The sequence below is a fragment of the Pseudomonas sp. RL genome, assembly GCF_000647775.1.
Taxonomy (GTDB): Bacteria; Pseudomonadota; Gammaproteobacteria; order Pseudomonadales; family Pseudomonadaceae; genus Serpens; species Serpens flexibilis.
Window position 1 is genome coordinate 1 of the sequence record NZ_JBOY01000046.1, and the last position, 55,689, is coordinate 55,689.

53 protein-coding genes and 2 pseudogenes (1 of these 55 only partly in view) are annotated in these 55,689 nt (G+C 66.5%); 30 read left to right on the forward strand and 25 right to left on the reverse strand.

The genetic code is table 11. From position 1 onward, the window contains the following. Positions 1-55: 55 nt before the first annotated feature. Positions 56-1,594 (forward strand): phospholipase D family protein, encoded by a 1,539-nt coding sequence (locus tag AS93_RS0108305; protein WP_027590187.1) that lies wholly within the window; start codon positions 56-58, stop codon positions 1,592-1,594. Between the two features lie 174 nt (positions 1,595-1,768). Here AS93_RS0108305 and AS93_RS0108310 read toward each other — a convergent pair whose 3' ends face one another. Next, entirely contained in the window at positions 1,769-3,259 is a 1,491-nt protein-coding gene (locus tag AS93_RS0108310; RefSeq protein WP_027590188.1) for an aldehyde dehydrogenase, read from the reverse strand. 201 nt (positions 3,260-3,460) lie between these two features. Between AS93_RS0108310 and AS93_RS0108315 the strand changes: the two genes are divergently transcribed. Then, positions 3,461-4,651, forward strand: coding sequence for an alpha-hydroxy acid oxidase (locus AS93_RS0108315; RefSeq protein ID WP_027590189.1), 1,191 nt, complete (start codon positions 3,461-3,463; stop codon positions 4,649-4,651). A 201-nt stretch (positions 4,652-4,852) separates the two neighbouring features. On the opposite strand, the gene rpmG is transcribed toward AS93_RS0108315, so the two are convergent. The 3 genes and pseudogenes from rpmG to radC all read right to left on the reverse strand — a co-directional run bounded on the left by rpmG (position 4,853) and on the right by radC (position 6,134). Further along, positions 4,853-5,008, reverse strand: a complete 156-nt coding sequence (gene rpmG, locus AS93_RS0108320) for a 50S ribosomal protein L33 (RefSeq protein WP_003464575.1) — start codon at positions 5,006-5,008, stop codon at positions 4,853-4,855. Positions 5,009-5,018: 10 nt separating this feature from the next. Beyond that, a complete protein-coding gene (gene rpmB / locus AS93_RS0108325) occupies positions 5,019-5,255 on the reverse strand; it encodes a 50S ribosomal protein L28 (protein WP_027590190.1) in 237 nt (78 codons plus the stop codon). A 211-nt stretch (positions 5,256-5,466) separates the two neighbouring features. Continuing rightward, a pseudogene (gene radC, locus AS93_RS18980) lies at positions 5,467-6,134 on the reverse strand (DNA repair protein RadC). A 162-nt stretch (positions 6,135-6,296) separates the two neighbouring features. On the opposite strand from radC, the gene coaBC reads away from it, so the two are divergent. From coaBC to argB, 4 genes and pseudogenes are all read left to right on the forward strand, one after another. Beyond that, positions 6,297-7,505: a bifunctional phosphopantothenoylcysteine decarboxylase/phosphopantothenate--cysteine ligase CoaBC gene (gene coaBC, locus AS93_RS0108335; RefSeq protein WP_027590191.1), complete on the forward strand. Its 1,209-nt coding sequence runs from the start codon at positions 6,297-6,299 to the stop codon at positions 7,503-7,505. 7 nt (positions 7,506-7,512) lie between these two features. Continuing rightward, complete coding sequence (gene dut / locus AS93_RS0108340; RefSeq protein ID WP_027590192.1) at positions 7,513-7,968, forward strand: dUTP diphosphatase; 456 nt, start codon at positions 7,513-7,515, stop codon at positions 7,966-7,968. Positions 7,969-7,983: 15 nt separating this feature from the next. Then, a pseudogene (locus AS93_RS0108345) lies at positions 7,984-9,366 on the forward strand (phosphomannomutase/phosphoglucomutase); the annotation flags it as partial. A gap of 86 nt (positions 9,367-9,452) precedes the next feature. Next, positions 9,453-10,355, forward strand: coding sequence for an acetylglutamate kinase (gene argB, locus AS93_RS0108350; RefSeq protein WP_037008744.1), 903 nt, complete (start codon positions 9,453-9,455; stop codon positions 10,353-10,355). Positions 10,356-10,525: 170 nt separating this feature from the next. On the opposite strand, the gene AS93_RS0108355 is transcribed toward argB, so the two are convergent. Beyond that, a complete protein-coding gene (locus AS93_RS0108355) occupies positions 10,526-12,001 on the reverse strand; it encodes a DUF3360 family protein (RefSeq protein WP_081798257.1) in 1,476 nt (491 codons plus the stop codon). A 245-nt stretch (positions 12,002-12,246) separates the two neighbouring features. Further along, positions 12,247-12,888, reverse strand: a complete 642-nt coding sequence (gene pyrE / locus AS93_RS0108360) for an orotate phosphoribosyltransferase (RefSeq protein ID WP_027590196.1) — start codon at positions 12,886-12,888, stop codon at positions 12,247-12,249. 233 nt (positions 12,889-13,121) lie between these two features. Here pyrE and AS93_RS0108365 point away from each other — a divergent pair, with 233 nt between their 5' ends. Together AS93_RS0108365 and AS93_RS0108370 are read left to right on the forward strand one after the other, a co-directional pair. Next, a complete protein-coding gene (locus AS93_RS0108365) occupies positions 13,122-13,901 on the forward strand; it encodes an exodeoxyribonuclease III (protein WP_027590197.1) in 780 nt (259 codons plus the stop codon). A gap of 205 nt (positions 13,902-14,106) precedes the next feature. Beyond that, positions 14,107-16,026, forward strand: a complete 1,920-nt coding sequence (locus tag AS93_RS0108370) for a methyl-accepting chemotaxis protein (RefSeq protein ID WP_027590198.1) — start codon at positions 14,107-14,109, stop codon at positions 16,024-16,026. 67 nt (positions 16,027-16,093) lie between these two features. On the opposite strand, the gene AS93_RS0108375 is transcribed toward AS93_RS0108370, so the two are convergent. Next, positions 16,094-16,429, reverse strand: coding sequence for a YegP family protein (locus tag AS93_RS0108375; protein WP_027590199.1), 336 nt, complete (start codon positions 16,427-16,429; stop codon positions 16,094-16,096). Between the two features lie 215 nt (positions 16,430-16,644). Then, positions 16,645-17,319, reverse strand: a complete 675-nt coding sequence (gene rpiA, locus AS93_RS0108380; protein WP_027590200.1) for a ribose-5-phosphate isomerase RpiA — start codon at positions 17,317-17,319, stop codon at positions 16,645-16,647. Between the two features lie 147 nt (positions 17,320-17,466). Between rpiA and ilvA the strand changes: the two genes are divergently transcribed. From ilvA to AS93_RS0108415, 7 genes are all read left to right on the forward strand, one after another. Continuing rightward, a complete protein-coding gene (ilvA, locus tag AS93_RS0108385; protein WP_027590201.1) occupies positions 17,467-18,981 on the forward strand; it encodes a threonine ammonia-lyase, biosynthetic in 1,515 nt (504 codons plus the stop codon). Between the two features lie 118 nt (positions 18,982-19,099). Then, positions 19,100-20,239 (forward strand): homoserine O-acetyltransferase, encoded by a 1,140-nt coding sequence (locus AS93_RS0108390; protein WP_027590202.1) that lies wholly within the window; start codon positions 19,100-19,102, stop codon positions 20,237-20,239. Between the two features lie 10 nt (positions 20,240-20,249). After that, positions 20,250-20,870 (forward strand): methionine biosynthesis protein MetW, encoded by a 621-nt coding sequence (gene metW / locus AS93_RS0108395; protein ID WP_027590203.1) that lies wholly within the window; start codon positions 20,250-20,252, stop codon positions 20,868-20,870. Between the two features lie 26 nt (positions 20,871-20,896). Then, positions 20,897-21,313 carry a DUF4426 domain-containing protein gene (locus AS93_RS0108400; RefSeq protein ID WP_027590204.1) on the forward strand — a complete coding sequence of 139 codons (417 nt, stop codon included), beginning with the start codon at positions 20,897-20,899 and terminating at the stop codon, positions 21,311-21,313. Then, complete coding sequence (gene rdgB / locus AS93_RS0108405; protein WP_027590205.1) at positions 21,310-21,903, forward strand: RdgB/HAM1 family non-canonical purine NTP pyrophosphatase; 594 nt, start codon at positions 21,310-21,312, stop codon at positions 21,901-21,903. The genes AS93_RS0108400 and rdgB overlap by 4 nt, the downstream gene beginning before the upstream one ends. Next, complete coding sequence (hemW, locus tag AS93_RS0108410; protein ID WP_027590206.1) at positions 21,900-23,066, forward strand: radical SAM family heme chaperone HemW; 1,167 nt, start codon at positions 21,900-21,902, stop codon at positions 23,064-23,066. Before rdgB ends, hemW begins: the two co-directional genes overlap by 4 nt. 185 nt (positions 23,067-23,251) lie before the next feature. Next, the gene (locus AS93_RS0108415) at positions 23,252-23,575 is read left to right on the forward strand and encodes a DUF3392 family protein (protein WP_027590207.1); all 324 of its coding nucleotides are present in this window, start codon (positions 23,252-23,254) and stop codon (positions 23,573-23,575) included. A 48-nt stretch (positions 23,576-23,623) separates the two neighbouring features. Here the strand turns inward: AS93_RS0108415 and AS93_RS0108420 are convergent, their stop codons facing one another. From AS93_RS0108420 to AS93_RS0108440, 5 genes are all read right to left on the reverse strand, one after another. Then, positions 23,624-24,964 (reverse strand): DUF1329 domain-containing protein, encoded by a 1,341-nt coding sequence (locus AS93_RS0108420; protein WP_027590208.1) that lies wholly within the window; start codon positions 24,962-24,964, stop codon positions 23,624-23,626. 137 nt (positions 24,965-25,101) lie between these two features. Beyond that, entirely contained in the window at positions 25,102-25,806 is a 705-nt protein-coding gene (trmB, locus tag AS93_RS0108425; RefSeq protein ID WP_027590209.1) for a tRNA (guanosine(46)-N7)-methyltransferase TrmB, read from the reverse strand. 57 nt (positions 25,807-25,863) lie between these two features. Continuing rightward, on the reverse strand, positions 25,864-26,658 hold the full coding sequence (locus tag AS93_RS0108430) for a thiazole synthase (RefSeq protein WP_027590210.1): 795 nt from the start codon (positions 26,656-26,658) through the stop codon (positions 25,864-25,866). A gap of 77 nt (positions 26,659-26,735) precedes the next feature. Continuing rightward, complete coding sequence (gene thiS, locus AS93_RS0108435; protein WP_027590211.1) at positions 26,736-26,936, reverse strand: sulfur carrier protein ThiS; 201 nt, start codon at positions 26,934-26,936, stop codon at positions 26,736-26,738. A gap of 68 nt (positions 26,937-27,004) precedes the next feature. Further along, positions 27,005-27,376 (reverse strand): DUF423 domain-containing protein, encoded by a 372-nt coding sequence (locus AS93_RS0108440; protein ID WP_027590212.1) that lies wholly within the window; start codon positions 27,374-27,376, stop codon positions 27,005-27,007. 42 nt (positions 27,377-27,418) lie between these two features. Here AS93_RS0108440 and mtgA point away from each other — a divergent pair, with 42 nt between their 5' ends. Next, positions 27,419-28,156, forward strand: coding sequence for a monofunctional biosynthetic peptidoglycan transglycosylase (gene mtgA, locus AS93_RS0108445; protein ID WP_051587395.1), 738 nt, complete (start codon positions 27,419-27,421; stop codon positions 28,154-28,156). A gap of 15 nt (positions 28,157-28,171) precedes the next feature. On the opposite strand, the gene AS93_RS0108450 is transcribed toward mtgA, so the two are convergent. From AS93_RS0108450 to AS93_RS0108460, 3 genes are all read right to left on the reverse strand, one after another. Then, positions 28,172-28,543, reverse strand: a complete 372-nt coding sequence (locus AS93_RS0108450) for a hypothetical protein (protein ID WP_211253774.1) — start codon at positions 28,541-28,543, stop codon at positions 28,172-28,174. A 224-nt stretch (positions 28,544-28,767) separates the two neighbouring features. Further along, on the reverse strand, positions 28,768-30,519 hold the full coding sequence (locus tag AS93_RS0108455) for a sodium:solute symporter family protein (protein WP_027590215.1): 1,752 nt from the start codon (positions 30,517-30,519) through the stop codon (positions 28,768-28,770). A gap of 6 nt (positions 30,520-30,525) precedes the next feature. Next, the gene (locus tag AS93_RS0108460) at positions 30,526-30,786 is read right to left on the reverse strand and encodes a DUF4212 domain-containing protein (protein WP_027590216.1); all 261 of its coding nucleotides are present in this window, start codon (positions 30,784-30,786) and stop codon (positions 30,526-30,528) included. 273 nt (positions 30,787-31,059) lie between these two features. Between AS93_RS0108460 and AS93_RS0108465 the strand changes: the two genes are divergently transcribed. Continuing rightward, the gene (locus tag AS93_RS0108465) at positions 31,060-31,269 is read left to right on the forward strand and encodes a hypothetical protein (RefSeq protein WP_027590217.1); all 210 of its coding nucleotides are present in this window, start codon (positions 31,060-31,062) and stop codon (positions 31,267-31,269) included. Positions 31,270-31,328: 59 nt separating this feature from the next. Here AS93_RS0108465 and ptsP read toward each other — a convergent pair whose 3' ends face one another. Beyond that, a complete protein-coding gene (gene ptsP / locus AS93_RS0108470) occupies positions 31,329-33,608 on the reverse strand; it encodes a phosphoenolpyruvate--protein phosphotransferase (RefSeq protein ID WP_027590218.1) in 2,280 nt (759 codons plus the stop codon). An 18-nt stretch (positions 33,609-33,626) separates the two neighbouring features. After that, on the reverse strand, positions 33,627-34,106 hold the full coding sequence (locus tag AS93_RS0108475) for an RNA pyrophosphohydrolase (RefSeq protein WP_027590219.1): 480 nt from the start codon (positions 34,104-34,106) through the stop codon (positions 33,627-33,629). A 207-nt stretch (positions 34,107-34,313) separates the two neighbouring features. Here AS93_RS0108475 and AS93_RS0108480 point away from each other — a divergent pair, with 207 nt between their 5' ends. Then, positions 34,314-34,967: an HAD family hydrolase gene (locus AS93_RS0108480; protein WP_027590220.1), complete on the forward strand. Its 654-nt coding sequence runs from the start codon at positions 34,314-34,316 to the stop codon at positions 34,965-34,967. A gap of 80 nt (positions 34,968-35,047) precedes the next feature. Here the strand turns inward: AS93_RS0108480 and AS93_RS18985 are convergent, their stop codons facing one another. From AS93_RS18985 to AS93_RS0108510, 6 genes are all read right to left on the reverse strand, one after another. Next, the gene (locus tag AS93_RS18985) at positions 35,048-35,476 is read right to left on the reverse strand and encodes a DUF2269 family protein (RefSeq protein ID WP_051587396.1); all 429 of its coding nucleotides are present in this window, start codon (positions 35,474-35,476) and stop codon (positions 35,048-35,050) included. Between the two features lie 50 nt (positions 35,477-35,526). Further along, entirely contained in the window at positions 35,527-36,252 is a 726-nt protein-coding gene (phoU, locus tag AS93_RS0108490; RefSeq protein ID WP_027590221.1) for a phosphate signaling complex protein PhoU, read from the reverse strand. Positions 36,253-36,395: 143 nt separating this feature from the next. Next, on the reverse strand, positions 36,396-37,229 hold the full coding sequence (gene pstB / locus AS93_RS0108495) for a phosphate ABC transporter ATP-binding protein PstB (protein WP_027590222.1): 834 nt from the start codon (positions 37,227-37,229) through the stop codon (positions 36,396-36,398). Positions 37,230-37,287: 58 nt separating this feature from the next. Next, positions 37,288-38,976: a phosphate ABC transporter permease PstA gene (gene pstA / locus AS93_RS0108500; RefSeq protein WP_162172921.1), complete on the reverse strand. Its 1,689-nt coding sequence runs from the start codon at positions 38,974-38,976 to the stop codon at positions 37,288-37,290. Positions 38,977-38,985: 9 nt separating this feature from the next. After that, complete coding sequence (locus AS93_RS0108505) at positions 38,986-41,268, reverse strand: ABC transporter permease subunit (RefSeq protein ID WP_027590224.1); 2,283 nt, start codon at positions 41,266-41,268, stop codon at positions 38,986-38,988. Positions 41,269-41,421: 153 nt separating this feature from the next. Next, positions 41,422-42,390, reverse strand: coding sequence for a phosphate ABC transporter substrate-binding protein PstS (locus AS93_RS0108510; protein ID WP_027590225.1), 969 nt, complete (start codon positions 42,388-42,390; stop codon positions 41,422-41,424). A 171-nt stretch (positions 42,391-42,561) separates the two neighbouring features. On the opposite strand from AS93_RS0108510, the gene AS93_RS0108515 reads away from it, so the two are divergent. Continuing rightward, positions 42,562-42,960 (forward strand): acyl-CoA thioesterase, encoded by a 399-nt coding sequence (locus AS93_RS0108515; protein WP_027590226.1) that lies wholly within the window; start codon positions 42,562-42,564, stop codon positions 42,958-42,960. Between the two features lie 116 nt (positions 42,961-43,076). On the opposite strand, the gene AS93_RS0108520 is transcribed toward AS93_RS0108515, so the two are convergent. Beyond that, complete coding sequence (locus AS93_RS0108520; RefSeq protein ID WP_027590227.1) at positions 43,077-44,174, reverse strand: TRAP transporter substrate-binding protein; 1,098 nt, start codon at positions 44,172-44,174, stop codon at positions 43,077-43,079. A gap of 195 nt (positions 44,175-44,369) precedes the next feature. Here AS93_RS0108520 and AS93_RS0108525 point away from each other — a divergent pair, with 195 nt between their 5' ends. The 11 genes from AS93_RS0108525 to tssH form a co-directional block, all read left to right on the forward strand. After that, a complete protein-coding gene (locus AS93_RS0108525) occupies positions 44,370-44,924 on the forward strand; it encodes a TRAP transporter small permease subunit (protein WP_027590228.1) in 555 nt (184 codons plus the stop codon). Continuing rightward, complete coding sequence (locus AS93_RS0108530; RefSeq protein ID WP_027590229.1) at positions 44,917-46,293, forward strand: TRAP transporter large permease subunit; 1,377 nt, start codon at positions 44,917-44,919, stop codon at positions 46,291-46,293. Before AS93_RS0108525 ends, AS93_RS0108530 begins: the two co-directional genes overlap by 8 nt. A gap of 91 nt (positions 46,294-46,384) precedes the next feature. Then, entirely contained in the window at positions 46,385-47,281 is an 897-nt protein-coding gene (locus AS93_RS0108535) for a D-hexose-6-phosphate mutarotase (RefSeq protein ID WP_027590230.1), read from the forward strand. A gap of 272 nt (positions 47,282-47,553) precedes the next feature. Beyond that, positions 47,554-49,062 carry a type VI secretion system protein TssA gene (gene tssA / locus AS93_RS0108540; RefSeq protein WP_027590231.1) on the forward strand — a complete coding sequence of 503 codons (1,509 nt, stop codon included), beginning with the start codon at positions 47,554-47,556 and terminating at the stop codon, positions 49,060-49,062. Between the two features lie 16 nt (positions 49,063-49,078). Further along, entirely contained in the window at positions 49,079-49,564 is a 486-nt protein-coding gene (tssB, locus tag AS93_RS0108545; RefSeq protein WP_027590232.1) for a type VI secretion system contractile sheath small subunit, read from the forward strand. Between the two features lie 22 nt (positions 49,565-49,586). Further along, positions 49,587-51,065 carry a type VI secretion system contractile sheath large subunit gene (tssC, locus tag AS93_RS0108550; protein WP_027590233.1) on the forward strand — a complete coding sequence of 493 codons (1,479 nt, stop codon included), beginning with the start codon at positions 49,587-49,589 and terminating at the stop codon, positions 51,063-51,065. Between the two features lie 3 nt (positions 51,066-51,068). Beyond that, entirely contained in the window at positions 51,069-51,479 is a 411-nt protein-coding gene (gene tssE, locus AS93_RS0108555) for a type VI secretion system baseplate subunit TssE (RefSeq protein WP_027590234.1), read from the forward strand. 14 nt (positions 51,480-51,493) lie between these two features. Continuing rightward, positions 51,494-51,766: a PAAR domain-containing protein gene (locus AS93_RS18990; RefSeq protein WP_037008747.1), complete on the forward strand. Its 273-nt coding sequence runs from the start codon at positions 51,494-51,496 to the stop codon at positions 51,764-51,766. Between the two features lie 13 nt (positions 51,767-51,779). Beyond that, positions 51,780-53,564 carry a type VI secretion system baseplate subunit TssF gene (tssF, locus tag AS93_RS0108565; protein ID WP_027590235.1) on the forward strand — a complete coding sequence of 595 codons (1,785 nt, stop codon included), beginning with the start codon at positions 51,780-51,782 and terminating at the stop codon, positions 53,562-53,564. Beyond that, complete coding sequence (gene tssG / locus AS93_RS0108570) at positions 53,528-54,526, forward strand: type VI secretion system baseplate subunit TssG (protein WP_027590236.1); 999 nt, start codon at positions 53,528-53,530, stop codon at positions 54,524-54,526. Before tssF ends, tssG begins: the two co-directional genes overlap by 37 nt. 4 nt (positions 54,527-54,530) lie before the next feature. After that, positions 54,531-55,689: the beginning of a type VI secretion system ATPase TssH gene (gene tssH / locus AS93_RS0108575; protein WP_027590237.1), read on the forward strand. The gene runs 1,388 nt beyond the window's last position; only the first 1,159 of its 2,547 coding nucleotides appear in the window; its start codon is at positions 54,531-54,533; its stop codon lies off the right edge, out of view.

Below are 55,689 nucleotides of genomic sequence, written 5' to 3' on the forward strand. Positions count from 1 at the left end.
ACAGCGCCAATCCGCCGCTACGCTGAGAGGACCGCCCCGCCGAAAAGGAAACCCGGTGCGCCTACTCCTGCTGCTCGGCCTGCTGAGCCTGGCCGGCTGTACCAGCCTCGCCGAACCGCCCCGCACCAGCCAGGCGCTGCAGCCCGGCGACTCGCCGCTGTCCGAGCGGCTGGCCCGGGAGGCGACCAGCCAGCCACGCGGGCATTCCGGCTTCTACCTGCTGGCCGCCAGCGACGACGCCTTTCGCGCCCGCGCCGAGCTGATCCGCGCTGCGCGCAGCAGCCTGGACCTGCAGTACTACATCTTCCACGACGGCCTGAGCACCGGCCTGCTGGTGCAGGAACTGCTGGCCGCGGCCGACCGCGGCGTGCGGGTGCGCATCCTGCTCGATGACCTGACCAGCGACGGCCGCGACTACGAGATCGCCGTGCTGGCTGCGCATCCGAACATCGAGGTGCGCGTGTTCAATCCGTTGCACGTGGGGCGCACCACCGGCCCCACGCGCCTGCTCGGCCGGCTGTTCAACCTCAACCGCCAGCACCGGCGCATGCACAACAAGCTGTGGCTGACTGACAGCAGCCTGGCCATCGTGGGCGGGCGCAACCTGGGCGACGAGTATTTCGATGCCGAGCCCTACCTGAACTTCACCGACATCGACCTGCTGGCCGGCGGCCCGGTGGCCGCGCAGCTGGCGGTGAGCTTTGACCAGTACTGGAACCACCGGCTGAGCGTGCCGCTCAAGCACTTCCTGCGCCGCGAGCCGGAGGCGCCGCAACTCGTCAAGGCGCGGAAGCGGCTGGCCAACGACATCGCCCGGGCCCGCCAGCAGGACCCACAGCGCTACGCACGCCTGGTGGACTACCGCCACGCGCCGCAGCTGGGAAACTGGCTGAAGGCCCTCACCTGGGCCCACGGCCTGGCGTTGTGGGATGCGCCGAACAAGCTGCTGGCCCAGGCCGAGCCGGATCCCGAATGGCTGTTGATCACCCAGCTGGAGCCCCACCTGCAGGACATGCGTGAGGAGCTGCTGCTGGTGTCCTCCTATTTCATTCCGGCGCGGCAGGGGCTGCTCAACCTGAGTCAGACGGCCCGGGCCGGCGTGGATGTGCGCCTGCTGACCAATTCGCTGGAAGCCACCGATGTGCCCATCGTCCACGGCGCCTATGCGCCCTACCGGCGCAGTCTGCTCAAGGCTGGCATCCAGCTATGGGAGCTGCGGCGCCAGCCCGACGAGGAAAGCAGCTACAGCTTCGGCGGCTCGTCGGAGTCCAGCCTGCACAGCAAGGCGCTGGTCATCGACCGGCGCAAGGTGTTCATCGGCTCGTTCAACTTCGATCCGCGCTCGGTGCTGTGGAACACCGAGGTCGGGGTGCTGGTCGACAGCCCGGCGCTGGCCGAACAGGTGCGCGAGCTGTTGCTGGAGGGTATGAGCCACGGTGTGAGCTACCAGGTGGCCTTCGACGGCGACCGACTGGTCTGGCTGGCCACCGACGAGGATGGCGAGCTGAAAACATTGCGCCGCGAGCCCGGCAGCCTGTGGCGCCACCTGCACGCCTGGCTGGCGCGCCGGCTGGGGCTGGAGAAGATGCTGTAGCTGTGATTGGCGGATCGTGTGCCGGTCAGCGCCGTGCCGCCCGCCCTGCCGCGCCGCGTGGCGCGCTTGGTGGATCGGTGGAGCGCGATCCACCCTACAGTGCGACAGGCGTAGGGTGGACAACGCCGTTCTTGTCCACCATCGCGCCGGCACGGCGCGGCGGGGCGCGGGCTGCTACAGCTTGATCCAGGTCGCCTTCAACTCGGTGTACTTGTCGAAAGCGTGCAGCGACTTGTCTCGGCCATTGCCGGACTGCTTGAAGCCGCCGAACGGCGCGGTCATGTCGCCGCCGTCGTACTGGTTCACCCACACGCTGCCGGCGCGCAGCGCCTTGGCCACCCGATGGGCGCGCGACAGGTTGCTGGTCCATACACCCGCCGCCAGGCCATAGGGCGTGTCGTTGGCGATCCGCACCGCCTCCTCGTCGCTGTCGAAGCCGAGCACCGAGAGCACCGGCCCGAAGATTTCCTCGCGGGCGATCTTCATGGCGTTGTCCACGCCGTCGAACAGGGTCGGCGCCACGTAGGTGCCACCGCTGTCCTCCAGCAGCCGCTGGCCGCCGCATAGCAGCTTCGCGCCGTCCCGATGCCCGGCCTCGATGTAGCCGAGCACGGTTTCCATCTGCTGCTTGTCCACCAGGGCGCCGACCTTGGTGGCCGGGTCCAGCGGGTGCCCCACCTGCCAGGTCTTGAGGGCCTCCACCACCCGGGCGACAAAGTCGTCCTTGATGCTGTTTTCCACCAGCAGGCGCGAGCCGGCGGTACACACCTCGCCCTGGTTGTAGGCGATGGCGCTGGCGGCCGCCTCGGCCGCGGCCTGCAGGTCCGGCGCATCGGCAAAGACGATGTTCGGGCTCTTGCCGCCGGCCTCCAGCCAGACGCGTTTCATGTTGGACTCGCCGGCGTAGATCATCAGTTGCTTGGCGATGCGCGTGGAGCCGGTGAACACCAGGCAATCCACCTCCATGTGCAGGGCCAGCGCCTTGCCGACGGTGTGGCCATAACCGGGCAGCACGTTGAACACCCCGGAGGGAATGCCGGCCTCGACCGCCAGCTGCGCGACGCGGATCGCGGTGAGCGGCGACTTCTCCGACGGCTTGAGCACCACCGAGTTGCCGGCGGCCAGCGCCGGACCGAGCTTCCAGCAGGCCATCAGCAGCGGGAAGTTCCAGGGCACGATGGCCGCCACCACGCCGATCGGCTCGCGGGTGACCAGCCCCAGCTCGTCGTGGGGGGTGGCCGCCACCTCGTCGTAGAGCTTGTCGATCGCCTCGCCGCTCCAGCGGATCGCCCGTGCGGCGGCGGGAATGTCCACCTTCAGCGCGTCCGTGATCGGCTTGCCCATGTCCAGGGTTTCCAGCAGCGCCAGCTCCTCGCGATGCGCCTCGAGCTGTTCGGCGAAGCGGATCATCACCTGCTTGCGCTTGACCGGCGCCAGCCGCGACCAGACGCCGGACTCGAAGCGCTCGCGCGCCACCTGCACAGCCAGTTCGGCATCCGCCACCCCGCAGCTGGCCACCTGGCCGAGGCTGCGCCCGTCGATCGGGCTCTGGCAGTCGAAGGTGTCGCCCTCCACCGCCGCGCGGTAGTGGCCGTCGATGAAGGCACGCGTCTCGATGCGCAGCTCGCGGGCGCGACGCTCCCAGTCCTGGCGGGTCTGGCTCATGGCAGGTTCCTCTGAAGGGATTACGGCCTCGAACCCTACGCAGAGGGAGCGGCCTTTTCAATATTTTTGACGCAACCGTCTATGCGTGTGTTTTATCAAACGATTCAGCCTAGCCGCCCGCTTTGGCAGTAACGCCTCTGCCGACCAGCGGCACGCTCGGGTAACCTGTCGGCCGTCCGCCTTGCCGTATCAGGATCATTCATGCGCCGCTACCGCTCCGACACCCGTTTCGATCAAGCCCAGAGCATCGCCGAACTGGAACACATGGCCCGCTGTCGGCTGCCGAACTTCGCCTGGGAGTACCTGGCCGGCGGCGCCGAGGAAGAAATCACCCTGCGCCGCAACCGCCAGGCGTTTGCCGACATCGGCTTGCTCCCCTCGACGCTGATTTCCTGCGCCGAGCTGGACACCTCCCGCCCGCTGTTCGGCACCACCCGGCCGCTGCCGCTGGCCATCGGCCCGACCGGCTTCAACGGCATGCTGCACAAGGACGCCGACATCGCCCTGGCCCGCGCCGCCCGTGACAAGGGTGTGCCATTCAGCCTGAGCACCGTGTCCAGCAACTCGCTGGAGGAAGTGGCCGCCGCCGTGCCGGATGGCGAGCTGTGGTTCCAGCTTTACTGGCTCAATGACGCCGACGTACAGGAAGACCTGCTGCGCCGCGCCGAGGCCGCCGGGGTGCGCACCCTGCTACTGACCAGCGACGCGGTGCTGATCGGCAACCGCGAGTGGGATCGGCGCAATTTCGCCCGCCCGCTGCAACTCACCTGGCGAAACAAGTTCGACGTACTGCGCCATCCGGGCTGGATTCGCCAGGCGCTGTGGCCGCAGGGCATGCCGAAGATGGGCAACCTGCTGCCCTACCTGCCGGCCGACGCCAGCAACACCGCCGGCGCCGCGCATTTCATGGCCCACAAGATGGAGATGGGCTTGTGCTGGGACAGCCTGGCGCAACTGCGCAAGCGCTGGCCGCATCGACTGATCCTCAAGGGCGTGCAGACCGCCGCCGACGCCCGACGCTGCATGGAAATGGGCCTGGACGGCATCGTGGTCACCAACCATGGCGGGCGCCAGCTGGACGGCGCGCCGGCGACCATCGACTGCCTGCCGGCGATTGCCGAGGCGGTACGCGGCCAACTGACCGTCCTGCTGGACAGCGGTATCCGCCGCGGCAGCGACATCGCCAAGGCCTGCGCGCTGGGCGCCGACGCCGTGCTGCTGGGTCGCGCCACCTTGTTCGGCGTGGCGGTCGGCGGCCAGGCCGGGGCGGCGCATGCACTGAACCTGCTGGAGCAGGAACTGCGCCGCGTGCTGGGGCTGGTGGGTACGCCCAGGCTGGCGGAGCTGGATCGCAGCAAGTTGCTGGCGTTGCGGTCGGTATTGGTGGGCTGAACGGCCCGTTGCGGCGGATTGGTGGCCAATGCGAGGCATTGACCACCCCACGATTGCCCATGCCGTCCGTTGGCCACCGGTTGGCCGCAACGGCGGGGAGGAGTTCAACGCAGTTGGCCGCCGAAAAGGGCGCCCCTGATGCAAAAATCCCAGGCATGAAAAAGCCCGCCGAAGCGGGCTCTTTCAGCGAAAGCCGATCAATTACTTGATCTTGGCTTCCTTGTACATCACGTGCTTGCGCACAACCGGATCGAACTTCTTGATTTCGATCTTGTCGGGAGTGGTGCGCTTGTTCTTGTCGGTGGTGTAGAAGTGGCCGGTACCGGCGCTGGACACCAAACGGATCAGTTCACGCATGACAGTCTCCTTATACCTTCTCGCCGCGAGCGCGCAGTTCAGCCAGAACTGCGTCGATGCCGCGCTTGTCGATGATGCGCATGCCCTTGGCGGAAACACGCAGACGCACGAAACGCTTCTCGGACTCGACCCAGAAACGGTGGTGCTGCAGGTTCGGCAGGAAACGACGACGGGTTTTGTTGTTAGCGTGGGAAATGTTGTTCCCGGTTACCGGACCCTTACCGGTAACTTGACAGACTCTCGACATGCCTCAGCCCTCTATAAACCACATGCCCAACCCGGCATGGGTTGGCCGCTTGATCTCTGCTTCTTTTGACGCGCTGGGCGCCAGATTCGCCGGGGTCGTTCGGCGGCCACTGCGCGAGCAGGAACCGGGCCCCCAGAAAAGAGCGCTGCTTTATACCAGAAGGTCTAGTGGCTCGCAAGAATTGCCATGGCGTGCCACACACGGCGAACCCTCACATCCAGCCCCGCTCGGCCATCGACAGCGGCTCGCCGTCACCCACGATGAAGTGGTCCAGCACCCGCACATCCACCAGCGCCAGCGACTCCTTGAGACGCTCTGTCAGCACCCGGTCCGCCTGGCTCGGCTCGGCTACGCCGGACGGATGGTTGTGGGTGAGGATCAGCGCGGCGGCATTATGCACCAGCGCACGCTTGACCACCTGTCGGGGATAGACGCGTCGATGGTGCCGCGAAACAGCGCCTCGTAGGCGAGCACCCGATGTTTCGCATCCAGGAACAGGCAACCGAACACCTCGTGCTGCTCGTGGCGCAGCTGCGCCTTGAGGTAGTCGCGCACCGCCTGCGGGCTCTCCAGCGCCGAGTCGCGGCGCAAACGCTCCGCCAGATGCCGGCGCGACATCTCCAGCACGGCCTGCAGCTGCGCGTACTTGGCCGGCCCCAGGCCCAGATGGGCGCTGAAGCTGGGCAGATCCGCCTCCAGCAGGGCCCGTAAACTGCCGAACTCGCTGAGCAGGTGCCGCGCCAGATCGACTGCGCTGCGCCCGGCCACGCCGGTGCGCAGGAAAATGGCCAGCAGTTCGGCATCCGACAGCGCCGCCGGTCCCTGTTCCAACAGTTTTTCCCGTGGCCGCTCGGCCGCCGGCCAGTTGCGAATGCTCATGACGTCTCCTTGTCGTCGTGGGGGGGAAATCCGTATTCCCGGCTGGAAAAAACGCGCCGCTAACCGCTCCGAAGCCCCCCGAGGGCTGTGCTATCGTAGCCCACCGCATGCGCGGCAGCGTGCCGCGTCCCCCTCTCCTTATCCCTCTATAAAAGGCAGGCTATGCAGCGGTTGTATCGGAAACGCATCGTCCTGGGTGTGGGCGGCGGCATTGCCGCCTATAAAAGTGCCGAACTGGTACGCAGGCTCCGCGACCAGGGCGCCGAAGTGCGCGTGGTGATGACCCAGGGTGGCCGTGAGTTCATCACTCCGCTGACCCTGCAGGCGCTGTCCGGGCACCCGGTGCATCTGGACCTGCTCGACGCCGCTGCCGAAGCGGCCATGGGCCACATCGAACTGGCGCGCTGGGCCGACCTGGTGCTGATCGCCCCGGCCACCGCCGACCTGATGGCGCGCCTGGCCCAGGGCATCGCCAACGACCTGCTGACCACCCTGGTGCTGGCCACCGACGCCCAGGTGGCGCTGGCGCCGGCCATGAACCAGGCCATGTGGCGCGACCCGGCCACCCAGGCCAACGCCGAACTGCTCCAGCAGCGCGGCATTCGCCTGTTCGGCCCCGGCGCCGGCAGCCAGGCCTGCGGCGACATCGGCATGGGCCGCATGCTGGAAGCCGACGATCTGGCGCAACGGGCCGCCGACTGCTTCCAGCGCAACGTGCTGGATGGCGTGCGCCTGCTGATCACCGCCGGGCCGACCCAGGAAAACATCGACCCGGTGCGCTACATCACCAACCACAGCTCCGGAAAGATGGGCTTCGCCCTCGCCGAAGCGGCGGTGGAGGCCGGCGCCCAGGTGACGCTGGTCAGCGGTCCGGTGTTCCTGCCCACCCCGGACCGCGTGCAGCGCATCGACGTGGTCAGCGCCCGTGACATGCTGGCCGCCTGCGAAGCCAGCATGCCGGCCGATATCCTGATCGCCGCCGCCGCCGTGGCCGATTACCGCCCGGAAGTGGTGGCCGCGCACAAGCTCAAGAAAGACCCCAACAGTGGCGATGGCCTGTACCTGCAGATGGTGCGCAACCCGGACATCCTGGCCACCCTGGCCGGCCGGCCGGATCGCCCGTTCAGCGTCGGCTTTGCCGCCGAGACCGAGAACCTGCTCGAATACGCCTCGGGCAAGCTCAAGGCCAAGAACCTCGACCTGATCGTCGCCAACGACGTCGCCAACCCCAGCATCGGCTTCAACAGCGAAGAGAACGCTATCACCGTTATCGACCGCCAACTGCGGCAGACCGCCTTCGCCCAGACCAGCAAGGGCAAGATCGCCCGCCAGCTGATCGCCTTCATCGCCGACCGCTACCAAACCCGCTGAGACCTTCATGCACGCCCTGCAAGCCAAGATCCTCGATCCCCGCCTGGGCAGCGACTTCCCGCTGCCCAGCTACGCCACCCCCGGCTCCGCCGGCCTCGACCTGCGCGCCATGCTCCAGGACGACCTCACCCTGGAGCCCGGCCAGACCGTGCTGATTCCCACCGGCCTCGCCATCCACATCGCCGATCCCGGCCTGGCCGCATTGATCCTGCCGCGCTCGGGCCTGGGCCATAAGCACGGCATCGTGCTGGGGAACCTGGTCGGGCTGATCGACTCGGACTACCAGGGCGAGCTGATGGTTTCCTGCTGGAACCGCGGCAACGACAGTTTCACCCTCAAGGTCGGCGAGCGCCTGGCCCAGCTGGTGCTGGTGCCGGTGGTCCAGGCCCATTTCGAGCTGGTCAACGAATTCAACAACAGTGAACGCGGCGCGGGTGGTTTCGGCCATTCCGGCAGCCATTGAAAGGAACTCGACATGCAAGCACCCAACCTTCCGGCCAGCATCTTCCGCGCCTATGACGTGCGCGGCATCGTCGGCCAGACCCTGAACGCCGAAACCGCCTACTGGCTGGGCCGCGCCGTCGGTTCGGAAAGCCTGGCCAAGGGCGAGCCGCGCGTGGCCGTGGCCCGCGACGGTCGCCTGTCCGGCCCCGAGCTGCTCGACGCGCTGATCCGCGGCCTGGTGGATTGCGGCTGCCAGGTCAGCAACCTGGGCATGGTGCCGACTCCGGTGCTGTATTTCGCGACCAACACCCTGCCCGGCCGCACCGGCATCATGATCACCGGCAGCCACAACCCGCCGGACTACAACGGTTTCAAGATCGTGGTGGCCGGCGACACCCTGGCCAACGAGCAGATCACCGCCCTCAAGACCCGTATCGACAGCGGTGACCTGGCCAGCGGCCAGGGCCGCGTGGAAGAGGTCGACATCCTGCCGGCCTATGTGGACTACATCCGCAACGATGTGAAGCTGGCGCGCCCGATGAAGGTGGTGATCGACTGCGGCAATGGCGTCGGCGGCGTGGTGGCGCAGGAATTGTTCGAAGCCATCGGCTGCACCGTCATCCCGCTGTTCTGCGAGGTGGACGGCACCTTCCCCAACCACCACCCGGACCCGAGCCATCGGGAAAACGTGGAAGACCTGATCGCGCGCGTACGCGCCGAACAGGCCGACCTGGGCCTGGCATTCGACGGCGACGCCGACCGCGTGGGGGTCATCACCGAGCGGGGCAACATGATCTTCGCCGACCGCCTGCTGATGCTGTTCGCCCGTGACGTGCTGTCGCGCAACCCCGGCGCGGAAGTCATCTACGACGTGAAGTGCACCCGCCATGTGGCCGCGCAGGTGCGCAGCCACGGCGGCCAGCCGCGCATGTGGAAGACCGGCCACTCGCTGATCAAGAAGAAGATGCGCGAAACCGGCGCCCTGCTGGGCGGCGAGATGAGCGGCCACATGTTCCTCAAGGAACGCTGGTTCGGCTTCGACGACGGCCTGTACAACGGTGCCCGTCTGGTGGAGGTCCTCAGCCATCAGGCGCAGGCGGCCGATGAACTGTTCGCCGGCTTCCCGGGCGATCTGGCCACGCCGGAGATCAACGTGAAGGTCACCGACGAGAGCAAGTTCGGCATCATTTCCGCCCTGCAGGCCGAGTCCGACTGGGGCGCCGACGCCGATGTGGCCACCCTGGACGGCGTGCGCGTGGATTACCCGCGCGGCTGGGGCCTGGTGCGCGCCTCGAACACCACGCCGGTGCTGGTGTTGCGCTTCGAGGCGGAGAACGCCGAGGAACTGGCGCGCATCCAGGCGGTGTTCCGCGAACGCCTGCAACGCGTCGCCCCCGACCTGACGCTGCCTTTCTGAGGCGGCGTCGCTGACTTTTCCCGACACCCTGGCGTCTAATTGCCGTTATTCGCCCCCTACCCTGATTGGTTCCATCGGAGTTCCGCATGCTCAGCCGTGATGATGCCGCCCAAGTCGCCAAGGTCCTGTCCGAGGCGCTGCCCTACATTCGCCGCTTCGTCGGCAAGACGCTGGTGATCAAGTACGGCGGCAACGCCATGGAAAGCGACGAGCTGAAGACCGGCTTCGCCCGCGACATCGTGCTGATGAAGGCGGTGGGCATCAATCCGGTGGTGGTGCACGGCGGCGGCCCGCAGATCGGCGACCTGCTCAAGCGCCTGTCCATCGAGAGCCACTTCATCGACGGCATGCGCGTCACCGACAGCGCCACCATGGACGTGGTGGAAATGGTGCTCGGCGGCCAGGTGAACAAGGACATCGTCAACCTGATCAACCGCCACGGCGGCCAGGCCCTCGGCCTGACCGGCAAGGACGCGAACCTGATTCGCGCCCGCAAGCTGAAGGTCAGCCGCCAGACCCCGGAAATGACCCAGCCGGAAATCATCGACATCGGCCAGGTCGGCGAGGTGGAAAGCATCAATGCAGAGCTGATCACCCGCCTGGTGAACGGCAACTTCATCCCGGTGATCGCGCCGATCGGCGTGGGCAAGGACGGCGAGTCCTACAACATCAACGCCGACCTGGTGGCCGGCAAGGTGGCCGAGGCGCTGAAGGCCGAGAAGCTGATGCTGCTGACCAACATCGCCGGCCTGATGGACAAGTCGGGCAAGGTGCTGACCGGCCTGTCCACCGAGCAGGTGGATGCGCTGATCGCCGACGGCACCATCTACGGCGGCATGCTGCCGAAGATCCGCTGCGCCCTGGAAGCGGTGCAGGGCGGCGTGAACAGCGCGCACATCATCGATGGTCGCGTACCCAACGCCGTGCTGCTGGAGATCTTCACCGACACCGGTGTGGGCACGCTGATCACCAATAACCGTCCCGCCTGAGGCGGTCGGAATGCAAAAAGGGGAGCCCGAGGGCTCCCCTTTTTCATGTGGACCGTGAGAGCGCATTCATTCGCGAGCCTTTGGCTTCGGCCTGCACCGAAACGCCTAGTAGGGTGGACAACGTTTTTCATTGTCCACCAACGCGCCGGCACGGCGCCGATCGCCCTACATTACGCGCCCAGGCTGCGGAACGATTCCACCAGCGCCGGCACGCCCGGGAACATGCCGATAGCCGCCATTACGCCGCAGAGTACGGCAAACATCACCAGCGGGATGATCCAGCGCTGCAGATGGCCCAGGCCCTGGCCGCGCTCCTTGTCGCCAATCAGCCCGAGGTTGTCGAGCAGCACGGTCAGCGACCAGCCGAACACCGGGTTCACCAGCGCCGAGGAGAAGATCACGATGGCCGCCGACTGCGAGGTCTTGCCCTCGCGGGTCATCTGCATGCCGGCTTCCAGCAGCGGCAGGAACACGCCGACCATCAGCGCCACGCTGAGCACCGGCGGCCAGATCGCCAGGTCCATCGGGTAGCCCCACAGCGCCGCCACCACGCACAGCAGGCCGGTGAGGATCGCCCCGGCCGGGATGGGCCGCTTGGCGATGGCCGCCGGCACCATGTAGGTGCCCCAGGACGAGGCCAGGTTGCCGCCGCCCAGCGCGGTGCCGACCGCCTGGCGCGCGGCGGCGACGCACATGGTGTCGTCGATGTTCATCAACACCTTCTGCGCCTTGTGGGGGTAGTTCAGCTGCTGGAAGATGCGGTGGCCGAGGAAGTCCGGCGACCACATGGCCACCGCCAGCACGGCGAACGGCGCCACGGCGACGAAATGCTCCAGCTGCGGCAGGCCGAGCTGCCAGCCGCTGTTCTCGCCCCACCAGTACATGGGGTTGAGGTTGGGAATGCCCGGTTCGGTATGGAATTCGAACGGCGCGCCCAGGGCGAAGGCGATCAGCGCCGCCATCGCGCAACCCAGCGGAATCGCCAGCCAGCGCGCGCGCAGGTGTTCTAGGTAGGCATACAGCACGATGGTGGCCAGCACCACCACGAAAGCCAGGTAGCCCATGTCGAAGCCATTGGCCCAGGCGAACAGCGACTTGATCTGCGAGGTCATGCCGATGAAGCCCAGGTAGAGCAGCAGGCCACCACACACGCCGTCGCTGGTCAGCCTCGCCAGCAGGCTGCCGCCGCGCAGCACACCGAGCAGAAAGCCCAGCACGCCGACCATGATGCCCAGCGCCATGGGGTGGCCGCCGGAGGCGACGATCAGCGGAATCAGGGGAATCAGCGGCCCGTGGGTGCCGGCCAGGTTGGCGGTGGGAATCAGGAAGCCGGAGAACAGCACCACGAACAGCAGCGCGGCGATCAGCATCTCGTAGCGCACGTTCTCGATGACGAAGTCGTTGGACAGGCCCAGCGGTCCGGCGAAGGCGGCGACCACCGCGGCGACCATGACGATCTTGCCGATGGTGGCGGCCATCGCCGGCACCCAGTCTTCGTACTCGAAGCGGTAGTCGCGGAAGGGCAGGTTGGGCCGCCAGCGCCGCGGCGCCATGATGGTCAGCTCGTGCTCCAGGTAGTCCGCCCGCCGGGCGAACGCCTTGCTGGGTTTGTGGAGCGCCTGATAGCTCTGGGTCTTGTCGTTCATATCGGAGTCCGCGCGCATACAAAAAGCGCGCGCAAGGTACAGGTCGTGGCGGCAATCCTCGCCCCGACCATTACCCTATTGTGAGCGGACGGCGTTTTTTGCTAGCGCCGCCACCCTAACCGCGTTGCGCGCCCCTGTAGCGGGGAGTGAGGGCTCTTGCGCTTGGAAGCGCACGGCGCCGGGACGCGCGCCCCGGCACCGGCATTTCGGACGAGCGGACGCGCGTCCGATGACAAGCAGCCTGCTCAGACGCCGTATTGCGCGCGGTAGGCTTCCACCGCCGGCAGGTACTGTTTGAGCTGGGCATCGCCGGCCAGGTATTCGAGCACCTGCTCCAGCGAAACGATGCTGACCACCGGCATGCCGAAGTCGCGTTCCACTTCCTGGATCGCCGACAGCTCGCCCTGGCCGCGCTCCTGGCGGTTGAGGGCGATCAGCACGCCGGCCGGCGTAGCGCCCTGGGCCTTGATGATCTGCATGACCTCGCGAATGGCGGTGCCGGCGGTGATCACGTCGTCGATGATCAGTACGCGGCCCTGCAGCGGCGCACCCACCAGGGTGCCGCCTTCGCCATGGTCCTTGGCTTCCTTGCGGTTGAAGCACCAGGGCAGATCACGGTCGTGTTGCTCGGCCAGCGCCACGGCGGTGGCCGCCGCCAGGGGGATGCCCTTGTAGGCCGGCCCGAACAGCACGTCGAAGGCCAGGCCGCTGTCGACCACGGCCTCGGCGTAGAACCGCCCCAGCTGGGCCAGCGCGGCGCCGCTGTTGAACAGCCCGGCATTGAAGAAGTAGGGGCTGGTGCGCCCGGACTTGAGGGTGAACTCGCCGAAACGCAGAACACCGCGCTCGATGGCAAAACGAATGAAGTCGCGCTGATACGCCTGCATGAGGAAATCCGAAGTTGGCCGGTTGCAAACGCGCGGCATGATACACCCGCGCCGCGCCCGCCGCATTTGCAGGCGCCGGCTGCGCTCCGGCGTCAGGCAGTGATAAGATTCGCGGCATCTTGCCGACCGGCTCACGAAGCCGGTTTTCTGTGAACACCTGAACCGCTTATCCAGCGGTTCCCCGGGGCCGGAATCCGTTTCCGCTCGCCCCCGCCCTACCTATTGGGATACCTATGCGGATCATCAACCTGAACGTGAATGGCATTCAGGCAGCCGCCGAACGTGGCCTGCTCAGCTGGCTGCAGGCCCAGAATGCAGACGTGATCTGCCTGCAGGACACGCGCGCCTCCGCCTACGAGCTCGAAGACCCGGCCTTCCAGCTGGATGGCTACTACCTGTACGCCGCCGAAGCGGAAGTGCCCAGCCAGGGTGGCGTGGCGATCTATTCGCGCCTGCAGCCCAAGGCGGTGATCAGCGGCCTGGGCTTCGAGCTGTGCGACCGCTACGGACGCTACCTGCAGGCGGACTTCGACAAGCTGAGCATCGCCAGCCTGCTGCTGCCCAGCGGGCATGGCGGCGACGAGCAGCTGAACCAGAAGTTCAAGTTCATGGAAGACTTCGCCCATTACCTCGACAAGCAGCGCCGCAAGCGCCGCGAGTACCTGTATTGCGGCTCGCTGTTCCTGGCGCACCAGAAGCTGGACGTGAAGAACTGGCGCGACTGCCAGCAGCTGCCCGGTTTCCTGCCGCCCGAGCGCGCCTGGATGGACCAGGTGCTGGGCACCATGGGCTATGTGGACGCACTGCGCGAGGTCAGCCGCGAGGGCGATCTGTACAGCTGGTGGCCGGACAGCGAGCAGGCCGAGACGCTCAACCTTGGTTGGCGCCTGGACTACCAGCTGCTGACTCCCGGCATGCGCCGCTTCGTGCGTACCGCCAAGCTGCCGCGCCAGCCGCGCTTCTCCCAGCATGCGCCGCTGACCGTCGATTACGACTGGCTACTGAGCGTCTGAGCCTCAGCCCACCTGAAACGCCGCCTGTTCATGCGGCGTTTTTTCTGGATTTCATCTATTCCGAAACTGCGTTTCGCCTGGCGGACTCCATTCAAGCTGAACATTGCTCGGCCGATATCGCCCACAAATGCGGCGAAAAGCTGGCGCCAAGAATAATTCTCCAGCTCTGCCCTTCCGCCGATACCCCGGAACTCTGGAGATTCGAATGTTGAACTGGTTTGGAAACCTGAGCGTGAGTCGCAAGCTGGGACTGGGCTTTGGCCTCGTGCTGATATTCACCCTGGCCCTGGCGCTGATCGGCTGGAACAGCCTGAGCAATATGATCCACCGCAGCGACCGCATGGTGCTGGTTACCGACCTCGGCGCCGCCACCAACCGGGTGCAGATCAGCCGCCTGGAGTACATGCTCACCGACGGCGACGAGCAGGCGGCACGCACCGCGCAGGCCGACCTGAAGGCGCTGCGCGACCTTTACGAACGCTTCCTGAAAATCGCTGTTTCCCCTTCTGACATCCGGCTGCTCAAGGACATGACCAACGAGATCACCGGCTATCAGCAGGCTCTGGAACAGATGCTGGCCGCCGTCGCCAGCACCCAGTCCGCACGGCGGGACATGATTGCCCAAGGCAACCTGGTGGTTGGTCGCATCAATGCGGTGCGTGCCCGCATCGATGAGCAGGAGTCCGCTGATCAGCGCGCCCGCCTGTTCCAGGCATTCACGGGTTTCAACGATCAGATGCTGGTGACCCGCTACGAGGTGCGTGGTTTCATGATGACCGGTTCGGCCGATCGCGAGCGCACCCTGGACAACCAGATGAAGACCACGTTGGCCTCCCTCGAACAGATCGAGCCGTTATTCGTGCGCCTATTCCCCACCGACCTGCAGCAACTCAAGAGCGCACTGCAGGGTTACTTCGCCTCGCTGGACGACTACAAGCGTAGCCTGCGCGCCATGAAGGAGATCGGCCCGCGCATGACTGAGCATGCCAACGGACTGTTGCACCTGACCGAGCAGTTGCAACAGAACCAGATGGTCCATCGTGACAACGACAGCAATCAGGCACGCCTGCTGCAAATCAGCGGCGCGCTGGGTGCGCTGCTGCTCAGCCTGCTTGCGGCCGTGGTGATCACCCGCCAGATCACCCAACCCCTGCAGGAGACCCTGGAGATCGCCCGCCGCATCGCCGACGGCGATCTGACCAGCGATGCCAGCATTACCCGCCGTGACGAGCTGGGTGTCCTGCAGCAGGGTATCCAGGACATGGCCGGCACGCTGCGCGAGCTGATCGGTCGTATTCGCGACAGCGCCACGCAGATTGCCAGCTCCGCCGAGGAATTGTCGGTGGTAACCGAGCAGACCAGCACCGGCGTCGGCAAACAGAAGACCGAGACCGATCAGGTGGCCACCGCGATGCACGAGATGTCCGCCACCGTGCAGGACGTGGCGCGCAACGCCGAACTGGCGGCCAGGGCAGCCAACGAAGCGGACAACCAGGCCCGCGACGGCGACCGGGTGGTCAACGAGGTCGTCGCGCAGATCGAGCGCCTGGCCGGCGAGGTCAATCGTTCGACCGAGGCCATGGCCCAGCTGGAGCATGAAAGCAACAAGATCGGCAGCGTCATGGACGTGATCAAGGCGGTCGCCGAGCAGACCAACCTGCTGGCACTCAACGCCGCCATCGAGGCCGCGCGGGCTGGTGAAGCCGGACGCGGCTTCGCCGTGGTCGCCGACGAGGTGCGCACCCTGGCGCAGCGCACCCAGCAGTCCACCGAGGAGATCGAGGAGCTGGTCGCCGGCCTGCAGAACGGTACGCAGCGGGTCGCCAGCAGCCTGCACAGCAGCCACAGCCTGGCCGGCAGCAGCGTGGAGCTGACCCGCAAGGCCGGTGCCGCGCTGGGCAGCATCAACAAGGGTGTCTCCAATATCCAGTCGATGAACCAGCAGATTGCCGCCGCCGCGGAGCAGCAGAGCGTGGTGGCCGAGCAGATCAGCCGCAGCGTGATCAGCGTGCGCGACGTGACCGAGCAAACCACCGTCGCCTCGCAGGAAATCGCCAAGTCGAGTACCGAGCTGGCGCGCCTGGGCAACCAGCTGACCGCGATGGTCAGCCGCTTCCGCATCTGATCGCACGCCGACACTCTGGAAAAACGCCGCGCCCCTCGGAGCGCGGCGTTTTTCATTCACAGCCTGCTCACAGGTCCTCGGTCAGCAGGGCCTCGGGCGCATAGCGGCGGACCGATTCGCAGCCCTGTTCGGCGCTGGCCAGGCTGGCGTACATCTGGCTCTGGCCGACCACCTGGCCGTTGCTGGCCTTGAGCACGAAGTAGTGCTTGCCGTTGCTGCTCTCCTTCACTTCGAACGCGCCGTCGCGCTTGGCGTTGCGGCGCACCGAATCGATGCCGTTGAGCGCCGAGTCGCGTGCCTTGTACTGTTCGCTGGAGAGGATGACCTGGCCGTTGCTGGCCAGCAGATTGAAGTGGAACTGGCCATTGCTGACCTTCTTCAGATGGAACTTGCCGGGCGGCATGGCGACACCTCCTGTGCTGTGTGCCTGCCGACAAGCGTAGGCCGCTTCGCGCACGGCTGCGTTTCGCCGGAAGCAGCCGGCCACGGTGGCCCTAACGTTGTGCGGTGGGGGCGCAGCACCGTAGGGTGGACAACGTTTTCCTTGTCCGCCATCGCGCCGGCACGGTGCGCTGCTGGATCGATGAAGCGCGATCCACCCTACGGCAGGCCCGGCGTTCAGGTCCGGGTCAGGGTCTGCACGCCGGTCGGAGTGCCGAGCAGCAGCAGGTCGGCCGGGCGCGCGGCGAACAGGCCGTTGGTGACCACGCCGACGATGGCATTGATGTCGGCTTCCAGCTTCACCGCATCAAGAATGTGCAGGTTGTGCACATCGAGAATCACGTTGCCGTTGTCGGTCAATACACCCTCGCGGTACACCGGGTCGCCGCCCAGCTTGACCAGCTGACGCGCCACATGGCTGCGCGCCATGGGAATCACCTCCACCGGCAGCGGGAAGTTGCCCAGCACCGGCACGCGCTTGCTGGCGTCGGCGATGCAGATGAAGGTGCGCGCCACGGCAGCGACGATCTTCTCGCGGGTCAGCGCCGCGCCGCCGCCCTTGATCAGCTCCAGGCGGTCGTTGGCCTCGTCGGCGCCATCGATGTAGAACTCCAGCTCGGCCACCGAATTGAGGTCGTACACCGGAATGCCATGATTCTTCAGGCGCTGGGCGGTGGCTTCCGAGCTGGCCACCGCGCCGTCGAAGTCCATCTTGTGGCGCGCCAGGGCGTCGATGAAGAAGTTGGCGGTGGAGCCGGTGCCCACGCCGATCACGCTGTTGCGTTCGAGGCGGGGAAGAATGTGATCGACAGCGGCCTGGGCCACGGCCTGCTTGAGCTGATCCTGGGTCATCGCGAGGTGCCTGGGGAGAGACGGGAGGGCGCGGATTATACCCCCAAGTCCACGGCGGGCGAGGAGCCGGCCGGCGCGGACGGTGCGCCCGACGAAGCGGAGGAGTAGACTTCCCGGCTCCCGCAACCGCCGCTCAAGACCGCCACGATGCTCGAACAGTACGTCAAGAAGATCCTCACCTCGCGCGTCTACGACGTCGCCGAGGAAACCCCTCTGCAACCCGCTCGCCAGCTGTCGGAACGCCTGGGCAACCAGATTCTGCTCAAGCGCGAAGACCTGCAGCCGGTGTACTCGTTCAAGATTCGTGGCGCCTACAACCGCATTGCGCAGCTCACCGAGGAAGAACGGGCGCGCGGCGTGGTCACCGCCTCGGCCGGCAACCATGCCCAGGGCGTGGCGCTGGCGGCGCGCCACCTGGGCATCAAGGCGACCATCGTCATGCCGCGCACCACGCCGGAGCTCAAGGTGCAGGGCGTGCGTGCGCGGGGCGGCAAGGTGGTGCTGCACGGCGACGCCTTCCCCGAGGCGCTGGCCCACTCGCTCAAGCTGGTGGAGGAAAAGGGCCTGGTCTACATCCACCCCTACGACGATCCAGAGGTGATCGCCGGCCAGGGCACCGTGGCCATGGAGATCCTGCGCCAGCAGCAGAACCAGCTGGACGCCATCTTCGTGCCGGTGGGCGGCGGCGGGCTGATCGCCGGCATCGCGGCCTATGTGAAGTACCTGCGCCCCGAGACCAAGGTGATCGGCGTCGAGCCGGAGGACTCCAACTGCCTGCAACAGGCGATGGCGGCCGGCGAACGGGTGGTGCTGCCGCAGGTGGGCCTGTTCGCCGACGGCGTGGCGGTGTCGCAGATCGGCGACTACTGCTTCGCGGTGTGCCGCCACTTCGTCGACGAGGTGATCACCGTCAGCACCGACGAGCTGTGCGCGGCGATCAAGGACATCTACGACGACACCCGCTCGATCACCGAACCGGCCGGCGCGCTGGGCGTGGCGGGCATCAAGAAGTACGTGGCCCGCGAAGGCGTGGCCGGGCAGGTGCTGGTGGCGGTCGATTCGGGCGCCAACATCAACTTCGACCGCCTGCGCCACGTGGCCGAACGCGCCGAGCTGGGCGAGAAGCGCGAGGCGATCATCGCGGTGACCATTCCCGAGCAGCCCGGCAGCTTCAAGCAGTTCTGCCAGGCGATCGGCAAGCGGCAGATCACCGAGTTCAACTACCGCTACAACAGTTCCAGCGAAGCGCACATCTTCGTCGGCGTGCAGACCCACCCCGAGCACGACCCGCGCGAGGCGCTGGTGGACGGCCTGCGCGAGAAAGGTTTCCCGGTGCTGGACCTGACCGACGACGAACTGGCCAAGCTGCACGTGCGGCACATGGTCGGCGGGCGCGCCAACGGCGTGCGCGGCGAGCGGGTGCTGCGCTTCGAGTTCCCCGAGCGGCCGGGCGCGCTGTTCAACTTCCTCAACAAGCTGGGCGGGCGCTGGAACATCAGCATGTTCCACTACCGCAACCACGGCGCCGCCGACGGCCGCGTGCTGGCCGGGCTGCAGGTGCCGGAAGAGGAGCTGCACCTGTTGCCGGCGGCGTTGGATGCCATCGGCTACCCCTACTGGGACGAAAGCGACAACCCGGCCTACCAGCTGTTCCTCGGCTGAGGCCGCCGACATGGCCGGCTGCGTGCCGGCCTGCACTGCCCTTGCCGCGCCAAGGGTGAATTGCGGCGCGCCACACAGTAGACTGTGCCGCTTCCCTTCCTGCACACGAGCCGGGTCGATGTCGTCTGTCTTTCCCGAAGATTCCGTGGGTCTGGTCGAGCCCCGTATTGCACATTTCGCCGAGCCGCTGGCCCTGGCCTGTGGACGCGAACTGGCCGACTACCAGCTGATCTACGAAACCTATGGCACGCTCAACGCCGCGCACAGCAATGCGGTGCTGATCTGCCACGCCCTGTCCGGCCATCACCATGCCGCCGGCTACCACAGCCCCGAAGACCGCAAGCCGGGCTGGTGGGACAGCTGCATCGGGCCGGGCAAGCCCATCGACACCAACCGCTTCTTCGTGGTGGCGCTCAACAACCTGGGCGGCTGCAACGGCTCCACCGGCCCGGCCAGCCTCAATCCGGCTACCGGCAAGCCCTACGGCGCCGATTTCCCGGTGGTCACCGTAGAGGACTGGGTGAACAGCCAGGCACGCCTGGCCGATCGGCTCGGCATCGAACAGTGGGCGGCGGTGGTCGGCGGCAGCCTCGGCGGCATGCAGGCGCTGCAATGGACCATGAGCTATCCCGAGCGCGTGCGCCACTGCCTGTGCATCGCTTCGGCGCCGCGCCTGTCGGCCGAGAACATCGCCTTCAACGAGGTGGCGCGTCAGTCGATCCTCACCGACCCGGATTTCCACGGCGGCCACTTCTACGAGCACGACGTGCTGCCCCGCCGCGGACTGCGCCTGGCGCGCATGGTCGGCCACATCACCTACCTGTCCGATGACGCGATGGGCGCCAAGTTCGGCCGCGAGCTGAAGACCGATCGCCTCAACTACGACTTCCACAGCGTGGAATTCCAGGTGGAAAGCTACCTGCGCTATCAGGGCGACGAGTTCTCCACCCGCTTCGACGCCAACACCTACCTGCTGATGACCAAGGCGCTGGACTACTTCGACCCGGCGGCCGCGCATGGCGGCGACCTGGCCAGGGCGTTGGCGGTGGCCAAGGCGGACTTCTGCCTGATGTCCTTCACCACCGACTGGCGCTTCTCCCCGGCCCGTTCGCGGGAGCTGGTGGACGCCCTGCTGGCGGCGCGCAAGAACGTCAGCTACGTGGAGATCGACGCGCCCCAGGGCCACGACTCCTTCCTGTTGCCGGTGCCGCGCTATCAGCAGGTGTTCAGCAGCTACATGAACCGCATTGCCATCTGAGGAAGTCCCCATGCGCGCCGATCTGGACATCATCCAGGAGTGGATTCCCGCCGGCAGCCGGGTGCTCGACCTCGGCTGCGGCACCGGAGAACTGCTGGCCTGGCTGCGTGACCACAAGCAGGTCACCGGCTACGGCCTGGAGATCGACCCGGACAACATCGCCCGCTGCGTCGAGCGTGGCGTCAATGTCATCGAACAGGACCTGGACAAGGGCCTGGGCAACTTCGCCACCGGCAGCTTCGACGTGGTGGTGATGACCCAGGCGCTGCAGGCCGTGCACTACCCGGACCGCATCCTCGACGAGATGCTGCGGGTGGGGAAGACCTGCATCGTCACCTTCCCCAACTTCGGCCACTGGCGCTGCCGCTGGTACCTCACCACCAAGGGCCGCATGCCGGTGTCCGAGTTCCTGCCGTACACCTGGTACAACACACCGAATATCCACTTCTGCACCTTCGAGGATTTCGAGCAGCTGTGCCGCGAGCGCCAGGCGCGGGTGCTCGAGCGCCTGGCTGTGGATCGCCAGCACCGCCACGATTGGGGCAGCCGCCTGTGGCCTAATCTGTTGGGTGAGATCGGCATCTACCGGCTCAGCAGCCCCGGCCTGCAGGATCACCCGGTCGCCCCCTGACCCCACGTTTCCGAGGAGACCTCACCATGCGCCGTCTATTCCTGTTGTTCTTCAGCCTCTGCCTGGCGCTGCCGGCCCTGGCCGAACGCAAGTACAGCTTCGATGACCTGGACGTACATTACAGCGCGTTCAACTCCAGCTTCCTGCAGCCGGAAATCGCCGCCGCCGCCGGGCTGACCCGTGCCGGCAACCGGGGCGTGCTGAACATCGCCGTACTCAAGGCCGGCAAGCCGATCACCGCCACCGTCAGCGGTCAGGTGCGCAACCTGATGGGCCAGATCACCAACCTCAGTTTCCGTCAGGTGCGCGAGGGCGAGGCGGTCTACTACCTGGCGCAATTCCCCATCGGCGAGGAAACCCTCAGCTTCACGGTCAACGTGCAGAGCGCCGGCGGGCCGCGCAACAGTTTCTCCTTCAACCAGGAATTCTTCCCCGATCGATGAGCCTCTTCAGCGAACTGGTGCTGGCCAGCCACAACGCCGGCAAACTCAAGGAACTGCAAGCCATGCTGGGCGCGCAGGTGCGGGTACGCTCTATCGGTGAGTTCTCCACGGTCGAGCCGGAGGAAACCGGCCTGTCGTTCGTCGAGAACGCCATCCTCAAGGCGCGCCATGCGGCGCGCATCAGCGGCCTGCCGGCGCTGGCCGACGACTCCGGCCTGGCGGTGGACGCCCTGGGCGGCGCGCCCGGCATCTACTCGGCGCGCTACGCCGGCGGCGCGGGCGACGCGGCCAACAACGCCAAGCTGCTCGAGGTCCTGCGCGACGTGCCGGACGAGCAGCGCACCGCCCAGTTCGTCTGTGCCCTGGCGCTGGTGCGGCATGCCGACGATCCGTTGCCGATCCTCTGCGAAGGTCTGTGGCACGGCAGCATCCTGCACGCGGCCCGTGGCGAGCACGGCTTCGGCTACGACCCGCTGTTCTGGGTGCCGGAGCGCGAATGCTCCAGCGCCGAGCTGCCGCCCGCGGAAAAGAACCAGCTCAGCCACCGGGCCCGCGCCATGGCGCAGCTGCGCGCGCGCCTGGGCCTATGAGCGGCACTGCGGACCACGCCAGCGGTTTCCGGCTGCCGCCGCTGGCGGCCTATGTGCACATCCCCTGGTGCGTGCGCAAATGCCCCTACTGCGACTTCAACTCCCACGCCGCCGGCCCGCAACTGCCGGAGCGTGAGTACGTGGACGCCGTGCTGGCCGAGCTTGGCCAGCGCCTGGACCAGGTCCATGGCCGCAAGCTTGTCTCGGTGTTCTTCGGCGGCGGCACGCCCAGCCTCTTCTCGCCCCAGGCGCTGGAACGCATCCTCGCCGGCCTGGAACGACGCGTGGGCTTCGCGCCGGACATCGAGATCACCCTGGAGGCCAACCCGGGCACCTTCGAGCAGGCCAAGTTCCGCGACTACCGCAGCCTGGGCATCAACCGGCTGTCCATCGGCGTGCAGAGTTTCCAGGCCGACAAGCTCAAGGCGCTGGGGCGCATCCACGATGGCGAGGAAGCCATCCGCGCCGCCGACATGGCGCGGGCGGCCGGCTTCGACAACTTCAACCTCGACCTCATGCACGGCCTGCCGGAGCAGAGCCTCGACGATGCCCTGCAAGACCTGCGCACCGCCATCGCCCAGCAGCCGACGCACCTTTCCTGGTACCAGCTGACCCTGGAGCCGAACACGGTGTTCTGGAGCCAGCCGCCACAGCTGCCCGAGGACGACATCCTCTGGGACATCCAGGAGGCCGGCCAGGCACTGCTCGCCGAGCATGGCTATGCCCAGTACGAGACCTCCGCCTACGCGCAGCCCGGCCGTCAGGCACGCCACAACCTCAACTACTGGACCTTCGGCGACTTCCTCGGCCTGGGCGCCGGTGCCCACGGCAAGCTCAGCGGGAGCGACGGGGTCATCCACCGCACCTGGAACACCCGCCTGCCCAAGGACTATCTGGACCCGGACAAGGCCTTCGAGGCCGGTCGCCGCGTGCTGGCGCCGGACGAACTGCCGTTCGAGTTCCTGATGAACGCCCTGCGCCTGACCCAGGGCGTGCCAGCGACGCTGTTCACCGAACGCACCGGCCTCGACCTCCGGGAGCTGAACGAAGCCCGCCGCGAAGCCGAGCGCCGCGGCCTGCTCAGCCCCGACGCCCAGCGCCTGGTGGCCACGGCACAGGGCCAGCTGTTCCTCAACGACCTGCTCCAGCTGTTCCTGCCGTAGCAGCCACTTCGCTAGCGCACCGAACCTGTAGGAGCGACGTCAGTCGCGAGCTTTGGGATGCGCGCGCGAAAAAGCATCGCGGCTGAAGCCGCGCCTAGAAAAGCGGGGCTCGAGACCGCTTGGCTTTCGGAGTGCGTTCCAGAGCGGTTATAAAGGCGCCTTCGTCATTCACGGAGCGGTAACCGATGGACATGTTTCTGGACCTGATCATCAGCCTGTCGCGCTGGTGTCGCGGCCACTTGAGCGAGATCGCCCTGGCCCTGCTGGCCACGTTGCTGGTGCTGTTCGGCCCGCACCTCAACGCCTGGCTGCAGCGCACCATCGGCGGGCTCAACTTCGTATTGCGCACACTGCTATTCGTGGTGTTCTGCGCCTTGGTCTACGGTTTCGGCCTGGTCTTCACCAGCCCCTGGCTGGCCCAGGGCCTGGCCTACTTCAACAACTACACGCTGGCGCCGGTGGTGCTGGTGGCCTTCCTGCTGCTGGGCGTGGCGGCGGACCGGCGATGAAACGAAAGCGGCGCACCGAAGTGCGCCGTTCCTTTTGCCCGCCCGGGGTCAGTTACCCAGGCGCAGGGCCTGAGCCGAGAAGTCGCGCGGCGTCAGGCGCACGCCGAAATCGTAGGGCGGCTCGTTGTTGTCCAGCCCGTCGACGAAGTAGCGGCCACCCTTGAAGTCGTACACGGTCTCCAGTGTGCTCAGGAACACCGGGACTTCGTAATAGGTGATCGGATGGGCTTCCTGCAGGCCGATCAGCTCGCCGGACTCGTCGTACAGGTCCACCGCCAGGATCTGCCAGCTGTCCTCGTCGATGTAGAAGCGCCGCTTGGCATAGGGGTGCTTGAAGCCGATACGCAGGTCGGCCTCGACCACCCAGACACGGTGCAGCTCGTAGCGCAGCAGCGCGGAGTTGACCGTCTTGGCGCCGAGGATCTCATCGTAGGGAATGCGCTGCTGGTGCACCTTGTAGCTGTTGTACGGCACGATCATCTCGCGCTTGCCCAGCAGCTTCCACTCGTAGCGGTCCGGCGCGCCGTTGTAGGCGTCCACCATGTCGGCGGTGGCCATGCCGTTGGTGTCCGGCTGCAGCGAGTCGTAGGCCAGCGACGGCAGGCGGCGCACGCGGCGCTCGCCGCGGTTGAAGCGCCAGGCCTTGCGGAGCGCCAGCACCTGGTCGAGGGTTTCCTGCACCACCAGCGCCGAGCCGGCCAGCTTGGCCGGCGCGGTGATCTTGTACTTGTAGTGGAACAGGGTGTTGTCCAGCTCGCCGGGGGTCATGCCTTCGCGGTTGTAGACGAAGTAGATTTCCCGGTCGAGCTTGAGCAGGTTGTAGCTGCCGTTGCTCAACACCGCCGCCTGGTTGGTCAGCATGCGCAGCTGCTCGCCCCGGTAGCGGGTGATGTGGTTCCAGATGGCTTCCAGGCCATTCTGCGGCAGCGGGAAGGGCACGCCGGCGGCAGCGCCCTCGATGCCGTTACCGCCGGAGATCAGCTTCGCCCGGGTGGCGTTCTGCCGCGTGGCGGTGTACAGCCGCTCCGGCACCGCCGCGCTGCGCCGGGTCGGGTAGACGCGCACGGCGTAGTCCGGGTAGAGGGTCAGCAAACGCTGCATCCCTTCCGGCAACCGGTCGCGGTGGTTGTTGAGGGTGTGCTTGTCGATGATCAGCAGCGGCTGGTCGCCCGCGTAGGGATCCGGATGGTGGCTGCCCGGCTGGTAGCCCGCCGGCGGCTGGGTGATGCCGCCAGTCCAGGCCGGAATGGTGCCTTCGGGGTTGCCAGCGCGTTCGGCACCCAGCGGTGTCAACTCCCGACCCAGACGCTCGGCCTGGGCCGGCGACACGGCGGCTTGCGCCTGCAGCACGCAGCAGGCCAATAACAGCATGGCAATAGGTTTCAACACAGTTCGCTCCCTGGCACATGGCGTGCCGTCCTGCGGGACGGCCAGGCGTGCCGTCGTCCATTGTTTGTCTGTGAGGAAAAATCAGCGCGCCGGTGCTTCCGGCGTTGTTGTTGTTTTCCGTCCTGCTGGAGGCCGTCTCAGGCGGTTCGCTGGAACTTCAGGTCCCAGACGCCATGGCCGAGGCGTTCGCCGCGCCGTTCGAACTTGGTCACCGGGCGCTCCTCCGGGCGTGGCACATAGCCAGCGTCGCCGGCGAGGTTGGCATATCCGGGGGCGGCGCTCAAGATTTCGAGCATGTGTTCCGCATAGGGTTGCCAATCAGTCGCCATATGCAGCACACCGCCGACCTTGAGCTTCTGGCGAACCAGTTCGGCGAAGGCCGGCTGCACGATGCGCCGCTTGTTGTGTCGCGCCTTGTGCCAGGGATCGGGGAAGAACAGCAGCACGCGGTCCAGGCTGGCGTCGGGAATGCAGGTGCGCAGCACCTCCAGCGCGTCGCAGCTGTACACGCGCACGTTGGTGAGGTTCTGCAGCAGCAGGCCGTTGAGCAGCGCGCCGACGCCGGGCCTGTGTACCTCGACGCCGATGAAGTCCTGCTCGGGGGCGGCGGCGGCCATCTCCAGCGTGGCCTGGCCCATGCCGAAACCGATCTCGAAGGTACGCGGCGCCTGGCGGCCGAACAACTGGTCGAGATCGAGCAGGCCGCCCTCGAGTTCCAGGCCGAATTTCGGCCAGCCCAGTTCCAGGCCGCGCTGCTGGCCGGTGGTCATGCGTCCGGCGCGCATCACGAAGCTCTTGATGGTGCGGCGGTGCTCGGGCGGGAGATCGGCGGTGTCAGTCATGGTGTTTCCGGCAGAGAAAAGAAGCGGGCCCGGGGCTCATCCCCGGGCGGGAACGGATCAGCGAAGCAGGCCTTCCAGGGGTGAGGAGGCGCTGGCGTAGAGTTTCTTCGGCATACGCCCGGCCAGGTAGGCGAGACGGCCGGCTTCCACGGCGTGCTTCATGGCCTGGGCCATCAGCACCGGGTGCTGGGCGTGAGCGATGGCGCTGTTGAGCAGCACGGCGGCGCAACCGAGCTCCATGGCGATGGTGGCGTCCGAGGCGGTGCCGACACCGGCGTCCACCAGCACGGGAACCGGCGACTCCTCCAGGATGATGCGCAGGTTGTACGGGTTGCAGATGCCCAGGCCACTGCCGATCAGGCCGGCCAGCGGCATCACCGCGATGCAGCCGATCTCGGCCAGCCGACGGGCGACGATGGGGTCGTCGCTGGTGTAGACCATCACGTCGAAGCCTTCCTTGACCAGCGTTTCGGCGGCGGCCAGGGTTTCAACCACGTTGGGGAACAGGGTCTTCTGGTCGGCCAGCACTTCCAGCTTCACCAGGTTGTGGCCATCCAACAGCTCGCGGGCCAGGCGGCAGGTGCGTACTGCTTCCTCGGCGGTGTAGCAGCCGGCAGTGTTGGGCAGGATGGTGTAGCGCTCGGGGCTGATCACATCCAGCAGGTTGGGTTCGCCGGGGTTCTGGCCGATGTTGGTGCGGCGCACCGCGACGGTGACGATCTCCGCGCCGGAGGCCTCGATGGCCTGGCGGGTTTCTTCCAGATCCTTGTACTTGCCGGTGCCCACCAGCAGGCGCGACTGGTAGGTGCGCCCGGCAAGGGTGAAGGGTTGGTCATGCGCGGCGAGGGTCATCGCGGGTTCCTCCAGGGGGACAGACGCCCGCGTCGTGCGCGGACGGTGATGGGACGAGCGGCCTGGCGGCGCGATCGCTAGCCGCCGCCAATGGCGTGGACGATTTCCAGGCGGTCGCCCTCCCGCAGGCGGGTGTCGGCGTGCAGGCTGCGCGGGACGATGTCGAGGTTGAGTTCGACGGCCACGCGGCGCTCGGTCAGGCCGAGCTCGGCCAGCAGGTCGGCGATGCTCAGGCCGTCGCGCGTATCGCGGGCTTCACCATTGAGATGGATGCGCATGGTCGTGTGCTGTCAGCGGGCAAGGGCCGGGCATTCTAGCCCGATCCCCGGCAGCGACCAAGCCGCCATCAGGCAGTGCGTCGCCAGGCGAGCAGACCCAGGCAAGCCCAGCCGATCAGGAACAACACGCCGCCCAGCGGGGTGACCAGGCCCAGTTTCAACCCGGCCAGGGTCATCAGGTACAGGCTGCCGGAAAAGAGCACAATACCCAGACTGAAGCACAGGCCGGTGGCGGCCAGCAGACGGCTGGTGCCGCGCGCGGCCAGCAACACCACGGCCAGCAACGCCAGGGCGTGGATCTGCTGGTAATGCACACCGGTCTGGAACACCTCCAGGTGGGCGGCGGTCAGACGCCCGCGCAGACCATGAGCGGCAAAGGCGCCCAGCGCCACGCCGGTGAAGCCGAAGAACGCCGCCAGGAACAGGTAGACGCGACCCATGAGCCAAACTCCTTGCCAGTCAGAGAATCAAAGGCGCCTATGATGCCTCGCCGACCCTCCAATTTCCCGCGTCTCGGGCGCGCTGGCGCAGTGCGGCGCTGGCTGCGGCGCCTGTTCCTGCTGGCGCTCGGCCTGCTGGGGCTGAGCGTGGCGCTGGTGCTGGTGTTTCGCTGGGTGCCGCCGCCGGGCACGGCACTGATGGTGGAACGCAAGATCGAGGCCTGGCGCGCGGGCGACACGCTGGACCTGCAACGCCAGTGGCAACCCTGGGAGCGCCTGCCGAACAACCTGAAGATGGCGGTGATCGCCGCCGAGGACCAGCGCTTCGCCGAGCACTGGGGTTTCGACCTGCCGGCGATTCGCGACGCCCTGCAACACAACCGGCGCGGCGGCAGCCTGCGTGGCGCCAGCACCCTCAGCCAGCAGGTGGCCAAGAACCTGTTCCTGTGGTCGGGGCGCAGCTGGGTGCGCAAGGGCCTGGAGGTGTGGTTCACCCTGCTGGTGGAAACGCTCTGGCCCAAGCAGCGCATCCTCGAGGTGTACCTGAACAGCGTGGAATGGGGGAACGGTGTGTTCGGTGCCGAGGCGGCTGCCCGGCACCATTTCCGGGTGTCGGCCGCCCGGCTCAGCGATCGCCAGGCCAGCCTGCTGGCGGCCACCCTGCCCAACCCGCGGCGCTGGAGCGCCGGCCGACCCAGCGCCTACATCGACCGGCGGGCCTTCTGGATTCGCCAGCAGATGCGCCAGCTGGGCGGTGCGGATTACCTGCTGCGCCTGTGAGCGGCGCGCAGGGTATTACTGACAAACGGCGCGGTACAGCGCGTCGTCGCGCTCCAGCTGCCGCAGCGCGCCCGCGCCCTGGCCGGTGATCGGCACCAGTTCGGCGGTATCGCAGTTGAGCAGGTGGGACTGGTGGTCCAGACGGTCCACATATTCCTTCTCGAAGCGGTAGAGGATGAACTGCCGAATGCGCTGTCCGTCCTGCTCGAGCTGCTGGATGTTGGTGGTGTCGACCACGGTCAGCCCGACGGTCAGTGGCACCAGGTAGGTCCAGGGGCGCAGGATCTGCTGTTCTTCCTCCTGCGCGACCACCACTGAGCCTGCGGGCAACTGGCTCTCCTTGTGCGCGGCCCAGTCGTATTCGTAGTTGATCTGGTAGGCCAGCATCCCAAAACCGGCCAGGGCCGGTACAAACCAGGCGGGCAGTCTGTTACGGCTCAGCCTGCGCAACAGGTAGGCGATGCCACCCGCGCCAAGGCCAGCCACTCCCAATGCAACCAAATGCCAAATCATAGGAATCCCCGAAATGAAGGCGGGCTTCCTTGTTGAAGGGAAGCCCGCCTGGATCAAACCGAACCGGGAACATGTCCCGGTTCGTCACGCCGTGTCAATCAGTGAGCAACAGCAGCGCCAGCACCCTTCGGGAAGCGAACGCTTTCCACCAGGTCCTGAACTTCCTTAGGCGGCGGAGCGGTCATGTACGCCACGGCGAAGGCCACGACGAAGTTGATGACCGCACCCACGCTACCGATGGACAGCGGGGAGATACCGAACAGCCAGTTGTCCGGAGTGTTCGGCAGGCTGTTGGTACCCGGGATGAAGAACCAGCCCAGGAACATGAAGATGTAGATCACGGTGAAGGCCAGACCGGCAACCATGCCCGAGATCGCGCCAACGCTGTTAATGCGACGGGAGAAGATACCCATCATCAGCATCGGGAAGATCGAGGACGCGGCGATACCGAAGGCCAGCGCCACCACCTGCGCGGCGAAGCCGGGCGGGTTGAGACCCAGGTAGGTCGCCACCAGGATCGCCACGGCCATCGAGATCCGCGCGGCGAGCATTTCACCCTTCTCGCTGATGTTCGGATTGATGATCGTCTTGATCAGGTCATGACTGATTGCCGAGGAGATGGCCAGCAGCAGACCGGCTGCGGTGGACAGTGCGGCAGCAATGGCGCCCGCGGCGATCAGGCCGATCACCCAGCCCGGCAGGTTGGCGATTTCCGGGTTGGCCAGTACGAGGATGTCGGAGTTCACGGTCAGCTCGTTGCCAGCCCAGCCACGGTCGCTGAAGTCAGCGGTCGGGTTGTAGTACTGGATGCGGCCGTCGTTGTTCTTGTCCTCGAATTTGATCAGACCGGTTTCTTCCCAGGTCTTCACCCACTGCGGACGCTCGGCGTATTCCAGTGCCGGCTGTTCAACACCCTGCGGGTACACGGTGGTGAGCAGGTTCAGGCGAGCCATGGAAGCCACGGCCGGAGCAGTGGTGTACAGCAGGGCGATGAACACCAGGGCCCAACCAGCGGAGGAACGGGCGTCAGCAACCTTCGGCACGGTGAAGAAGCGGATGATCACGTGCGGCAGACCGGCGGTACCGATCATCAGCGACAGGGTGAACAGCACCATGTTCAGCTTGTTGGACACGTCGGCGGTGTAGTCCTGGAAGCCCAGGTCACGTACCACTTCGTTCAGCTTCTGCAGCAGCGGCATACCGGACTCGGTGTGCTCGCCGAACATGCCGATCTGCGGGATCGGATTGCCGGTCAGCTGCAGGGAGATGAAGATGGCCGGGATGGTGTAGGCCAGGATCAGCACCACGTACTGGGCCACCTGGGTGTAGGTGATGCCCTTCATGCCGCCGATAACGGCGTAGACGAACACCACCGCCGAGGCGAGCCAGATACCGGTGCTGCTGCTCACTTCCAGGAAGCGGGCGAAGGCCACGCCGGCGCCGCTCATCTGACCGATCACGTAGGTGATGGAGGTCAGCAGCAGGGCGATGACCGCTACGAGGCGGGCACCCTTGCTGTAGAAGCGGTCACCCACGAAGTCCGGCACGGTGAACTTGCCGAACTTGCGCAGGTAAGGCGCCAGCAGCATGGCCAGCAGCACGTAGCCGCCGGTCCAGCCCATCAGGAACGAGGAGTTGACGTAGCCGACGGAGATCAGGCCGGCCATGGAGATGAAGGAGGCTGCGGACATCCAGTCCGCCGCGGTGGCCATGCCGTTGGGGATCGGCCCGACACCGCCGCCGGCGACGTAGAACTCCTTGGTGGAGCCCGCACGCGCCCAGAGCGCAATACCAATGTAGAGGACGAACGACGCCCCCACGAATAGCATGTTGATTGCAAATTGGCTCATTCCGGCTTACTCCTCGAGACCGAATTCTTTATCGAGTTTGTTCATCTTCCAGCGATAGAAGAAGATCAACGCAATAAAGACGTAGATCGAGCCTTGCTGAGCGAAGAAGAAGCCAAGATCGGCGCCACCGATCATGATGCCCGACAGCATGGGACGCAGGATGATGCCGAATCCGTAAGAACACAGGGCCCAGATAACCAGGCTTCCCAGGATGAGGCGGAGGTTAGCCGACCAATAGGCTTCGGCGTTTGACTTGTGATCTGCCATTTAATGTTCCTCACATTGTTGTTATTGGGGGGCAGGCAGCTACATCGTACAGAAGTCGGTTTTCGCGACGTCTACTACCTTAGTCTTGCCGTAAGCGCGCTACCACGCGGCTTTGCCGGCTCCGACCAAGGGTCGGACACGTCGTTCGACACCCTGACCGAAGGCAAAGGCGACCGCCTCCGGAGTCAAATTCAGGCAGTCCATCGGCTTTACGACCAACGGGAGCATTCCTTCGCTTTACTGGTCGCAGAAGCCCGTCGCGGAGTAACTGCCATGCCCTTCGATTCCGAGCACTTCGAGCGCTTGCTGCAACAGGCCCGCCAACAGGCCGACCAGGCCGCCGCGCAGGGCGACGCCCAGCTGCAGCACGCCGCCTTCCTCACTCTGCTGGAGGCCGTACGCCAGCTCGGCGCGGCCTCGGGCGACTGGCGACGCATGGTGGCGCGCGCCACCGAGGATTTTCAGCACGACGAGGGGATCTAGAAGGGCTTGGCGAAGGCTGGGACAGGCGCCGGTATGAAGCCGGCCCAATAGGGGCTCGCTCAGGCTTGTACGGCAGCGGCGGGATTGATCACCCGGCCCAGGCCCAGGTTGCGCAACGCCAGATTGAGGGTGCTGTTGATGACGTGCGGGTTGTCGATGCGCATCACCTCGTCCAGCAGCTCGCGGGCCTTGCTGGCGGTGATCTGGCGCAGCAACCACTTCACCTTGGGCAGGTTGGTGGCGTTCATCGACAGGCTATCGAAGCCCATGGCCAGCAGCAGCACCGCCGCCAGCGGGTTGCCGGCCATTTCGCCGCAGATGCTCACCGACTTGCCCTCCGCATGGGTGCCGTCGACCACCTGGCGCAGCGCCTGCAGCACCGCCGGGTGCAGGAAGTCGTAGAGGTCGGCCACCCGCGGGTTGTTGCGGTCCACCGCCAGCAGATACTGGGTCAGGTCGTTGGAACCGACCGAGATGAAATCGACCTGGCTGGCCAGCTCGCGGATCTGGTACACCGCCGCCGGAATCTCGATCATCACGCCCAGCGGCGGCATGGGCACGTTGACGCCCTCGTCGCGCACCTCGCTCCAGGCGCGATGGATCAGGTGCAGCGATTCCTCCAGTTCCAGCACGCCGGAAATCATCGGCAGCAGAATGCGCAGGTTCTCCAGGCCCTCGCTGGCCTTGAGCATGGCGCGCACCTGCACCAGGAAGATTTCCGGATGGTCGAGGGTGACGCGGATGCCGCGCCAGCCGAGGAAGGGGTTCTGTTCCTTGATCGGGAAATAGGACAGCGACTTGTCGCCGCCGATGTCCAGGGTACGCATGGTCACCGGCTGCGGGTGGAAGGCAGCCAGCTGCTCGCGGTAGATGGCCGCCTGCTCCTTCTCGCTGGGGAAGCGCTCGTTGCTCATGAACGGCACTTCGGTGCGGTACAGGCCGACGCCTTCGGCGCCGCGCTGCTGGGCGCGCGCCACGTCGGCGAACAGGCCGGTGTTGACCCACAGCGGCATGCGCTGGCCGTCCAGGGTCACGCAGGGCAGGCTGCGCAGCGACTCCAGGCCCTGGGTCAGCTGGCGCTCCTCCTCCACCACTTCGCCGTACTGCTTGCGCAGCACCGCGCCGGGGTTGGTGAACACTTCGCCGTGGTAGCCGTCGACTATCATCTCGATGCCGTCGACCTTGGCATACGGCAGGTCGACTGCGCCGACCACGGTGGGAATGCCCATGGCACGCGCCAGAATCGCCACATGGGAGTTGCCCGAGCCCTGCACGGACACCAGGCCGACCAGCTTGCCCTCCGGCACTTCGCCGAGCATCGCCGGGGTCAGCTCCTCGCTGACGAGGATGGTGTTGTCGTGATAGACGAGGGTCTGCTGACGCTCCTGCTGCAGGTGGGCCAGCAGCCGGCGCCCCAGATCACGCACGTCCGAGGCGCGCTCGCTCAGGTAGGGGTCGCCCATCTGCTCGAAGCGATCGACGTGCGCGCGAATGACCTGACTCAGCGCGCCCTGTGCCCACTGACCACCCTTGATCAGCTGCACCACGTCCTTACTGAGCGCGGCGTCGTCGAGCATCATCAGGTAGACATCGAACAGTGCCCGCTCGTCGGGGCGCAGTTGGTTGGCCAGCTTCGCCGAAAGGGTCTGCAATTCCTCACGCACCGCGGCCAGGGCGGTCTGGTAGCGCTTGAGTTCGGCCTCGACGTCCTCGGCCGGACGGTCCGGCACCACGTCCAGGTCCGCCGGCGGCAGCACCACCACCGCAGTGCCGATGGCCGCGCCAGGCGCGCCGGCAATGCCGACGAAGCGTGCTTCCTGGATGCCCTTGCCCTGGCGGCCCAGGCCGCGAATTGAGCCGGTGGCCTCGGCATGGGCGATCACCCCGGCCAGTTGTGCGCTCATGGTCACCAGAAACGCTTCCTCGCCCTCATCGAACTGACGGCGTTCCTTCTGCTGCACCACCAGCACGCCCATCACCCGTCGGTGGTGGATGATCGGCGCGCCGAGGAAGGAGGCGTAGCGCTCCTCGCCGGTTTCGGCGAAGTAGCGGTAGCGCGGGTGTTCGGAGGCATGCTCGAGGTTCAGCGGCTCCTCGCGGCTGCCCACCAGACCGACCAGGCCCTCGTTGGGCGACATGCTGACCTTGCCGATGGCGCGCTTGTTGAGGCCTTCGGTGGCCATCAGCACGTAGCGGTTGGTCTCGGGATCGAGCAGGTAGACCGAGCAGACCTGGCTGCCCATGGCCTCCTTCACACGCTGCACGATGATGCCCAAGGCCGCCTTGAGGTCTTTGGCGGCATTCACTTCCTGGACGATCTTGCGCAGCGTATTCAGCATGCTGGTGGGCTCTCCGTGTCAGTCCCGCGCGGGCAGGCGCGGGGCCAGCTCTTTCAAGGCGCGACGGTAGACCTCGCGCTTGAAGGTGACCACCTGTCCCAGTGGGTACCAGTAACTGACCCAGCGCCAGCCGTCGAACTCCGGCTTGCCTGTCAGATCCATGCGTACCCGCGTTTCGTCACTGAGCAGGCGCAGCAGGAACCACTTCTGCTTCTGGCCGATGCACAGCGGCTGGCTGTGGGTGCGCACCAGGCGTTGCGGCAGCCGGTAGCGCAGCCAACCCCGGGTGCAGGCCAGGATGCGGACATCCTCCGGCTCCAGGCCGACCTCTTCGTTGAGTTCCCGGTACAGCGCCTGTTCCGGGGTTTCCTGGTGATTGATGCCACCCTGGGGAAACTGCCAGGCGTCCTGGTTGATGCGGCGCGCCCATAGCACCTGACCGACATCATTGGTCAGAATGATGCCGACATTCGGGCGGAAACCATCGGAGTCGATCACCTGGGATCACCTCGCCAATCAAGTGGCGGCATTGTTCCATAAAACCGAAGAGCCCTGAAAGCAAAGCCTTGGCTCTGTCACCGTTTCGTTGGCGCCGCGTTCGACGCCGCTCGGCGCACGGGTTGCGGGGTGGCCGTGCATCCCTTCAGTGTGGCGAGCGGACCCGCTATGCTCTGCAGCCTTTTTGCTCCCGTACCGAGGTGATTCGTGGCCCTGGCTCTTTTCGATCTGGACAACACGCTGCTGGCCGGCGACAGCGACCATGCCTGGGGCGAGTTCCTCTGCCGGCGCGGCCTGGTGGAAGTCGACAGCTACCGTGCCCGGAACGATGCCTTCTATCAGGATTACCTGGATGGCTGCCTCGACGTGCAAGCCTATCAGGACTTCTGCCAGGAACTCCTCGGCCGCAGCGAGATGGCCCAGCTCGCATCCTGGCATCGCGAGTTCATGGCCGAGTTCATCGAGCCGATCGTCCTGGCCAAGGGTGAGGCGCTGCTGCGTCGCCACCAGGAAGCGGGCGACCGGGTGGTAATCATCACCGCCACCAACCGTTTCATCACCGGGCCAATTGCCGCCCGGCTGGGCGTGGAGACCCTGCTGGCCACCGAGTGCGGCATGGAGGATGGCCGCTACATCGGCCGCAGCGTCGACGTTCCCTGCTTCCAGGAAGGCAAGGTGGTGCGCCTGGAGCGGTGGCTGGCGGAGAACGGGCTGGATCTGCAGGGCAGCTGGTTCTACAGCGACTCGCGCAACGACCTGCCGCTGCTGCTCCGGGTGAGCAACCCGGTGGCGGTGGACCCGGACGCCGTGCTACGCGCCGAGGCCGAGGCCCGCGGCTGGCCGGTGATCTCGCTGCGCTGAGACCCCAAGCCTGTGGGGCGGTCAGCGTCGCCCTGGTCGCCGTGCTTGCGACGGAAGTCAGCCTGGAACAGGGCTTCTGCCTACGGCCGTACCGCCATCAGTCCCAAGATCACCACCTGCAGCACCAGCGCCGCCACAGCCGAACCGAAGGCGACCGGCAGAGCGTGCGCCGCCTGCGCGGCGCCATTGCCCAGCGCCCACAAGCGTGTCGCCAACAGCAGCCAGGCGATGCCGGCCAGCAGATACAAACAGGCGCCGGCCAGCACCCAGGTTTCGCCGAACGGCACCGCCTGCAGGTGCAACAGCCACCAGGCCACTACGGGCGCCGCCAGCACGAGGAACAGCAAAGCCGGTGGCGCCAGGCGCAACCGCCGGGCCCGCCCGGCCCAGCGAGGCCAGGTGTCGGCGCGCCAGCGCTGCCAGAGCAACGCAGCGAGCGCGCCGGTCAGCGCCAGCAACGAGAGCGCCAGCAGGCCCAGCAGTATCTGCAAGCTCAGCACGGTGTCCATGGTCTTCCCCCTGTCGACGGCAGGAGTCTAGACCGAGAGTCGCCGGTGGCTCAGTCGGCCTTGCCCTGCACCTCTTGCTGCATGCGCTTGAGACCCATGTGGCGCACATCGGTGCCGCGCACCAGATAGATCACCAGCTCGGCGATGTTGCGCGCGTGGTCGCCGATGCGCTCCAGCGAGCGCAGCGCCCAGATGATGCTGAGCACCCGGGAAATGGAGCGCGGGTCTTCCATCATGTAGGTGGCCAGCTCGCGCAGCGCGGTCTTGTACTCACGGTCCACGGTCTTGTCGTACTGCGCCACCGACAGCGCCAACTCGGCGTCGAAGCGCGCAAAGGCGTCCAGCGCGTCGCGCACCATGCGCCGTACCTGATCGCCGATGTGGCGCACCTCGACATAGCCGCGCGGCGCGGAGCCTTCCTCGCAGAGCTCGATGGCGCGGCGGGCGATCTTCGAGGCCTCGTCGCCGATGCGCTCCAGGTCGATCACCGACTTGGAGATGCTGATCACCAGACGCAGGTCCGAGGCCGCCGGCTGGCGACGGGCGAGGATGCGCAGGCACGCCTCGTCGATGTCGCGCTCCATCTGGTTGGTCTGGTCGTCCACGTCGCGCACCTGCTGGGCCAAGCCGGAATCGGCCTCGATCAGCGCGATGACCGCATCGTTGACCTGCTTCTCCACCAGGCCGCCCATGGCCAGCAGGTGGCTGCGCACTTCCTCCAGCTCGGCGTTGAACTGCTGGGAAATGTGCTGGGTGTGGCTGTCTTTGTTGATCATGTTCTAACCCTTGCGAACTGTTTTCTCTCGCCGGACAGGCCGGCCCTTGGCAAATCGTGTTGCGCCAGGAGGCGGCGCGCAGACAGTACAAACGAGTACGGCAAGCGCCGCCGACAACGCGCAGCGCGATTTGCCATGGCCGGCTAGCCGTAGCGGCCGGTGATGTAGTCCTCCGTCTGCTTCTGCGCCGGGTTGGTGAACAGGGTATCGGTGTCGCCGTATTCGATCAGCTTGCCCATGTACATGAACGCGGTGTAGTCGGAAACCCGCGCCGCCTGCTGCATGTTGTGGGTGACGATGACGATGGTGTACCGGGATTTCAGCTCGTAGATCAGCTCCTCCACCTTGAGGGTGGAGATCGGGTCCAGCGCCGAGCAGGGTTCGTCGAGCAGCAGGACTTCCGGCGACACGGCGATGGTGCGGGCGATCACCAGACGCTGCTGCTGACCGCCGGACAGGCCCAGCGCGGACTCATGCAGGCGGTCCTTGACCTCGTCCCACAGCGCGGCGCCCTTGAGCGCCCATTCCACGGCTTCGTCCAGCGTGCGCTTCTTGTTGATGCCCTGGATGCGCAGGCCGTAGACCACGTTCTCGTAGATGCTCTTGGGGAACGGGTTGGGCTTCTGGAACACCATGCCGACGCGGCGGCGCAGCTCGGCCACGTCCTCGCCCTTGCGGTAGATGTTCTGGCCGTCGAGACGGATCTCGCCGTCCACGCGGCAACCGTCCACCAGGTCGTTCATGCGGTTGAAGCAGCGCAGCAGGGTCGACTTGCCGCAGCCGGACGGGCCGATGAAGGCGGTCACGCGCTGCTTGGGGATGTTCATGCTGACGTTGTGCAGCGCCTGCTTCTGGCCGTAGAACAGGTTCAGGCCGGGCACTTCCAGGGCCACGGTCTCGTCGGCCAGCGACAGGCTCTGCTTGTTGCGGCCCAGGGCGGCGAGATCGATGCCGTGGGTATGGGATTCGGATTGCATAGGCTCACTCCGTTCGAAACTGCTCGGCGGCAGGCCGACGTCGGCCTGCCCTCCGGAATTAGTGTTCCAGCGCCTTGTACTTCTCGCGCAGGTGGTTGCGGATGTAGACCGCGCTCATGTTCAGGGTGGCAATCACCACCACCAGCAGCAGCGCGGTGGCGTAGACCAGCGGCCGCGCCGCTTCCACGTTCGGGCTCTGGAAGCCGACGTCGTAGATGTGGAAGCCCAGGTGCATGATCTTCTGGTCCAGGTGCAGGTACGGGTAGTTGCCATCCAGCGGCAGCGACGGCGCCAGCTTGACCACGCCGACCAGCATCAGCGGCGCCACTTCGCCAGCGGCGCGCGCCACGGCGAGGATCAGGCCGGTCATCATCGCCGGGCTGGCCATGGGCAGGACGATCTTCCACAGCGTTTCGGCTTTGGTGGCGCCCAGGGCCAGCGAACCTTCGCGCACCGCGCGCGGAATGCGCGCCAGGCCTTCCTCGGTGGCCACGATGACCACCGGCAGGGTGAGGATCGCCAGGGTCAGCGAGGCCCACAGCAGGCCCGGGGTGCCGAAGGTCGGCGCCGGGGCGGATTCCGGGAAGAACAGCCGGTCCAGCGAGCCGCCCAGCACGTAGACGAAGAAGCCCAGGCCGAACACGCCGTAGACGATCGAGGGCACGCCGGCCAGGTTGTTCACCGCGATGCGGATCACCCGGGTCAGCACGCCCTGCCTGGCGTATTCGCGCAGGTACACCGCCGCCAGCACGCCGAACGGGGTGACGATCACCGCCATGATCAGGGTCATCAGCACGGTGCCGAAGATGGCCGGGAAGATGCCGCCTTCGGTGTTCGCCTCGCGCGGTTCGTCGCTGACGAACTCCCAGAGCTTGGCGAAGTAGTGGCCGATCTTCTCCAGCTGGCTCATGCCGTTGGGCTGGTAGGCGCGCACCACCTTGCCGAGGCTGATGTCCAGTTCCTGGCCATCGGCGGTGCGCACGCGGATGCTGTCACGGTTGAACGCCTGGTAGAGCTCGCCCAGGCGCGCTTCCAGCACCTGGTACTCGGCATCCCACTGAGCCTTCTCGGCGGCCAGATCGGCCTGTGCGGCGGCGTCCAGGCGACCTTCCAGTTCCAGCTTGCGGGTCTTCAGGCGCAGGCGTTCCAGACCATGGTTGATGCGGCCGATCTGGTGCTTCTCGACATCCTTGATTTCGCCGTGCAGCGCATCGACCCGCTGCAGGCGTCGCTGCAGCTCAGGCCAGGCGGCGTCGCCTTCGGCGACCAGACGTCCCTCTTCCTTCACGTTGACCAGGAAGCCGTAGAAGTTGCCCCATTCGCGGCGCTCGATGGCCACCAGCTCGGCGGGCGTGCGGATGTTGCTCAGCCATTCACCGACCACCCAACTGAAGTCGGCGCCGTAGACCTCGCGGTTGCCCACCTTGAGCAGTTCGCGGGTCATGAACTCGCCGCCCTCGGCGTTCACCGGCAGGCCGCTGGCCGCCAGGCGGGCGCGCGGCACCTCTTCCATTTCCACCACTTCGCCGGCAAGCAGGCGCGTCGCCTGGCCGGGCACCTGGTAGTCGGCGACGATCACATCGGCCGGCCAGAAGTGCGCCAGGCCGCGGCTGGCGATCACCGCCAGCAGGCCGAGGGTCATGATGACGGCGATGGACACCGCACCGGCGTTCAGCCACACCCAGGGGGTGCCGCTCTTGAACCAGGTTTTCAGGTTTTGCTGTTTCACGGTATCGGAACCTTTCATGGCGCCCCCTTACAGCGACGCATACTTGCCGCGCAGGCGCTGGCGGATCAGTTCGGCCAGGGTGTTCATCACGAAGGTGAACAGCAGCAGCACCATGGCGGCGAGGAACAGCACGCGGTAGTGGGTACTGCCCACCTCGGACTCGGGCATTTCCACTGCCACGTTGGCGGCCAGGGTGCGCAGGCCCTCGAAGATGTTCATTTCCATGATCGGCGTGTTGCCGGTGGCCATCAGCACGATCATGGTCTCGCCCACCGCGCGGCCCATGCCGATCATCAGCGCCGAGAAGATGCCCGGGCTGGCGGTGAGGATCACCACGCGGGTCAGCGTCTGCCAGGGCGTGGCGCCCAGGGCCAGCGAGCCGTAGGTGAGGCTCTTGGGCACGCTGAACACGGCGTCCTCGGCGATCGAGTAGATGTTGGGGATCACCGCGAAGCCCATGGCCAGGCCGACCACCAGCGCGTTGCGCTGATCGAACGGGATGCCCAGCTCGTTGGACAGCCACAGACGCATGTCGCCGCCGAAGAACCAGTTCTCCAGGTTGCCGCTGATGCCCAGCGAGAAGGCGCCGACGCCGATCACCACCGGCACCAGCAGCGCCGCTTCCCAGCCGTCCGGCACGCGCAGGCGGATGCTTTCCGGCAGGCGGCTCCACAGCCAGGCCGCGCCGATGATGCCCACCGGCATCAGCAGCAGCAGGCTGAAGATGCCCGGCAGGTGGCCTTCCACGTACGGCGCCAGGAACAGGCCGGCGAAGAAGCCGAGGATCACCGTGGGCAGCGCCTCCATCAGCTCGATCACCGGCTTGACCTTGCGGCGCAGGGTCGGGGCCATGAAGTAGGCGGTGTAGATGGCGGCGCAGATGGCCAGCGGCGCGGCCAGCAGCATGGCGTAGAAGGCCGCCTTGAGGGTGCCGAAGGCCAGCGGCGCCAGGCTCAGCTTGGGCTCGAAGTCGGTGTTGGCCGAGGTGGACTGCCAGACGTGCTTCGGCTCGTCGTAGCTTTCGTACCAGACCTTGCCCCACAGCGCGCTCCAGGAGATTTCCGGGTGCGGGTTGTCGACTGCCACGCTGCGCAGCAGACCGTCACGTTCGACCAGCAGGCGGTCGGCGCGCGGTGACAGCGCGCCCACGGCCGCACCGTCGCTCACCGCTTCGACCAGCAGGGTGCGGTGCGCGGTGCTGTGGAAGATGCCCAGGCGACCGGCATCGTCCAGGGCCAGGAAGCCCTTGCGGCGCTCTTCCGGGAGGATCTGGCGGATCGGCGCATCGCCCAGGCGGAAGTTGCGCACATTCTTCAGCTCGTGGCGGCCATCGGCATCGCGCACCATGAACCACTGGCCGATGCCGCCGCTGGAGTCACCGACCATCAGCGAGATGCCGCCAAGCAACGGGCTCACGGCGGTGATGCGGGCGTTGCCGCCGGCCAGCTTGTAGCGGCCGTTGAGCACCTGGCGACGCAGGTCGAAGACCTGCACCTCGGCGCGCTCGCCGAAGGCATACAACCACTGCTGGCGGGGCTCCAGCTGCAGGGCCACGATCGGTTCGCCCAGCGCCGGCAGCTTGTAGCGCTGCTCGCTGAGGCTCACCTCGCCGGTGAACAGGTTCTCTTCGCGCTCCAGGCGCAGGGTGCTCAGCTCGCCACCGGCGACCGCCGCCAGCTGCAGGCTGGCGCCGTTGACGCTGATGGCCAGCTTTTCCAGGGCGCGGCCCTGGGTGTCCAGTGCAATGGGCTCGGTGCCGAACGGGTAGATCAGCTCCGGGCTGATGGTCTTCACGCCGCCGGGGTAGCTGAGCCGGTATTCGTGCTGCGCGACCAGGGCGCTGCCATCGTCCAGGCCGACCACGAAGCGGCGGCTGCCGGGGGTGTCTTCACCCAGCGCGACGATGCGCCGGCCTTCCGGCAGCGCCAGGCGCGTTTCGCTGAGCAGCGTACCCGCGTGCACATCCACGAATTGCACCTGGCCACTGGCGTCCAGACGCATGGCGACCTGGTTCTGTTCCTCGATGGCCAGCAGCAGGGGCGGCTGACGCTCGGCCAGCCAGCCCGGGCGCTGTTCCTGCGTGGCGCCCAGTTCGGCGCCCTGGAAGATCGGCAGCACCACGTGGGCCAGGTAGAAGAAGATCAGGGTGATCGCACCCAGCACCGCCAGGCCACCGATGGAGACGTACCAGCGGGCCAGGCGATCCTTGAGGGCGCGCACGCGCCGCTTGCGCTTGAGGGCCGGCGTATCGAAGTCCAGCCCCGGCGCCCGGGAAGAAGCGCTCATGTCGTGTTCAGCCATATCGTTCATGAATTACATCCGGGGCCGGCTCGGAGGGGCCCGAGCGCACTTTAAAACCGCCGTGTGACAGAAAGATTACAGCCGCGTGACGCGCGGACACGTGGCTGAAACGCAACGACCCGCGCCGGGGCGCGGGTCGCTGGACGAGGGGAGGATCGAGGCTTACAGGCCCAGGTCCTTCAGCGCCTTGTCGACCACCTTCTTGGGCAGCGGGATGTAGCCGTCCTTGACCACCACGTCCTGACCCTGCTTGCTCAGCACCAGCTTGAGGAATTCGGCCTCCAGCGGCGACAGCGCCTTGTTCGGGTCCTTGTTGATGTAGACGTAGAAGAAGCGCGCCAGCGGGAACTTGCCGGCCAGGGCGTTGGCTTCCGAGGCTTCGAAGGCTTCGCCACCCTTCTTGGACAGCGGCACGGCGCGCACGCTGGAGGTCTTGTAGCCGATGCCCGAGTAGCCGATGGCGTTCAGGGTGCTGGAGATCGACTGCACCACCGAGGCGGAGCCCGGCTGCTCGTTGACGTTCGGCTTGAAGTCACCCTTGCACAGCGCCACTTCCTTGAAGTAGCCGTAGGTGCCGGACACCGAGTTGCGACCGAACAGCTGGATCGGCTTGTTGGCCCACTCGCCGGTCAGGCCCAGCTGGCCCCAGGTCTTGATGTCCTGCTCGCCACCGCACAGGCGGGTACTGGAGAAGATGGCGTCGACCTGGGCGATGTCCAGGCTCTTGATCGGGTTGTCCTTGTGGACGAATACGGCCAGGGCGTCGATGGCGACCGGGATCTCGACCGGCTTGTAGCCGTACTTCTGCTCGAAGGCCTGCTTTTCGCTGTCCTTCATCGGGCGGCTCATCGGGCCGATGTTGGCGGTGCCCTCGGTCAGCGCCGGCGGTGCGGTGGAGGAACCGGCGGCCTGGATCTGTATGTTGACGTTCGGGTAGTTGCGCTTGAACTCTTCCGCCCAGAGGGTCATCAGGTTGGCCAGCGAGTCGGAACCGACGCTGGACAGGTTGCCGGACACGCCGGAGGTCTTGGTATAGCTCGGCAGTGCCGGATCGACAGCCGCCAGTGCGCCGGTCGAGGCGACGCTCACTGCGGCCAGGCCCATGGCCGCCATCAAACGCTTCACTTTCATTCCTTGCTCCTGGACTGAGGGTGTGATGTGCAACGGTGGCCAGTATTGGCAGGCCCCATGACAAGTCTATGAAGCGCATGTGACAGTTGGATGACCATGACGCATGCCGCTTCGCCGCGCTACTCCGGCCGGTATACTGCGCGGCACGCCCATCCCGCGCCTGAGCCCGCCATGACGAACGAAGAATTCGACCCCACCCCCCAGGGCGACCTGGCCATGCAGATCACCGCCCTGCCCCGCGACACCAACGGCTTCGGTGACATCTACGGCGGCTGGCTGGTCGCACAGATGGACCTGGCCGGCACGGCAATGGCCAGCCGCCTGGCCGGCGGGCGCGTAGCCACGGTGTCCATCGACCGCATGGCGTTCATGACCCCCGTGGTGGTCGGCGCGCAATTGTCCTTCTATACGCAGACGCAGCACATCGGCCGCAGCTCGGTACGCATACTGGTCGAAGTGTGGAGCGACGATCCGCAGTCCGAGGAGTGGCGCAAGGTGACCGAGGCAGTGTTCGTGTTCGTGGCCATCGATGACAGCCGCCGTACCCGGGCGATTCCGGCGAGCCGCTGACGCCTTTCGTGCGGGTCCACCCAGAAACTCGCGACTGAAGTCGCTCCTACAGGTTTCTGTGCGGCACATACCAGAACGCCAGCCCGAGGGCTGGCGTTTTGTTACCGGCGCCGGCGTCAGCCACGCATGTTGTAGACCTTCTTCTCGTTCAGCTCGGCGTAGGCGTACAGGCGTTCCATGTAGGCCTTCTGCTGCGCCCAGACCTTCGCCGCGGCGGGGTCGGCAGCGGCGGAATCTTCCACCGCCTGGGCAGCAACTTCCTTCAGGCGCGCCAGCACCGCTTCGGGCAGCTCGCGCACTTCCACACCCTGCTCGCGCAGTTGCTCCAGCGCTTCCATGTTCTTGGCGTTGTAGTCATCCAGCATGTCGCCGTTCACATCGCGGGCGGCTGCGCGGACGATGGCCTGCAGATCGGCCGGCAGGGTTTCCCAGGCCTTGAGGTTGATGTCCAGCTCGAAGGTGACGTTGGGCTCCTGCCAGCCGGGGGTGTAGTAGTACTTGGCCGCCTTGTGCAGGCCCAGGGCCAGGTCGTTGTACGGGCCGATCCACTCGGTGGCGTCGATGGCGCCGGTCTGCAGGGCGGTGAAGATCTCGCCGGCCGGCAGGTTGACCACGGTGCCGCCCATGCGCGTCAGCACTTCGCCGCCCAGGCCGGGGGTACGCATCTTCAGGCCCTTGAAGTCGTCGACGCTGTTGATTTCCTTGTTGAACCAGCCGGCGGTCTGCACCCCGGTGGCGCCACAGGCCAGCGGCAGGATGCCGAACGGCTTGTAGACTTCTTCCCAAAGCTGCATGCCGCCGCCACGGTGCAGCCAGGCGTTCATTTCCTGGGCATTCGGACCGAACGGCAGGGCGCAGAAGAACTGGGCGGCCGGGACCTTGCCCTTCCAGTAATAGGGCGCGCCATGGCCCATTTCGGCGGTGCCGCGGGAGACCGCGTCGAACACTTCCATGGCCGGCACCAGCTCGCCGGCGGCGTAGACCTTGATGGTCAGCCGGCCATTGCTCATCTCGTTGACCAGTTGGGCGAAGCGCTCCGCCCCCACCCCCACACCGGGGAAGTTCTTCGGCCAGGAGGTGACCATCTTCCAGTTGAAACGCTGCTGTTGGGTGGTTTCGCCGGTGCTGGCGGGCGCGGTTTCCTGCTTGCATCCGGCCAGGGCGGTGGCCGCCAGACCAACACCGGCGGCGGCAAGAATGTCACGACGTTTCATGGAGTAACTCCTTGTTGTTGTTATGTCTATCGCGAGGGGCGAGTCGTCGAGGCGCTTTATGACCCGACTAGCATAGGCTGCCGCCTTGTTTCCAGCTTCGTCACTGCGACCAAAGTCGCGCCGCCGTTGCCCCTGGCCGACCACGAGGCCTAGAATCGCGCCCCGCCTGCTTTTCATTCCTATAAAGGACTCGCCATGTCCGCAAAAACACCCCCGCTCGTGGCCTTCGCGTGCCTTATCGATTCGATAAACGCCTGGCTGGGTCGCATCTGTGCCTGGTTACCGGTTTTCCTGGTGGTTGGTACCGCCGTTGTCGTGATTCTGCGTTACGGCTTCGGCATCGGCGCCACTGGCCTGCAGGAAGCGGTGATGTATGGCCATGCCCTGGTCTTCATGGGTGCCGCCGCCTGGGCGCTGCAACAGGGCGCGCATGTGCGGGTAGACATCCTCTACCAGCGCTTTTCGACGCGCACCAAGGAAGTGGTCAATATGTTCGGCACCCTGGTGCTGCTGCTGCCCACCTGCGGTTTCCTGCTCTGGCTGAGCTGGAGCTACGTCGGCGCCGCCTGGGCAAGCCTCGAGGGCTCGCCGGAAGCCGGTGGCCTGCCGTTCGTTTACCTGCAGAAGAGCATCATCCTGGTGCTGGTCATCAGCCTGCTGCTGCAGGCGATCTCCAACCTGATCAAGGGCGCCTACCGTCTGGCCGGCCGCCTCCCCTTCGAAGCCCAAGCCGAGGTGCAGCATGGCTGAGACGATGGCCCTTCTGCTGTTCCTGGGCATCTGTGTTTTCCTGATGACCGGCTTCCCGGTCGCCTTCGTGCTGGGCGGCGTCTCGCTGCTGTTCGCCGGTATCGGCGTAATGATCGGCGCGTTCGATGGCAGCTACCTGTCGGCGCTGCCAAACCGCATCTTCGGCATCATGAACAACCAGACCATGCTGGCCGTGCCGCTGTTCGTGTTCATGGGCGTGATGCTGGAGAAGTCGCGCATCGCCGATGACCTGCTGGAGTCCATGACCCGCCTGTTCGGCGCCAAGCCGGGCGGTCTGGCGATCTCCGTTTGCCTGGTTGGCGCGCTGCTGGCGGCCTCCACCGGCATCGTCGGCGCCACCGTGGTCACCCTCGGCCTGCTGGCCCTGCCGACCATGCTGCGCCGTGGCTACGATCCGGCGATCTCCACCGGAACCCTGGCGGCCACCGGCACCCTCGGCCAGATCGTGCCGCCCTCCATCGTGCTGGTACTGTTGGGCGACGTGATGTCCAGCGCCTATCAGCAGGCGCAGCTGAAGATGGGCATCTTCTCGCCGAAGACCGTGTCGGTGGGCGACCTGTTCATGGGCGCGCTGATCCCTGGTCTGGTGCTGATCGGCCTGTACGTCCTGTACCTGGTCGTCATGGCGATCATCAAGCCGGCCAAGCTGCCGCCCATGCCTCAGGAAGAGCTGGGCACGGTGAACTGGGGCAAGCTGCTCGGCGCCTTGCTGCCGCCGCTGCTGCTGATCGGCCTGGTGCTGGGTTCTATCCTGATGGGCTTCGCCACGCCCACCGAGGCTGCCGCCGTGGGCGCTGTGGGCGCCACCCTGCTGGCGCTGAGCAAGCGCAAGCTGAACCTGCAGCAGCTCAAGGACGTCACCTTCAGCACCACCTCGATCTCCGCGATGGTGTTCCTGATCCTCATCGGCGCCTCGCTGTTCTCCCTGGTGTTCCGCGGCTTCGGCGGCGAGGCGGTGATCGAGGAGGTCCTCCATAACCTGCCGGGCGGCGTGATGGGCGCCTTCTTCCTGGTGATGCTGGTGATCTTCATCCTCGGCTTCATCCTCGACTACATCGAGATCTGCTTCGTGGTGGTGCCGATTGTCGGCCCGATCCTGCTGGCCATGGGGCTGGACCCGGTCTGGTTGGGCGTGATGATCGCCATCAACCTGCAGACCTCGTTCCTCACCCCGCCGTTCGGCTTCTCGCTGTTCTACCTGCGCAGCGTGACCCCCGCCTCGGTGACCACCATGACCATGTACAGGGGCGTGATCCCCTTCATCTTCATACAGCTGGCGATGCTGGTGATCGCCTACATATGGCCGCAGCTGATCACCTGGCTGCCGGAAACCGTGTACGGCCCGTAAAAAGGCGCCTGCCACACAAAACGCCCGTCCTCGACGGGCGTTTTGCTTTGTGGAACCATCCTGTTCCACCCCCGCCCCCAGAGGATTTGCCATGGCCGCACAGATCGAACATCAGCAGATTGGCGAGCTGGCCTGCTGGCGCATCCGCCACCGGGGCGCACAGTTGCTGATCGCCGAGCAGGGTGCGCAGCTGCTCAGTTACCAACGCGATGACGCGCCGCCGCTGATCTGGCTCAGCGAGCAGGCGGAATACCGGCGCGGCCAGGGCCTGCGCGGCGGCGTGCCGGTGTGCTGGCCCTGGTTCGGCGCGCTGGAGCGCAACCCTGAAGAGATCCAGGCGCAATATCGCGGCCGCTCCGCGCCAGCCCACGGTCTGGTGCGCACCCTCGACTGGCGCCTGGAGGACATCCGCCAGGACGACGACACGGTCAGCATCGAGTTCGTCTTCGACAGCCGCGAGCAGCCACTGCCTGACTGGCCGCACGCCGTGGAACTGCGCCTGATGATCCGCCTCGATCAGCGCCTGCACCTGCAGCTCACCAGCCGCAATCACGGCACTCATCCCCTGTTCGTCAGCCAGGCGCTGCACAGCTACTTCGCGGTCAGCGATATCCACCAGGTTCAGGTGGAAGGCCTGCATGGCTGCCGCTACATCGAAACCCTGGAAGACTGGCAGGCACGTCTGCAGCAGGGCCCAGTGACCTTCAACGGGGAGACCGACCGCATCTACCTGGGGGTCCCCTCGCAGCTCAGCATTCGCGATCCCCGGTGGCAGCGTCGCATTCACCTGCTGAGCAGCGGATCACACTCGGCGGTGGTGTGGAACCCGTGGATAGGAAAAAGCCGATATTTATCGCAGTTCGCCGAGGATGCCTGGACCGGCATGCTGTGCATCGAGACGGCCAACGTGCTGGAGGATCGCATCGAGCTGCCCCCCCAAGGCGCACATACGCTCGGCTTGAGTCTATGGGAAAGTCCGCTCGACTAACTTGAATAATTACTCTAATAAAGCCCGATAATTATCGGGCTTTATTTTTTATTAGAGACAACAACTTCAAGACCCCTCTTATCCATAGAAGGTGCACTGGCCAATCAATTGATCAAAACGATACCTGGTTCTCTCCGTCAAACTTGCCCGGTGCGACATCTCTTCCTAGGATGCCCGCCAACTTCGCGGGCTCCATGGCACCCGCCTGTTATGCGCAAGAAATTGCACAACTAAGCCAAGTTTGTTTTGGACAATTAAAGGCAAGTCAAGGAATGACTCCCCTGCCCATTGGCGCGGATGCTTATTTGCATCTCGCTCGCATACCCATCATGGCTGAAAATCCCTTCGGGACGGATATCCGTTATTCCCCGGAATATGAGCGGCTGGAACGCGAACTGGGCAAGAGCAGCGCCCTGTACGCCGCTGGTGAAGTCGACTGGGAGCAGGTGCGCAGCGGCTGCGAGACGCTGCTGCGCGAACACTCCAAGGATTTGCGCGTGGCCGCCTGGCTGACCTGGGCGCTGTACCGGCTACACGCGCTTGACGGCCTGAACGCGGGCCTTGGCCTGGTGCTGGAACTCTGCAGCCAGCAATGGGATGGCTTGTTTCCCGGCAAGCCGCGCACCCGTCTGGCGGCCCTGGGCTGGCTGCTGCCACGCCTGGAACAGGCCCTTGGCGAGCCGCACGCGGCTGTCGATCCCGCCCTGCCGGAGCAACTGGACGGCCTGCTGCGGCAGCTCGACGATTGCCTGGCCGAACGGCTGGGCGATCAGGCGCCCACGCTGCTGCCGCTGCGTCGTCAGCTTCAGGAACTGCGCCGGCAGGCCCCACCCGCCAGCCCGGCGCCCACACCTGTCACGCCAGCCGCCCCCACAGCCAGCCCCGGCAGGGCACCGCAGAACGACAAGGACGCCCAGAAAACCCTGCGCACCCTGCAGGAACAGGCCCGCGTGCTGTGCGACTGGTGGCTGAGCCGCAACCCGACCGATTCACGCGCCCTACGCTTGTCCCGCTGTCTGCTCTGGCTGCCCATCGAGGCCCTGCCACCCTGCAACCAAGACAAGGTCACCACGCTACGCGGTCTGCCAGGGGAGCGGCTGAATCACTTCCAGGACCTTATCAACCAGGGCCGCCATGCCGAGCTGCTGATCCAGCTGGAAACCAGCCTGGCACGTGCACCCTTCTGGCTGGATGGCCAGTACCTCGCCTGGCAGTGCTTGCAGTCACTCAACGCCAAGGCGGCCATGCAGGCGCTGGAAAGCGAACTCGCAGCCCTCCTGCGCCGCCTGCCGGGCCTGGAGGCGCTGCGCTTCCACGACGGCACGCCGTTCGCCGGCCCCGCGGCCCTGGCCTGGATGGGCGCGCATGTGCTGTCGAGCGCGCCCGCAGCCAGCGAGCCGCCCGTCACCGCCACTGATGCGCCCTGGGAAGCCGGCCTTCGGCAGGCGCAGACCCTGCTGCACGACCAGGGACTCAGGGCTGCCGTGCAGTGGCTGCGGACTGGTCAGCAGACGGCACGCGGCCTGCGCGAGCAGGCCTACTGGGAACTGGCCCAGGCGCGCCTGTGCCGTCAGGCCGGCCGCCACGAACTGGCCAGGGCACTGCTCGAAGCCCTGGATCAGGATCTGCGCACCCATGGCCTGGAGCACTGGGAGCCCGAGCTGGCCCTGGCGATCACCCGCCAGCTGCATGGCTGCTACGAGCAGCAGGGCCTGCGCGAACGCAAGGAAGAGCTGTATCGCCGGTTATGCCGCCTCGACCTCGACGCGGCACTGAATTGAAAACAAGGAGAAACGCATGGCCAAGGAAGGCTCGGTAGCCCCCAAGGAACGCATCAACGTCACCTTCAAGCCCGCCACCGGCGGCGCCCAGGAGGAGCAGGAACTGCCCCTCAAGCTGCTGGTGCTGGGCGATTTCACCCAGCGCGCGGACGACCGCAAGCTCGAGGACCGCAAGCCGATCGGCATCGACAAGCAGAGCTTCGACGATGTGCTGGCCAAGCAGGAGCTGAGCTTGACCTTCAGCGTACCCAACCGCCTGCAGGAAGGCGCGGAGGACGATCTGGCCGTGCAGCTGCGCATCGACTCCATGAAGGACTTCAACCCGGCCAGCCTGGTCGAGCAGGTGCCGGAGCTGAAGAAGCTGATGGCCCTGCGCGAGGCGCTGGTCGCCCTGAAGGGCCCGCTGGGCAACGCGCCGGCCTTTCGCAAGGCCATCGAAAGCGTGCTGGCCGATCCGGACGCCCGCGACCGCGTACTGAACGAGCTGGGCCTGGACGCCTGATCACCGACAAGGAAGCCACACGATGACCACTCCCGCAGCCGCCGTCCGCGACGGCGCCACGTCCGCCGATGGCGGCATTCTCGACCGCATCATCGCGCAGACTCGTCTGAGCCCCGATGACGAGGCCTACGACATCGCCAAGCGCGGCGTGTCCGCCTTCATCGCCGAACTGCTCAAGCCGCAGAACGAAAACGAGCCGGTGAAGAAGGCACTGGTCGATCGCATGATCGCCGAGATCGACGCCACCCTCAGCCAGCAGGTCGACGAGATCCTCCACCACCCGCAGTTCCAGGCGCTGGAATCGGCCTGGCGCGGCCTGCTGCTGCTGGTCGAGCGCACCAACTTCCGCGAGAACATCAAGCTGGAGATCCTCAATGCCTCCAAGCAGGACCTGCTGGAGGATTTCGAGGACAGCCCCGAGGTAGTGCAGTCCGGCCTGTACAAGCACGTCTACACCGCCGAGTACGGCCAGTTCGGCGGCCAGCCGGTCGGTGCGCTGATCGCCAACTACTTCTTCGACCCCAGCGCCCCGGACATCAAGACCCTGCAGTACGTGGCCAGCGTCGCCAGCATGGCCCACGCGCCGTTCATCGCGGCGGCCGGTCCGGCCTTCTTCGGCCTGGAGCGCTTCACCGGCCTGCCCGACGTGAAGGACCTGCAGGACCACTTCGAAGGCCCGCAATTCGCCAAGTGGCAGGGCTTCCGCGAGCAGGAGGACGCCCGCTACGTGGGCCTGACGCTGCCGCGCTTCCTGCTGCGCACGCCCTACGATCCCCAGGAAAACCCGGTGAAGAGCTTTGTCTACAAGGAGAACGTCGCCGGTAGCCACGAGCACTATCTGTGGGGCAACACCGCCTACGCCATGGCCACCCGCCTGACCGAGAGCTTCGCCAGGTACCGCTGGTGCCCGAACATCATCGGCCCGCAGAACGGCGGCGCGGTGGATGACCTGCCGCTGCACCACTTCGAGAGCATGGGCGAGATCGAGACCAAGATTCCCACCGAGGTGCTGGTTTCCGATCGCCGCGAGTACGAGCTGGCCGAACAGGGCTTCATCGCCCTGACCATGCGCAAGGGCAGCGACAACGCCGCGTTCTTCTCCGCCAACTCGGTGCAGAAACCCAAGTTCTTCGGCACCAGCGAGGAAGGCCGGCTGGCCGAACTCAACTACAAGCTCGGCACCCAGTTGCCCTACCTGTTCATCGTCAATCGCCTGGCCCACTACCTGAAGGTGCTGCAGCGCGAGCAGATCGGCGCCTGGAAGGAGCGCTCCGACCTGGAGCGCGAGCTGAACACCTGGATTCGCCAGTACATCGCCGACCAGGAGAACCCCAATCCGGAAGTACGCAGCCGCCGTCCGCTGCGCGCCGCCCAGGTGGTGGTCAACGAGGTGGCCGGCGAGCCGGGCTGGTACCGGGTGACGCTCAATGTGCGGCCGCACTTCAAGTACATGGGCGCCGATTTCACCCTGTCGCTGGTCGGCAAGCTGGACAAGGACTAAGCGATGTCGGGATACGGCAGCCTGTTCGAGCGCCTGGACGGCGAAAGCGCCCGGCGTCGCAACGGCTGGAGCCAGGAACAAGCCGTCATGGATTCCGTGGCGGCCCATCTGGCGCGGATGCTCAGCACCCGCGCCGGCGGCGTGCAGACGCTGCCCGACTACGGCCTGCCGGATCTAAACGACCAGCGCCTGTCGCTGCACGACACCCTGCAGCAGGCGCGCATCGCCATACAACGCTTCATCGCCGCCTACGAGCCGCGCCTGAGCCAGGTGCGCGTGGTCGCCCTGCCCCGGCACGGCGATCCGCAGCGCCTGGCCTTCGCCATCGAAGCGCGCCTGGACGTGGCCGGGGCGCAGCGCGAAGTGCGCTTCGCCGCCAGCCTGGAAGGCAGCGGCCAGATGCAGGTCGAGTAAGGGAGTACACCAACATGTCAGGCAAACCCGCCGCCCGCCTGGGCGACTCCACCGTCTGCCCGCTGCCGGGCCACGGCAGCACGCCGATCAGCGCCGGCTCGCCGGATGTGCTGCTCGACGGCCAGCCGGCCGCGCGCCTGGGCGATCCCACGGGTTGCGGCGCCACGCTGGCGGCCGGCTGCTCGGCGACCGTACTGATCAATGGGCAGCCGGCGGCCGTGCAGGGCGCCATCGGCAGCCATGGCAATACGGTGACGGCGGGCTCGCCCACCGTACTCATCGGCTGAGCGGACCACGCCCATGTCCTTCAACCACTACTACCAGAGCGAACTCACCGCCCTGCGCCAGCTCGGCAGGCGCTTTGCCGAGCGCAATCCGGCGCTGGCGCCGTTCCTCGGGCAGAGTGGCCGCGACCCGGATGTCGAGCGGCTGCTGGAGGGCTTTGCCTTCCTCGGCGGACGGCTGCGCCAGAAGCTCGACGACGAGTTGCCGGAGCTGACCCATTCGCTGATGCAGCTGCTCTGGCCCAACTACCTGCGTCCGCTGCCGGCCTTCAGCATGCTGCAGTTCGATCCGCTGCGCCGTGCCGCCAGCCAGCCGGTGGCGGCTGGCACGGCGGTCGAGTCCAGGCCGCTGCACGGCGTGAGCTGTCGCTTTCGCACCACTGCGGCTATCGAGGTGCTGCCGCTGGCCCTGAGCCGGCTCGACTATGCCATCCAGGGTCAGGGGGCGCGGCTCAACCTGCGTCTGGACCTCACCGCCGGCCAGCTGGGCGAATGGCCGCTGCAACGCCTGCGCCTGCACCTGAGCGGGGAACGCTACATCAGCCAGTTGCTGTACCTGAGCCTGCTGCGCCACTTGGGCGGCCTCGACGTTGTGCTGCTGGATGAACAGGGGCAGCCGCTGCAGGACGCGCAAGGCGAGCCGCTGCCGCCTGTGCGTCTGGACACCGACGCCGTGCAGCCGGCCGGTTTCGGCGAGGACGAGGCGCTGGTGCCCTACCCGCTCAACAGCTTCCGCGGCTACCGCCACCTGCAGGAGTTCTTCGCCTTTGCGGACAAGTTCCTGTTCGTCGACGTGGGCGGGCTCGAGCGCCTGGCCCAGTTGCCCGAGGAGACCCGCCAGCGCACGCGCGGCCTGCTGCTCGGCTTCGATATCCAGAAGACCGGCGTGCAGCGCATCCGGCCGAGCCTGGACAACGTGCGCCTGTACTGCACGCCGGTGGTCAACCTGTTCGCCCACGACGCCATGCCGATCCGCCTGGACGGCCGCCAGGACCGCTACCTGCTGCGCCCCGCCGAGTTCGCCGCCAAGCACTGCGGGGTGTTCGCCGTGGAGCGGGTCACCGGCTGGAAACCCGGCGGCATGGGTTACGAGGACTACGTGCCGTTCGAGTCCTTCGAGCACGACGCCAGCTTCGACAGTCCGACGGCGCGGCCCTGGTACAGCGTGCGCCAGCAGCCCTCGCCGGTGGGCGACGGTCTGGAAACCTGGCTGGCCTTCAGCCCGCGCCGGCTGGACCGCCACGAGACGCTGTCCGTCGAGCTGACCTGCACCAACCAGGACCTGCCGCGCGAGCTGGCGCCGGGCGACATCTGCCTGCCCAGCGAAGGCACGCCGCAGTTTCTCACCTTCCGCAACATCGGCGCGGTGACGCCCTGCTACGCACCGCCACTGCAGGGCGACTACCTGTGGAAGCTGATTTCCAACCTGTCGCTCAACTACCTGTCGCTGGCCGACGTGCAGGCGCTGCGGGTGATCCTGGACACCTACGACCTGCCGCGCCATTACGACCAGCACGCCGCGCGGGTCAGCCAGCGCCGCCTGGAAGGACTCAAGCAGATCCGCCACCAGCACGTCGACCGCCTGCTGCGCGGCCTGCCGGTGCGCGGCGTGCGCACCGAGCTGACGCTCGATGCTGACGGCTTTCTCGGCGAGGGGGAGCTGTTCCTCTTCGCCTCCGTGCTCAACGAATTCTTTGCCCTGTACACCAGCCTCAACTCGTACCACGAGCTGCGCGTGCAGAGCACACAGGGAGAGGTGTATCAATGGACGCCGCGCATGGGTCAGCAGCCATTGCTGTGACCGCGCTCAGCCGTGGCATCCGCGAGTACAGCCTCTACCAGGCTGTGCGCCTGGTGCTGGAACGGCTGCGTGAACAGCATCCGCAGCTGGACGAGGACGGTCTGTACCAGCGCCTTGAATTCCAGGCCAATCCCAGCCTGGGCTTTCCGGGCGCCGACATCGAACAGGTGCAGTTCTTCGAGGAACACGGCGAGCTGCGCGCGCGCCTGCAGGTGAACCTGCCGGGGCTGTTCGGCAGCGGCTCGCCGCTGCCGGCCTTCTACGCGGAACAGGCGCTGGGCGAGGACAACCCGACCCGCGACTTCCTCGACCTGTTCAACGAGCGCCTGTACCGGCTGCTGCTGCCGATCTGGGAGAAGTACCGCTACCACGCGCGCTTTCGCCCCGGCGCCACGGACCCCTTCTCCGCCCGGCTGTTCGCGCTGATCGGCCTGGGCGGCGAGCCGATCCGCGCCAGCGCCGCGCTGAACTGGAAACGCCTGCTGCCCTACCTGGGCCTGCTCAGCCTGCGCGCCCATTCGGCGGCGCTGATCGAGTCGGTACTGCGTTACTACTTCAAGCATCCGGCGGTGCACATCGAGCAGTGCCTGGAGCGCCGGGTGAGCATCCTGGCCGAGCAGCAGAGCCGCCTGGGCCAGGCCAACAGCCGGCTGGGCAGCGACCTGGTGCTGGGCGACTCGGTGCGCGACCGCAGCGGCAAGTTCCGCATTCATGTGCGCCAGCTGTCCTGGGAACGCTTCCACGAATTCCTGCCCAACGGCCCGCACTACGCGCCGTTGCTGGCGCTGGTGCGCTTCACCCTGCGCGACCCGCTGGATTACGACATCCGCCTGGAACTGCAGACAGACCACCGTCCGGCACTCGGCCTGGGCGCCCACAACCCCTGCCGCCTCGGCTGGACCAGCTGGCTCGGCCAGCCCCGCTCCGCCGCTGAAGTGACCCTAAGCCCTGCTCAAGGATAGAGAGATGATGACCGTCGACCTGCAACAACTCATCCGCGCGCTGGACGCCGACAGCCAGCGCGATTTGGAACAGGCCGCCGAACGCTGCGTGGCCCGCGCCGGCGGCAAGGTGCTGGTGGAGGACCTGCTGCTGGTTCTGCTGGAGCGCGGCGACAGCCTGCTGCTGCGTGCCCTGCGGGATGCAGGCGTGGCACCTGGCGAACTGGCCGCCAGCCTGCAGCCGCGCGGCGAGCGCGAGGAAACCCGCAACCCGGTGTTCTGTGCCGGCCTGGTGCAATGGCTGCAGGACGCGCTGATGCTCGCCACCCTGGAGCTGGGCCGGCCGCACATCGACCAGGCGGCCCTGCTGCTGGCCCTGCTGCGCAACCCGCTGCGCCACGCCGGCACCCGTTACCAGCCGCTGCTGGCGCGCCTGAACGTCGAGCGCCTGCTGGAGTTCACCCGGGCCCAGGCAAGCAGCCCAAGCCACGCGGCCGATACGGCGTTGCAGCGTTTCACCCACAACCTCACCGCCCAGGCCCGCGCCGGCCGGCTCGATCCGGTGCTGTGTCGGGACGCCGCGCTGCGCCAGATGATCGACATCCTCACCCGGCGACGGAAGAACAACCCGATCCTGGTCGGCGAGGCCGGGGTGGGCAAGACCGCGCTGGTCGAGGGCCTGGCCCTGCGCATCGTGCAGGGTGAGGTGCCGCCCGCGCTGCACGGCGTCGAGCTGCTGACCCTGGATCTCGGCCTGCTGCAGGCCGGCGCCAGCCTCAAGGGCGAGTTCGAGCGCCGCCTGCAGGCGGTGATCGACGAGGTATCCGCCGCGCCCACGCCAGTCATCCTGTTCATCGACGAGGCCCATACGCTGATTGGCGCCGGTGCCCAGTCCGGCGGTAGCGACGCCGCCAACCTGCTCAAGCCAGCCCTGGCGCGGGGCGAGCTGCGCACCATCGCGGCGACCACCTGGCGCGAGTACAAGCAGTATTTCGAGAAGGACCCGGCGCTGGCCCGGCGCTTCCAGCCGGTGCAGGTCCACGAGCCCACCGTCGCCGAGGCAGTCACCATCCTGCGCGGCCTGGCGCCGGTGTATGCCGGCAGCCACGGCGTCTACCTGCGCGACGATGCGGTGCAGGCCGCGGCCGAGCTGTCGGCCCGCTATCTGACCGGGCGCCAGTTGC

Excerpts from the sequence above, each read along its gene's own strand:
- AS93_RS0108460 (WP_027590216.1), bottom strand. The coding sequence starts at position 30,786 with ATGGCAGATCACAAGTCAAACGCCGAAGCCTATTGGTCGGCTAACCTC.
- AS93_RS0108505 (WP_027590224.1), bottom strand. The coding sequence starts at position 41,268 with ATGAACGATATGGCTGAACACGACATGAGCGCTTCTTCCCGGGCGCCG.
- rpiA (WP_027590200.1), bottom strand. The coding sequence starts at position 17,319 with ATGACCCAGGATCAGCTCAAGCAGGCCGTGGCCCAGGCCGCTGTCGAT.
- rpmB (WP_027590190.1), bottom strand. The coding sequence starts at position 5,255 with ATGTCGAGAGTCTGTCAAGTTACCGGTAAGGGTCCGGTAACCGGGAAC.
- AS93_RS0108530 (WP_027590229.1), top strand. The coding sequence starts at position 44,917 with ATGGCTGAGACGATGGCCCTTCTGCTGTTCCTGGGCATCTGTGTTTTC.
- tssG (WP_027590236.1), top strand. The coding sequence starts at position 53,528 with ATGGACGCCGCGCATGGGTCAGCAGCCATTGCTGTGACCGCGCTCAGC.
- AS93_RS0108315 (WP_027590189.1), top strand. The coding sequence starts at position 3,461 with ATGCGCCGCTACCGCTCCGACACCCGTTTCGATCAAGCCCAGAGCATC.
- trmB (WP_027590209.1), bottom strand. The coding sequence starts at position 25,806 with ATGACTGACACCGCCGATCTCCCGCCCGAGCACCGCCGCACCATCAAG.
- AS93_RS0108355 (WP_081798257.1), bottom strand. The coding sequence starts at position 12,001 with ATGAACGACAAGACCCAGAGCTATCAGGCGCTCCACAAACCCAGCAAG.
- AS93_RS0108390 (WP_027590202.1), top strand. The coding sequence starts at position 19,100 with ATGTCGTCTGTCTTTCCCGAAGATTCCGTGGGTCTGGTCGAGCCCCGT.
- thiS (WP_027590211.1), bottom strand. The coding sequence starts at position 26,936 with ATGCGCATCCATCTCAATGGTGAAGCCCGCGATACGCGCGACGGCCTG.
- tssB (WP_027590232.1), top strand. The coding sequence starts at position 49,079 with ATGGCCAAGGAAGGCTCGGTAGCCCCCAAGGAACGCATCAACGTCACC.
- hemW (WP_027590206.1), top strand. The coding sequence starts at position 21,900 with ATGAGCGGCACTGCGGACCACGCCAGCGGTTTCCGGCTGCCGCCGCTG.
- pyrE (WP_027590196.1), bottom strand. The coding sequence starts at position 12,888 with ATGCAGGCGTATCAGCGCGACTTCATTCGTTTTGCCATCGAGCGCGGT.
- pstB (WP_027590222.1), bottom strand. The coding sequence starts at position 37,229 with ATGCAATCCGAATCCCATACCCACGGCATCGATCTCGCCGCCCTGGGC.
- AS93_RS0108365 (WP_027590197.1), top strand. The coding sequence starts at position 13,122 with ATGCGGATCATCAACCTGAACGTGAATGGCATTCAGGCAGCCGCCGAA.
- AS93_RS0108310 (WP_027590188.1), bottom strand. The coding sequence starts at position 3,259 with ATGAGCCAGACCCGCCAGGACTGGGAGCGTCGCGCCCGCGAGCTGCGC.
- AS93_RS0108400 (WP_027590204.1), top strand. The coding sequence starts at position 20,897 with ATGCGCCGTCTATTCCTGTTGTTCTTCAGCCTCTGCCTGGCGCTGCCG.
- ilvA (WP_027590201.1), top strand. The coding sequence starts at position 17,467 with ATGCTCGAACAGTACGTCAAGAAGATCCTCACCTCGCGCGTCTACGAC.
- AS93_RS0108455 (WP_027590215.1), bottom strand. The coding sequence starts at position 30,519 with ATGAGCCAATTTGCAATCAACATGCTATTCGTGGGGGCGTCGTTCGTC.
- tssE (WP_027590234.1), top strand. The coding sequence starts at position 51,069 with ATGTCGGGATACGGCAGCCTGTTCGAGCGCCTGGACGGCGAAAGCGCC.
- AS93_RS0108375 (WP_027590199.1), bottom strand. The coding sequence starts at position 16,429 with ATGCCGCCCGGCAAGTTCCATCTGAAGAAGGTCAGCAATGGCCAGTTC.
- rdgB (WP_027590205.1), top strand. The coding sequence starts at position 21,310 with ATGAGCCTCTTCAGCGAACTGGTGCTGGCCAGCCACAACGCCGGCAAA.
- AS93_RS0108430 (WP_027590210.1), bottom strand. The coding sequence starts at position 26,658 with ATGACCCTCGCCGCGCATGACCAACCCTTCACCCTTGCCGGGCGCACC.
- rpmG (WP_003464575.1), bottom strand. The coding sequence starts at position 5,008 with ATGCGTGAACTGATCCGTTTGGTGTCCAGCGCCGGTACCGGCCACTTC.
- AS93_RS0108370 (WP_027590198.1), top strand. The coding sequence starts at position 14,107 with ATGTTGAACTGGTTTGGAAACCTGAGCGTGAGTCGCAAGCTGGGACTG.
- argB (WP_037008744.1), top strand. The coding sequence starts at position 9,453 with ATGCTCAGCCGTGATGATGCCGCCCAAGTCGCCAAGGTCCTGTCCGAG.
- AS93_RS0108535 (WP_027590230.1), top strand. The coding sequence starts at position 46,385 with ATGGCCGCACAGATCGAACATCAGCAGATTGGCGAGCTGGCCTGCTGG.
- tssC (WP_027590233.1), top strand. The coding sequence starts at position 49,587 with ATGACCACTCCCGCAGCCGCCGTCCGCGACGGCGCCACGTCCGCCGAT.
- dut (WP_027590192.1), top strand. The coding sequence starts at position 7,513 with ATGCACGCCCTGCAAGCCAAGATCCTCGATCCCCGCCTGGGCAGCGAC.
- metW (WP_027590203.1), top strand. The coding sequence starts at position 20,250 with ATGCGCGCCGATCTGGACATCATCCAGGAGTGGATTCCCGCCGGCAGC.
- AS93_RS18985 (WP_051587396.1), bottom strand. The coding sequence starts at position 35,476 with ATGGACACCGTGCTGAGCTTGCAGATACTGCTGGGCCTGCTGGCGCTC.
- pstA (WP_162172921.1), bottom strand. The coding sequence starts at position 38,976 with ATGAAAGGTTCCGATACCGTGAAACAGCAAAACCTGAAAACCTGGTTC.
- AS93_RS0108510 (WP_027590225.1), bottom strand. The coding sequence starts at position 42,390 with ATGAAAGTGAAGCGTTTGATGGCGGCCATGGGCCTGGCCGCAGTGAGC.
- AS93_RS0108515 (WP_027590226.1), top strand. The coding sequence starts at position 42,562 with ATGACGAACGAAGAATTCGACCCCACCCCCCAGGGCGACCTGGCCATG.
- mtgA (WP_051587395.1), top strand. The coding sequence starts at position 27,419 with ATGCCTCGCCGACCCTCCAATTTCCCGCGTCTCGGGCGCGCTGGCGCA.
- coaBC (WP_027590191.1), top strand. The coding sequence starts at position 6,297 with ATGCAGCGGTTGTATCGGAAACGCATCGTCCTGGGTGTGGGCGGCGGC.
- phoU (WP_027590221.1), bottom strand. The coding sequence starts at position 36,252 with ATGATCAACAAAGACAGCCACACCCAGCACATTTCCCAGCAGTTCAAC.
- tssF (WP_027590235.1), top strand. The coding sequence starts at position 51,780 with ATGTCCTTCAACCACTACTACCAGAGCGAACTCACCGCCCTGCGCCAG.
- AS93_RS18990 (WP_037008747.1), top strand. The coding sequence starts at position 51,494 with ATGTCAGGCAAACCCGCCGCCCGCCTGGGCGACTCCACCGTCTGCCCG.
- AS93_RS0108520 (WP_027590227.1), bottom strand. The coding sequence starts at position 44,174 with ATGAAACGTCGTGACATTCTTGCCGCCGCCGGTGTTGGTCTGGCGGCC.
- ptsP (WP_027590218.1), bottom strand. The coding sequence starts at position 33,608 with ATGCTGAATACGCTGCGCAAGATCGTCCAGGAAGTGAATGCCGCCAAA.
- AS93_RS0108440 (WP_027590212.1), bottom strand. The coding sequence starts at position 27,376 with ATGGGTCGCGTCTACCTGTTCCTGGCGGCGTTCTTCGGCTTCACCGGC.
- tssA (WP_027590231.1), top strand. The coding sequence starts at position 47,554 with ATGACTCCCCTGCCCATTGGCGCGGATGCTTATTTGCATCTCGCTCGC.
- AS93_RS0108450 (WP_211253774.1), bottom strand. The coding sequence starts at position 28,543 with ATGCTGGCCTACCAGATCAACTACGAATACGACTGGGCCGCGCACAAG.
- AS93_RS0108525 (WP_027590228.1), top strand. The coding sequence starts at position 44,370 with ATGTCCGCAAAAACACCCCCGCTCGTGGCCTTCGCGTGCCTTATCGAT.
- AS93_RS0108415 (WP_027590207.1), top strand. The coding sequence starts at position 23,252 with ATGGACATGTTTCTGGACCTGATCATCAGCCTGTCGCGCTGGTGTCGC.
- AS93_RS0108465 (WP_027590217.1), top strand. The coding sequence starts at position 31,060 with ATGCCCTTCGATTCCGAGCACTTCGAGCGCTTGCTGCAACAGGCCCGC.